General features: G+C 67.4%; 1 protein-coding gene (running past one end of the window). It reads left to right on the forward strand.

The genetic code is table 11. From position 1 onward, the window contains the following. Positions 1-57,671, forward strand: part of the annotated coding region (locus AB4Z47_RS23730; protein WP_441953649.1) for an MFS transporter (this coding region is incomplete at both ends). The annotated region continues 5,877 nt past the right edge of the window; 57,671 of its 63,548 annotated nt are in view.

Below are 57,671 nucleotides of genomic sequence, written 5' to 3' on the forward strand. Positions count from 1 at the left end.
GCAAACCATATCGCCCAAGGTATTTTCGTTTTCGCCGACGGCACCGGACACGCGTTCACCATCCGACCCGATACCACCCACGGCATCGTGGCCCACCACCTCATCGAACACGACGGGCAATACCGGCAACAGACCATCGAAGGCTACGAGAACATCCAACGGTGGGCCGCATCCTATACCGAAGACACCGTGCAGGTACTGGCCGCGGAATTCTCCAACGGCATACCAGAGATCCCACTCCGACCACACGGCCCCAACAACATCCCCGAGAAACTCGAGAAGATCCAACTGTTCGGCAACCCACGGAACTGGATCTACGAGGCTAAAAGGCGGGCGGCGGCGTTGCGGAAACTCGGGCCTGCGCGGGAGCAGCGCGACGATACCCGGACCGCCGATGGGCTGGAGATTCCAGTCGGTTTGCGCCCCGTCTATCGCGCTTGGCGTGCCGAAGTTCGGGATGCGGCCCGGCAGGTGGCGGAGAGGCTCGAGGCTTTGCCGCCGGAAATCATTGCTGCGCTCACCGTCGACTACGGGCAGCTGTATGAGGACTTGATCGGGAGCGACTACGAGCAAGCCCTGGGAATACTGACGAGTGAGGTTCGCGGTGCAGTGTCGCGTGAAACCACAGCAGATCAGGACGTCGCCAGAGGTATCCGCTTGACCGGTACCTCGTTGGATGGTGCCCCCGTGACCTTCCAGTCCAGCCAAGTGAAACACCAGCCACTCGTCAGTGGTGATGGGACTGTGTTCGGAACGTTGCTCAGCGATCTCCCTGCAGCTGACGGGTATCCCGGCGATGCGGAATCATTCACGGAGTGGGCTGGCGGAGAAAGATACAGCGACTGGGTGCTACTCCCGCGCCACGTCCCACCAGATGACGAACGCGGTCATCCACAAGAATTCCGCGGGTCGGAGGAAGCGCCTTGGGCTGACGCAGTCGCAGAAGCGGAAGGACAGCCGCCAGCCGTCGCCGTTACACACGGTGTGGACGACGGAGACATCTTCGCGATCGATGTCGATACCGGTTCGGACGAGCAGCCCCAGTGGACGATGGTGCTACTCGATGGAGAGTCATTCGGGCGGCTACTCGAGTCCATCGACTACTTCGTACGTGCCGCGCAACAAGCTCCGGCGACGCTCTTTGTCTCGTGCAAAACAGCGATGCCCGGGGCGTCGGCGGCGCGAGAAGCTGCCGAGTACCTGCACAACAACGACGTAGTCCGAACTAACATCTATGCACCCACTGACCTGGTCTCACTGGTTAAGCGCGAGCAGGGGAAGCCCTACACCGACCTCGGTGTCGTTGCGAACTACGATTCGAACGGCAACCTGTTGCCACAGTTTGCCACTTTCCCCGCCCCCGAGAACCGAGCCACTCCGCGGCTCAACGAAACCCAATCCCCCACTGTGAGTCCGCGCTGGCGCAACGAAGTGGAAGACGTGGTCAGAGCCACCCGGCGGTGGCAACTGGCCGTGGCGCAAGTTCGGGATCTGGAGCAGCGCCTGGCATCCCACATCCCCTGGGTGGATTCCGAACGCGCCCAGCCGGAACCGGCGCTGCAGCCAGACGAGGGGCCCGGATCTCTCGACGAGCAGAACCAGGCTCGGGACCGAATGCGCGCCATCCAACAGGAATCCCGGACTCCGGCCGATTTTGAGCGAGCCTGGGAATGGAGCGGCCCGGTCCTGCAGGGGTTGATGATCGCCGCTATCCCCGATGCGGTCGCTCGCACTGAAGGCTTCCCCCTGGCGGCGCGGGACGCGGCCCGGCGGGTTTTCCTGCGTCGGGAAATCGATCGGCTCGAGGGGCTCAACCAGTTGGGTGTGCGCACCGAGCAGCAGCAAACGCAGCTGGCGGAGCTGCCAGAGCTGGCCGCCCAGGCGGAACTGCTTACTGCGGTGCAGCGTTGGGTCGCGCAGGTTCCGGGGAATCTGGATGTGCGGTTGCTCGATGCCGCGGGCGATATGTTGGTGATCGGGGATCCGGATGCGGTGCAGGAAATCGCTATCCATGCGGTGAACTCGGAATCCACTCAGGTGCCTTGGTATCGGCACGAAGCTGCCGCCAATGCCGTCGCCGATGTGGCGGCAGGCCGAGGCGAGGGCCGCAGCATCGCTGCTCGGGTCTGGGTCGGCAATAGCCAGGACCTGGCCGAGGCGATAGCCCGCCAGCAGGCGGCCCGCGAACGCGCGGGATTGCCCCCGCAGCGGGTGCGATTGATCGGTCACCCGGACGTCCCCGCGACCAGGAGGGATCCGCGGGTAGGACCGCGCCTGCTGGAGCAGGTCCTGGAGCACAGCTCATTGGTGCAGTACCGGGAACAGGGACGGCTCCTGATCGAGAGCCCAGGCAATGGCAGTGTGAATCGACAGATTTCACACCGGCTGGACGGCCTCACCTACAACTGTTTTCCGGAAGCGGCCCGGATCGCGCTGGACCGAGCCTTGGACGCTCGGTTGCGGGCGTTGCGGGTAGCGGGCGTGAACCCCGACACCGACTCGGTGGTTGCCGACCTGCGTCAGCGGATCGAGATGCTGAAGTTGATGTCCGCTCCGCATAACGGGGTATCCGGCGATTTCGGCGCTGTGCTGGTGGGCGCGGACTGGAATCCGGAGGGCTACGCGAACTTCGCCGAGCTGGCCGAAGACGTGCCCGACGGCGGCGTGATGATCGCGTCGGTGGCGTTCGACGGCTTCCAACGCGAAGGCGTGGTCGGTGCGCACGCGGTGGCGATCTACCGGCGCGGCGACCGGGTCATGGTGCACGACGGGGCCCGGCCGCCGGTCGAGTTCGAGTCGTGGCGCCAGGGGTTGTCCGGTGTGGTCGGCTTGCACGGCATCGTCTTCAACGCCGATGGGCAAGCAGCGATCCCACTTGCCCCCGGCGAACGGCCGCGGGGGGCGGGCAAGGCGTTCGCGATCGCGAACATGGGTGCGCGGGTGGACCACGCCGATCCGTCCGACGCCGCACCGCGTGGGCTCGAGCAGCTGCGGCATGGCGACCGCGACCGGGCACAAGTGTTGTTCTGGGGCCTGTACACCATTTTCACGCGTTTCGACGGCAATGTGGACGGCGACGGCAATGTGGACGGCGTTGGTCGCGTGGAGATGCTGCTTCAGCAGGATTCTTCGATGCGGGCCGCCTTTGTCGGCGATCTTGCCGCGGCTCGTGACCGGCTGGCGCGGGAAGCCGGAATTCCGCCCGAGATGTTGGCCGATGCGGTGTTGGCCGAGCAGGAGTTGGCCGATCTGAAAGAGCGGACCGACAGGTTCGAGGTGTCGGCCGAAACCGTGCGGCAGTTCGAGTGGCGACACGGTGCCATGCGCTTGCTTCAGGAACTCGACCGGATCGATCTTCGTGACCTGCTGATAACGCAATTGCCGGATGTGGTCAGAGAATCCTTGGCCCACGCACCAGAGGGCACGGATGCGTACAAACGGATAGTCGGTGACCTCCGCGCGCTCCATGATCTCGCCCGTGATCTGGAGCAGCTGGAGCCGATGGGGATACCGGAGCCGCCGCAGGTCCGCGGCGAAGACATCGTGGCCAAGTACCAGCTGAACCCGGACAGGACCCAGCAGAGCAGGGCCGCCCTCCAGAACCTGGACGAGGGGTATCGCCAGGCACGGCTGCTGTTGAGCAGCTTCCTGCTGACCGACACCGATCCGGCGGAGCTGTCCACGGACCAACTCGACGCGGAGATCGCGCGCATCGAAGACAGCCCTGTTGTCGACCGCGAGGCCGTGCGGAAACTGGCACGGGAGGTGGAGGAACGACGCGCGTTGCTGGACTGGGCCCACGCGGTCGAGGCGCACGCCGTGACGGAGCGGATGCTCAGCGACCTGTTGCACAGCAGGCTGGCCGATTTCGTCAAAGCCCCCGGGCGGCGTACCCCGGCCCGGCAGGGAGTGTTGAGCGCCGACCTGGTCCGAGCCCGCCACGATGCGATGGCGAAGTGGGCGTCGCAGGCCGTGACCCACCCGCCGATGACCGTGGACACGGCCTCGCTGACACCGGACGAGGCGGTGACGGCATGGCGGACGCGGCGCGAGCAGCTGGCCGCGGGGCTGCACAGGCGGTACGTCGGCCTGTCGTCGCTGACGGCCGAGCAGTTGCGCGACGAGTTCGAGCTCGCCATGGCGCTGGAGGAGTTGCAGGCGCGCGGGGCGAGTGTGGACGAACTTCGGCAGGTCCGAGAGCTGCACTCGCTCGACGACGCCATCGCGCAGATGGAGGGGCACCGGGCCCGGATCCGGGCGTTCGGCACGCTGTCGGGCGCGCTGCGTCGGGCGCACACCGAAAAATTCGGGGCGAGAATGCGGTTCGTCAACCTGCGCAATGCCCTGACGCCTCGCTTGTCGGCTGTCGACGCCGAGTTACTGGCGAGCCCGGCGACGGCGGGGGAGTCGTGGTTCACGCAGGTGGAAGAGCTTCGGCGGCGCAGTGAGCCGGGGCTGTCCGCTGCGTTGCGCGAGCTGATCGAAGCGGCCCGGGCACAACAGCATTGGGTGCGGGCAGTAGGTGAAATCGAACGGCACGCATATCAGCTCGAACGGTCGGCCCGGGAGCTGCTTTCCACCCAGCAATTGCTGGCCGCGTCACGCGGACTGCTCGAGGTGGTGATCGCCAAAGACGATGTCACGTTGGGCGACTGGGGGCCGGTTGAGCGGTGGCCCGCAAAGGCGGCCGAGCTGGCCGAGCGGCAGGCGCGGAAGGTGCTGACCGCGCTCAGACCGGACGGACGTGACCAGCTTCGGGTGTGGACGCCGGAGCAGTTGACCCCCGAGGTCGTGGAACGGGTGCTGCAGGACCCTTCGTATTCAGCGCAGCACTCGGCTGCGCGACGATTGCGGCAGCTCACCTTCGCGGTCCTGCAAGCGACATCGGCCGTCGACTCGGCGGTATCGGCGCCGCAACTCGAGCAATCCCTGACCAAGCGCCTGACCTCGGTCGAGATTCTTGTCACCCGGTTGCTCGACGATCCCGCGGGTCAGGGTCCGGCGGCGACCGGGCCGACCGACGGGGTGCGGCAAGATCCGGGCGTCCTGCCGGTCGGGCCGCCGGCCGGCGTCGCCGACGGCTCGACACCACCCCAGCACCCGACCGCACCCCAGGTGTTGCACCTGCTCGACGACACTCCGCAGCTGTGCGCGGGCGAGGGGCTGTGGTTCGGCGCGAGAATCCTCGGCCTGCCGATAGATCCGCCGTCCCTGCACGATCTGAAGCTGCGTGCCGAAGGCATGAGCCCGCAGGCGGTGGCGCGGGCAGCGGGTGCGAAATGGCAGCCGGGCGGGTTCGAGTCACTCGACGAGATGTACGTGCTCGCCCAGCAGGGTGAGGTGGTGCTGGGGGCGGTGGACTTCGGGGACGCCGGCGCGCACATGTTCGTGGTGTACCGGGGTTCCGACGGCGAAGTGTGGGTGCACGAACGCGTCGGCCACAAGGTCCACGACGTGCGGTTCGACGAATGGGACAAACCCGAAGGCCCGCTGTACGGCATCGTTTTCGACAAGCACCGCAAGCCGGTGCACCCACTGCAGCCGGGCGAACAGCCGCAGGACAACCCCGGGGTGGACCATCCGGAACGCAACCTGGGCCGCCGGTTCAACGACAGCGGTGCCGACCCACCGGAACAACCGGAGCCCGACGATCCAAGCGCGTCGGACCCCACGCCGACGCTGGGCGCCGGCTCGGACCACCCGTCGCTGGCGTGGCTGGACTCCAAAAACGTCCGCATCGGCAGGCATCCTGTCGACGGGACGGGGGCGCTCTGGCTCACCGATGTTGCGGACATCCCGGAATCGTTCACACCCGACGGGGTCCTGCAGATGCGTGGCGTGAATGCCGACGAGGTGTTCCCCATGGAAGCCTTCCGCTTCCTGCTGCGTGTCGGGGGTATCGAGACCATGCCGACCGGCGTGGCAGTTGCCCTGACCCTGGATGTCGGTGGTGGGGCGACAGCGCGGATCGTGCTGGAACTGCACCGTGAGGACGGGCGGGTCGTCGCGCGTTACCGGCAGGTCGAGCTGGGCGCCGACGCGCGTATCGTCCCGGCGGTGGGACGGCTGCACGACCGGCTCACCGAGTGGCTGACCGGATCGGATGCGGTCTGGGCCGCGGACAGCGAAACGGCACCTACCGATCGGCCGGGCCCGGATGACTCGGCGGCGTGGAAATCCAGGCCGAGGCATTCGGTGATGGTGACCAATTCCGCCTACGACCTCGGGGCCGGGCGCAGTCCGGTGTGGAACATGCTGGCCGGGTCGTTGCTCGGCTGGTCACCGTGGAATGCCACCGACGTCATCGGCGAAATCGACGAGACCTTCGCCGCTATGCGGCATTCCGGCAGTGGCGATGTCGTGGTGCAGGTGCATGCGGTCGCCGACCGGCTGCGGGTGACCTTGTCGGACCGCGGCAGTGCGCTCATCGGTACCGCGGAACAACCGCAGGAGCGGCGGCAGTGGTTCCGTTCCGGGATGGAGCGGACCGAATCGGGGCGGGAGGTCTGGTTCGAGATCGACACCGATTCGCCGGAACTCGTTCCGCTGGTGCGCGACGCTCTGCAACGGGCGGGCAAACAGTCCATGGAACAGCTGCTGGATCCGATCGGGAAGGGGCAGCTGGATGTCGCCTCGGCCCGCAGCCTCGGCCAGGTGGTCACGCAGTTGTGGCAGACGGCGGAAGCCGCCGGGCTGCAGGCGGAACTGCTGCGCCGGTATCCGGAGCTACGGCAGGCGATCGCGGTTGTGCCCCCTGACGTCCTGGACCCGCAGGTGCAGGACGAGTTGCGGGCGGTCGACGAGGAGCTGGTGTCGACGATCCCGGACACCTTGCGTGATGCGGTCCCCGGCGAGCAGGTGCGCCTGTTGTCGATCGAGCACCTGCGGGATGTGGGTGACCGGGGCGAGGAGGTAGCGGTCGGTGGGCGTCGGCGGGTCCGGATGGGTGTCGGTGACATCGCGGATGCCGACACCCTGCTCTGGTTCCAGGCCGGCGCGGTGTCCGATCAGCACGGAATCGACCGGGCCATGATCGAGGCCGCCGGAATGCTGCGCAGCCGGCAGAGATCCGGCAACGGCACGGTGGCGATGATCGTGACCGTCGACTACGACTTCGCCACTGGTGCAGCCGCACACAGCGAGTGGGACGAGCGCACCAGCTGGCAAGAAGTGCTGGACGCTCGTGACAAACGGGATGCAGAGCAGCTGGTGCAGCACGTCGCGATGGCGAACGCGGCCTACGAGACTCGCCACGAGGGGCAGCGGCGGCCGACCGTGGTGCTGTACGGCCGCCGCGGCGGCAGCGATGTGGTCGAGATCGCCGCGCGGAGCCTGGCAGGCGAGTACCAGTCGAGGCATGTCGACGACCCGTGGGATCCGAAGCAGGTGCTGCAGCAGATCGCGCTGGATCCCACGATCGACGCCGAAACACTGGATCAGGCACGCGAGTTGGCCCGAGAGCTGCGCGACGGACTGGGGACGAAGCCCACCGCGTGGGAGCTCATGGAGGTGCTGCGTTGGCGCAGGCGTGGCCCGCAGGTGCTGAAACTCGTCGCCATGGTCGCTTCCGATCTGGTTGCGGGGTTGCCGGGCGCGCCGATTTCAGCTCGCAACATCGCCGCCATACTGCGCCACGCAGAACACCTGCAATGGGCGTCCGACCTCGATGAGCAACCCGACAGCACGGCCGAAGATTGGCGGGAACAGGCCCGGCTGGAGGGTTTCGACAAGTTGTTGCGGTTGTTCATCCGCTCGGTCGACCGGCTGCCAGGTTCCCCCGAGGTGTCGGTGCTGGAATCGGCGGGCTTGACGCTCGCCATCGGCGATACCGATAACGCCACAACTCTTTTCGTGTCGACGTTCATCGGGACCGAGTGGTATGACGCGGTGCAACAGACCGTGCGAGGGCACCAGCGGCGCATGACGCAAGACCCGAAGATGGTGACGCTGCTGAGCGCGGGCGACAATGTGCAGGAGCTGCTCGACGAGGTAACGCCGGTCTTCGAAGCCAAGGCCTTGGCGGCCGTCCTGTCGGGCAAGTCGCTCCCGGATATCTCGGTGGGGCCGCTGCGCGGGTCTGGTGCGCGTGAATCGGAAAAGCTGGCCACCACGGCGATTCTGGCCTCGGCACGGCGCACCACCGCGGTTGCCGAGCTGATCGGCGCGGCCGCAGCGGTCGGAATGAACTGGGCGGAACTGGTGGAACCGGGCGCCGGACGCGGCGACCTGAACACCCGGATGGCCGCCGAGCGTGCCGAGTTCGCCGACGTACTGGCCAGGCGCCGGCTCGGCGAGAATGCTCCGCCGCAGCTGATTGCCGAGGAGCGGAAACAGCTGGCGGCGATGCTGGCCGACCCGCTGCTGGCCGAGCAGGAGTTGGACGACCCGGCCTGGCTGCTGGCGAACTCGGAACAGACCGAGGCGCAGGCGAAATTCCGGCGCTGGCACCGGCTGGCGACCCTGGTCGCGGACATCGACCGCTACGGCACTCGGATGCGCCGGCTCTCCCGGCTGGACGCGGCATTGCGAGAGATGGAGCCGGGCGCGATGAAGTTGTCCGAGCGGGGGGACACCGAGAACGACTGGGAGCGGTTCACCCAGCAGGCCACGGAGCTGTCCGCGCTGGCGATGGAACTGAACGAGGCCGAAGAGAGGCAGCCGGAGGCAGGGGAACCGGAAGGCCGGTCCCGGATCGCCGTGCGCCTGTTGCGTGATCTGTTCGACAACCGGTTGGATCAGATCACCCAGCAGCTGGAGGAACGCCCCGTCACGGAGCCGATCCGGTTCGGCGATCACCTGAACACGCTGTACCATGAGGCCGCGGACCGGGCGTGGCAGCTGCGGGAACCCCATCCGTCACAGCCGCACCTGGATCCACGCGAGCTGACCGCGGACGATCTGGCACCACAGCACCGCCGCCGGGATGCGCTCGCCGCGCAGATCGCCAATTGGCTGGGAATCTCCCCGGAATCGTTGTCCCGGCATCGGGTGGCTGCCATGTCGGCCACGGAACTACCTGCGCAGCTGCAGGATCTCGCGCACGACGAGGCCGATGTAGCGGTGGCCCGGGAGCTGTTGCAGCTCAATGCCTTCCTTACCCATGTCGAGGAATTCCGGACGGCGAACCGCCGGTCCGAGCAGATGGCCGACCTGGAGCGCAGGCTGCTGGGCACCAAGGACCAAATGCTCACGGCCAAACGGCAGTTCTACCGAGAACTGAGACAACTCGTCGAGGATTTCCCGGCCGATTCCGAATACCTGCACTGGGGACCGGACGCCCGGCAGCAGCTCACCGATCGGCTGGCGGTCGAGATCGAGTCTCCGCTCGGGACATCCCGGCGAACCGACCGGCTGAACATCATGCTCGAGTTCGCCGAGACTCACGCTCGGCTGGAACAACAGCTCGAGGTGCTGGTCGCGGAGACCCGGCAACTGGAAGCACTGGCGGGTGACCGTGCCGTCGCCGTTGTCGCTGGACAGCCCGACCTTGTCGCCGACCTCGATGGGCAGATCGACATCGCACTCGAGCGGGTCACCACGACACCGCTCGAAGTACAGGTCGCGCTGCGCACGCAGGCGCCGCCCGCCCCTACTGACGGAATGACGGACAAGCCCACCGCGTCGCCCACCGATCTGCTGGCTGCGGCGCTGCTGTCGGATGTTTTCGACGGTGCCGAGGTTGCCGACGGCGCCGCGGAATGGTCCGGGTTCCCCAGTGACGCGCAGACAGAGCACTTGGACGGGGTACCGAAGCTCTGCGCTGCCGACGCGATGTGGTTCGTCACGGAGGTTTTCGGTGTCGAAGGCATCGACCTGCCGTCGATGTTCGACACCGCGATCCATGCCGACGGCATGCGGCCTTCCGACATCGCCCGGCGGATGGGCGCCAAGTGGCATGAGAACGGTTTCGAGAACATCGAGCAGATGCGCGAGCTGGCCGCGAGCGGCGAGATCGTGCTGGGCACCGTCACCCACGGCCGCACCGGTGCGCACATGTTCGTGCTCTACCGGGGCAAGGACGGCCGGGTGTGGGTGCACGAGCGCAAGGGACACGAGGTCGTCGATGTCCCATTCGCGAAGTGGGACAAGCCGAGCTGGAAGCTGCACGCCATCCGGCTGGTCCAGGACCAGGACGGCAACTGGGGGCCGCAGCGCCCGATGGGCGAGGGGGAGCCCGCCGGTCGCCCGTTCCACGACATGCCCGGCGTGGTGGACGAGCAGGGCGAGTTGGTTCAGGTGCCGGTGGCCGGGGATCCGGAGCCGGACACGGCCCGCCGGTTGCAGCTAGCGGCCGCGTTGGCCGAGGCAGGGTTGACGGTCGACGACCTGGTCCACGACGGGGCAACCCGGATCGATGTAGCCGCGGCGCGCGAGACGGCGCACAAGGCGACAAATTTCTGGGACAACTCGACCGAAACGACGCGCGTCGATCTGGGAGAAATATTTCCGGAGATTAACGACACCACCGAGGTCCGGCCCAGCAGTGACCACCGTGACGGCAACCTCGATCGACTGAATGAGGAATACAACGAACTAGCCTCCCGCAGGAGCAGACTCGACGCCACCGAGCATGCCCGGCTGATGGAGCTGGATGCCATGCAGCAGGCGCTGAAAGAGGTCCACAAGCGGGCCGAGGACATGGGCCTGCCGATGCATCTGGTGTCCTACCCGGCGGCCGGGGACGCTGCGAAGGCGTTGGTGGTCGAGCTCGGTGACCGGAAAGCCGCCGCAGGTCACCAGGTGTGGTTCGTTTCGCGGGACGCAGCGGATTATGGTGCGCTGAATGCGCTGAACGGAATCGTCGACGAGTTCACCGATCTCGCCGAGGCCGAGAACGTGCCTGGCCGGTCCACCTCGATCATCGGGGTGCTGCGCTACGGTGGCGCCGCGGGTGTGGATGTCGCGGCCAGTACGGAGTCGGTGGCCGAGGGGCTGGTGCACCGGATCACCTTCTCCCAGGTCGCGCACGAACAGCGGGCGCCCTACCAGTCGCCGCCGACCGTCGAGATCGTGCACCAGGGCGACGGATCCGCGGTGTGGGCGGCAGTGGCCGACCGGCTGCCCGCCATGGGTGTCGATCCCGACCAGGTGCTGGCCAGGGCCGAGCGGTGGGTGCGGGCGCTGCCCGGCGCACCGGAACTGCAGGTACGCTCCCGCCAGCCCGAGCTGGTCGCCGCGGTCGGCGACCCGAGTACCGCCGACCACGTGGTGGTGTTGCTCGACGCGCAGAACATGGCGGAGTCACTGCGCACTGGCCTGCGTGATGCGGTTGGACGGTATGCGACCGAGCACCAGGCGCATCCGGACGAGACGACCGCAGTGGTGGTGGTGCAGGGCGGCGACCCGGGCCGAGTGGCCGGCGTGCTCGCCGGCTTGGCCGAGCAGCGGGCCACAGCTGGCCGGATCAGGTTGCACGGCGAACGTGGCTTGCTGAAAACCGTGTTGGCCGACGAACGGTTGACCCAGCACCGCGACGCGTTCACCCGTGAGCCGGGCAAGGTCCGGCAGTTCATCGACACGGCGCGGAAACTGGTGCAGGAGCGGTCTTCCCGCCCTGGTATGCAACCGGTCACCACGTTGGTCACGCCGGGGACGTTCCTGGACTTGGTGCGTCGCACCGACGTCGATCCCCAACGCGGGCGGCGTATCGAGATGCTGGAATCGATGCTGCACCAGGGGTGGGCGCGGGTTGAGCTGCGCATGCTCGCCTTTGAGGAATACCAGCAGCTCTCGAGCCTGATGCCTCGGCTGGACGCCACTGCCGAGTTGGCCAACAACTGGCGGATGAATTTGCACGACGCCCGAGACATCGCCGCCGAAGTGAAAGCGGACCGGAAACTACAAGAGACCAACGCGAAGTTGGACGAGCTGCTGGAGGAGGCGTTGCTGACCGCGGGCCAGTTGGGGCTGCGCGCCGACCCGCACCAGTTCTCGACCGTGCCGCGCGACGGTGCACTCACACAGGCGATGAAAAACAGCGCGCGAGAGCGCCGCGATTTGTACGTACTGTCCGGGCAGCGCGAACAGCCGCTCGGTACCCCAACAGATCTTGCCCGTGAACGGCGGTTCCTGGCCGACATGCTGGCGCCGATCGGTGTGAAGGTCGATCAGTTGACTCCGATCAGGGTCGCGCAGCTGGTCGACCTGTGGGAGAAACAAAACCAACGTGAAAATGTCAAGCTGGCCAAGGAAATCCAGGTACTGGACGCACGGATAGTCCTTTCGACGCAGTACTCCGCGGCGGTGCAACAGCTCGACGGCATCGGCCGGTTGCAGGCAGCCCTGCGCCAGGCCCAGGCACACGTGGCGGAAGCGGACACCCGCCTCGATGATCTGTGCAACGCCTACCGGCGGCACCCCGAATACGACATTTTCCCGCTTCCCGACGGACCACTGTCAACCACGCAACTGGCCGAAGTCGCCGCCGCCATGCGCGAGTACTCCACTACGCAACACCAGTTCGCCAGATTTGCTGAGCGGCTCGGCGACCTGAAGCAGATGCTCGAGGTCGCCGGGCACCGAGACAAGTGGTTGGCCAAGGCGTCGGCGTTGCAACAGCTGGTCGGCCGGATGGAAATCCTGGCCGGGGAGCAGTTGCGCGTGCAGTCGGCCCTGGTGCCGGCCGAATCGGCGATCAGGACATCGCGCCTCACCTATGAGATGGGCGAATTCTATTGGCTGACACAGCGATCCGGGCGCACCGACCTGCTGAAGGCGCTGGTGATGGACCCGGTCAACGCCATGCGGCTGGAGTTGCGCGAGCTGCTGGAGAACTCGATCACCGTCGACACTGCGGCCGCACAGCTCGCCCGCATCGACGCGGCCATGGCGGAGGGCTTCGGGGCGAAGCTCGACGCTGTGCTCGTCGAAGACCGCCCCCCAGCGGATGTCTTCGGTCATGAGCCCCCGGATTCCGACACCAGCCGGCATCTGCGGGGCGACGAGCTGACCTGCCTGTTGGATGCCACCGACGCCGCCAACGCCAAAGTCGGCAAACCGCCGTTGTCGGCGGAGCAACGGCTCCGGCTCCGGTCCGGCCTGCCCGGGACCGATGCCAGGGCGGCGCCGGAGATCGTCGGATCCGACTGGGAAGAGCACGGTTTCGAATCGTTCGAGGCGCTGCACGACCGCGTGCTGTCCACCGGGGATGTGGTGGTCGCGGTGCTCGGCTACCGCGGTTTCGACAATCCGAACGAGGTCGGCTCGCACGCGGTGACCGTGTACCGAGACGGCGACACCGTGATGGTGATCGACAACGGCCAGGAGGCCGAGTTCCGGGCGTGGAAGTCCCGCCAGAGCGGCGTGGACAGCCTGGCAGGCATGGCGCTGAAGGCCGGCGGGAGGGCGTCCCGGCCGCTCGGCCCGGACGGCAAGTCGCAGGCGGTCGCGGGGCTGGACTTCAAGAACGTCCGCATCGGCGCCCAGCTGGTCGGGCCGCGCCTCGAACCACACCCGGCACTGCCGACCGTCGATCGCGGCTACACCGATGCGGACCGGGAAGCCGCGGGCGCGGCGTGGCGGGGTCTGCTGCGGTTGGTGGACAGGACGGTTGCCGCCGCCGAGGCCGACGGCCGGTTCGACGAGCTGCCGGCCGTAGCGCGGGCCGCGGCGCGTCGCCGGCTGCGGCTGCGGCAGATCGAAGATCGTTGGAACTCCGGTAAATTCGCCGGAAACCGAGAAGCAGTCTTGCAGACAATGGCCGACGAGCTGGCCGGTCAGGACCTTCCGGACGCGCTGCGCGACGCGGTGAACCGGATGCGGCTGGCGCAGGAACGCGAACTGTTGCATGGTGCGGAACGCACCGAGGCGAACGCGGCGCGGCTGGCGGAACTGGACGCGTGGGCGGACCGGCTGTTCGTCGCTACTCGGTGGGCCGCGGACCTGCCCGGCCAGGTGCCGGTGCTGCTGTTGGAATTCCCGGGATCCGGTGAGCCGGGGACTCCGATACTCGTGGTCGGTGACGTGCGCACGGCTGAGAAACTGTTTGTGCAGGTAGCCGACGGCCCGGTCCTGCCGCGGCCCGTCGCCGACGAAGACGGCTTCCCGGTCGCGGATCCAGACCTGGCTGCGGTGATGAGCGAGATGACACCGGTGTATCCCGGTGATTCGTCAGCGGCGGTGCTGTCCTACCCGGCGGATGCCGCCACGCTGTTCGCTCAGGTCACCGAGCTCATGGAGACCCGGGCCGATGCCGCACCGACACCGCATTCCATCCTCCTCATGCACACCAGCGAACAGGCCAAGGCTCTCGCATTCGGTGCGGCCCGGATGTCCGGGCCCAACTGGCAGTTGATGTCGGTACCGCTGCTGGTCAGCCCCTTCGATCCCGTCGGCAGGGTACGAGTGCCACCGCACCACTCGCACACCTCGCCGGTGGAGCTGGAGGGTGAACAGGAGTACGCACCGAAAGACCCGAACGAGGTAGTGCTCACTGCCGTGGCCTGGGCCGGAATGCGCAGGATCCAGGACATGCTGGTGCGACCCGGCAGCGATCTCGACGCGGTGCGGCGGCGGGCGGTGGCCAATGATCGGGCCTGGCGTACTTGGCCGCCGTATGTGCACCGGATTTTGTTGGAACTCCATCCGGATGTCTTGGCCGAAGCCCCCGGATTGCCCGCCGCGGTAGGCAACCTGGCCGGGCAACGTGTCCTGGACGCCGAGCGGTTCGGCGACCGAGCAGAGCGGGACCAGCGGTGGGCCGCCGGACGTCAGGCGATCGACGATGTGCTGCAGTTCATGTCCGAACTCGAAGCGCCGGTACAGCGACTGTCGCACCGGGTGGACGGTGACGAGCAGCAGCTGACCGTGGCGATCGGCAAGAACCCGGACACCGCGAAGCGGGTGTATTGGGCTGTGTTCGACGAGCCCGAGCTGCCGAGTGCTCTGGCCGCGGCCGCCGAATTGTTCGCCGAGGCGGGTGACGACGACACCGTGGTGATCGCGGTACTGCGTGGGCAGGGCCGCAGCCCTGTCACCTCGGCCGAAGACCGGGCCGCCGCAGACGCGACCGAGCTGACACGTCAGCTTGTGGCCTACAACGCCATGCGCCGCGCACGCGACCCGTACGGGCGCAGACCGGAAAACCGGATCACCGGCACCCCGGGCGGTTCCGAGGCGGTCTTCCACCTGTCGCCGGACCAGGGCATGACGGCCGAGGTCGATGCGGTACCGACCCGAGCGGAATGGGAGATCCGCGGCAGGCTCGTGGCCGCGCGCGCCGACTACCAGCAGGCTGCCGACAGCATCGCCGATCTGGTCGGTCAGCTGCAAGGGCTCCCGGTCGAGGTCGCTGCGGCCGAACTGACACCGGACCTGGTCTTCGAGACGATCGACCGATTGTCGACCCAGGCGACCGGCTCGGCCAACGAGGCGACACTGTCCGGCCTGTTCCAGGACGCGCTCCGGCTGTTGTCGGCGGACGCGGAAGTACGCCGGTTCGCCGAACATCTGGCCGCCGAGCACGGCCTCGATCACTGGGGGACGCCCGAGGCGGCACGGCAGCTGACCGCACTACAGGCTCGGCGTCTGGTGCGAGGCGTCCAGGTTGTGGATGCCATCCGGGGGCTGGCCCGTGACATGGCGATCGATGAGTTCGACGAGCTGAGCCTGGACGACCTGTCGCCGCAGCGGATGCGTGAGACCCTCACCGTCCTGCTGGGGCGGTCTGTGGACGACAGCGACCGGGTGCGGATCGCCGAATTCGTCGAAGCGATTCCGGATTTCGTGGTCCTGGATACCGAGATTCGGCACCTGCAAAGCCGGGCGCAGGTCGTGGGTGTCGACACCCTGCTCAACCAGATGCGCGAGGCGTACGCGTCCCGTGCATCCGCCCGCCGAGACCTGGCCGGGCTGGGGCGGGTGCCCGAGCTCACCGACCCGACGGCGTTGCGTGCGGCTCGTGCCGAGCGGGCCGCGTTGCACCGGGAGTTGGTCGCACGCCTGTCGCTGTCGTCGGCACAGTTGACCGAGGCGGAACTGCAACGGCAACTGGGTGCTTTGGGCAGCACTCCAGGGGCGTTCGTCACCCGGCAGTTGGCCACGAAGTATCGAACTCAGCGTGCTCGGGTCGAGGCGGTCGAGGCGTACCTGGCGGTCGACCGCCGCTTCACCTGGTTGCTGCACCGGGCTCGGCTGCTCGATGGGCTCTCGCGCAGCCGTGGCGGCGCGGAAGTCGTCGACCTCGACACCGCGGTGGCCCCGGCCGGCTCCGATACCGCCACCCGGCTCGCCCGAATCGACGAGCAGATCCAGGACATCCTGGCCGAGATCACCGAACAGTTCGAACCGTGGGTTCCGACCACCGATGCGCCGCAGCATCCCTTGCACACGGGTGTGCCGGACTGCGCACGGGTGGCAGTGGACCGGCTTGTGAAATTCCGGCAGCGTCACCGCAAGCTGCCGCAGGATTGGTCCACGGCGGTGATGGTCGAGCACCAGGGCCTGGCCGGGGTGCCTGAATGGGCGGCCGCCGAGGCCGCGGACACGGACTGGCAACACTTCTCGTCACTGCGTGCGCTCATCAACCATGTGAGCGAGCACGGCGGTGCGGCCGCGGGCGCCATGGTGTTCCGGCACGGGGGCCGCGCGGGCGGGCACATGTTCGAGGTGGAGCTCGACGACGACGGTCACTTGGTTGTGCACGAGTGGGTCGGCAACGAGGAGCGAATCTTCCGCGACGGCGAAGTGCGCCAGTGGCTGCGCGAGCGTGAGCGGCTGGGCATCCTGAGGGTGAAAGCCCTCGTCGCCGACGCCGAAGGCGACGCCGCTGTCCCGTTCGTGAAAGGCGACCGGCTGGCCGGCGCTGACGACCGGCTCGACGTCATGCTGGCCGGGCTTCCGCAGGACCAGGACCCGTCGCGTTCCGCCGAACGCGACCGGGAAAACCGGGGCGCGTTGCGGGAGCAGCGCAATCAGCTTGCCAATCAACAGGTTTCGTCGTACGGGCGAGAGCTCGGGGCGGTGGATATCCTGTCGATGGAGGTCGACGAGGTTGTCGAGCGCAAAGGTCTCGGGCCGGCCCGGCTGCTGGAGTACAACCGGCACGATCGAGACGGCGATCGAGGCCGGGTCCTCTTCCAGTACGGCGACCCGACAACCGCGGACACCGTGCTCGCCGTCGTGGCCGACACCGCCACCTCTATCGAAGAGCTGTTGAGGTATCCGGACGAGGTCGCTGAGCAGATCGAGTGGTCCGCGAGCGGTTCGGTGGCGGTGTATGTGCTGTACCGCCACGACGACGATGACGCCGCCCACGGACGGGCACCCTATGACACCGATCTGGACACCGCCGACGCGACGGTGTTGGTCCGTGAGCTGGAACAGATGCACGGGGCACGCCCGTCGAACCGCAAGCCGTCGATCGAACTCGTCAGTATGGGCGAGGACGGTCCCGCCGTGACAGAAGCTGCGCGGGAGCAGTTGGCGGCCAAGGGGATCGGCGCGGTCGTCGGGGAGCCGCCCGCCAGGGTGATGGCCGTCGCCCCTCCGGCGCATCTCAGCCTTTTCCGACCGGACCGGGGCCCGGAGTTGGCCCTGGAACTGCAGTTCCTCGACAACCCGGCCGAGGCGCTGCAGTGGCTGAACAGTCTTACGCCTGAAGAGTTGAAGATGCTCGCCGAGGCGGCGCCCGAGCTGCTGGCCGACCGCGACGGCGTGGTAGGCACCGAGCGCTCCGACGCGGTGCGGTCGCAGCTGCGGGCGAGACTCGAAGACCGGCGCGCACACGGCGACACCGCGGAAACCCGGCGGCTGCATGCCATCGCTGCGGACCTGCGCCGCGCCGCCTGGCGGGCCCGCCGGGCGTTCACGAATTCCGACCAGGACGAGAGCCGTGATCTCAGGGCCCCCATCGTCCGGCCGTTGGCGTTGCCGCTGCAGGAAGCACCTGACAGCCGCTCGTTCGCGCTGATCGACGGTGGGCCCGACACCGAAGCGATCACCGTGTTCGTCACCGCCGGGCCTGCGAACCCGGACATGCTGCGGGTCGGGCTGTACCAGGCGCACGAACATTTCGTCGCTCGACAGGCACAGGGGATGCACCATCGGGCGCACACCGCGGTGGTGTGGCAGGGCATCGACGCCGCCCGGCTGGCCCGCGACCTGGCCACCGTGGCCGCCGGACATCCCGGCGCACCGATCAGCTTCGTCGTCGACGGAGCGGCCAGTGCCGCGCTGGTGGACGAGGCATTGGCCGACGAGCGGATGACCGTGCGCCGCAAACAGTTCGAAACCGACGCCACCGGCGCTGTCGAAATGGTCCGTCGACCCCCGCCGCTTTCCCCGGCCCAAGAGGCGTTCCTGGCTGCTGCTGCTGCTGCCCAGCTCGGCGAGCTGGCAGCGCCGGATGAGTCGGGTGAGCTGGCTGCCATGCGGGCGCAGGTGCAGCGCGTCCCTTCGGTCGGCGAACAGGCGGTGTTGCCGCAGCTGCCTGAGGACCTGGTTACGGTGCAAGTACGCGCGAATGCGTTGTTGTACCGGTTGTTCGGCGGCGAAGTGGTGGTCGACGCCGACGAGTTCGAGGCGAAGTGGCGGACGCTGAGTCTGGACGAGCGCTGGGTGCTGGTGGAAGGGGCGCCCGAAGAACTCGCCGAGCGGCCGGGGGTTCCGGCGCGGTGGCGCAACCGCGCCAACCGGATGCTGCTCGCTCAGCGACTCGAATTCCTGCGGGGTGAGCAAGCGGCGGGCAATATCGACCGGATCCCCAACGGCACAGCAGAACTAGCGCTGCTGGAAGACCGGGTATTGGCGTTGGAAGCCGCCGAACGCCGCGCCGCGACCTTGCCCGGCCATCCCCCGGTGCACGTGTTGTCGCTGGGTGTTGATCTACCGGCGCTGGGCTTGGTGGACAACAGCCGTCCCAAGCGGCTGATCGCCGCGTTCGGCGATGTGGACACGGCGAGCCGGATCACAATGACCGTGGCGGGTCGCCTGGGGTCGGTGTCACTGGCGGAGGCGATGGACGCTGCCGCGGACGCTTTCGACCCGAGTGGGACACAGGCATCGGTCGTGTATATCGGTGCCCACGGGCTGGCGTCGATGGCAGGCCTGGAGTTGGCTCGCGACCTGGAAAACATGATGGGAGTGCAGCGCCACTACCGGCGTCCGGGACTCGGCTGGAGCATGGCGGAGCTCGAGGTGGATGCGTTGCCCGTCGGCCAGGACATCCTCGACTCCGCGCGGACCTACGCGGCATTGCTGCCGTCCGGCATCGACCTCGAGGGACGCCCTCCCGGCCTGGAATCCGGTGACGGTGCGGCCGGGCACCGGTCGCCGGACACCGACGACCTCACGCAGTTGGACCAGCTACTCGAGGGTGTTTCGGCCAACTGCACCTCTTACGTCGTCCGTTCCCAACGCGAAACCTGGCCGGATTTGGAACTGCCCGAGGTGCCGGACGCCGGTATCCACGGCCGCTCGGACGCCGAACTCGCCGACCTGCTGCAGGCCGGTTGGCACGACGAGGTTTTCCACAACGACACGGACGGGCCCGCCGCGCACGACAAGATCGACGCGATCCTGCGCGACCTGGGTCCGGGCGCCACCGCTGTGGTGGTCGATGAATACGCCCACTTCGACCCGAATAAACCGGAGAAGGTCGGCTCACACGTCCACGAGCGGTACGTCGCCGCCGACGGCGTGACGGTGCTGGTCCGCAACTGGAAGCACACTCCGGCCGACCCCCGCGCCATCGGGCGGCCCACCGCTACTCCCGACACCGAGGCGCCTCCTACAGAAGGTGTGCGGGAAAGCACCGTTATCTTCCGCCGTGGCGATGGTGCCGCGACGGTGGAATACGGCCCGGATACCGCCCACGCTCCCGGTGCCACGCCGCGGACCCGGATCGGGCAGGAACCGGAGATGGGTGGTGCCGACGTGGCGGCGCTGTTGGCCGCGGCGCGGGATGAGGGCAACACCGCGGCACGGGAGGGGTTGCGGAATGAGTTCGGGCGTGATGTTTTTCGGCATGTTCGTGGTCGGCTGGGGGAGCCGCCTGCGCGGCAGGGGATCCAGCAGCGGTTGACGGGGTCGGCACAGGAGATCCAGCAGCGGCTGCGGGAGCTGGCACAGGGGATCAACCGTGAGGTGTTCGCGGAAGCCGATCGCCGCGGGTGGGACGTCCCCGAGGGGCAGAATGTCGGCACATGGCTGCGCGGGGTCGCCACGGATGTCATCGACCGCATCCGGTACGAACGAATTCGTACACAAGCCTTGGAAGTGATGCGGGCGCAAGGGATACCCGAGTCGGCTCCGGTGTTCCGGGCCGTGGCGGAGGCGAGCCAGGAACAGTTCTACGGCGGCCTGCGGCAGCTGTCCGATCTCCACCGGCAATGGCTGATGCGGAGATTCTGGTTGGGTCTCACGCCGTCCCAGGCCGCGGTAGTGCCACAGTTCGCACAGTACGGCTCGGTCGCGCTCGGCAACCTGGAAGACGTCGCTGTCAACCGGTTGGCGCGGGAGGTTGCGATCGAAGCCGAAGCGGACATGTCCGACCTGGATACCGCTCAGCTCCCGTCGCAGGGTTCGCCGGAGTACGACCAGCTGCTGCGGCGGCTGCCCGCGAAAATCCGCCGCATGCTTGTCGACGGTCTCGAGCCGCTGCTGGCGGCCCTCGACGAGCTGCCCACCGACGCCCAGCAGGAATTCGCCAGGGCGCTATACCTGCAGGGACAATCCGCGGCCGAGATCGGCGCGGCGATGGACCTGCATCCCAACACCGTTACCCGCCTGGAAAAGCGAGTTCCCGAACTTCTGGTCGGGTTGATGACCCGTGGTCCGGTGTTCCGGTTGGGGGTGGATGAGCTTCCGCCGGAAGGTTCTTCGGGGTACGACACGCTGTGGGCGGCCGTGCAGCGTCGGCTTCCAGCCGAGATCCGTGCGGTGGCTGCTGATCTCGGGAAGTTGCTGGCGGCCATCGAGCTGCTTGCCACGGAGAACCAGCGGAAGTTTGCCGAGCAGGAATACCTGCATGGGTTGGGCATCCTGTCTCACGTGGAGCTGGCCGAATGGCTAGGTGATGTCACTGCCAGCGGCGTCGGGGAAATGCGCGGCGTTGTCCCGCGCCACCTGGTCGGACTGTTGTCCCGCCCGGCGTTCCGGTTGGGGGTGGACGAGCTTCCGTCGAAGGAATCGCCGGAGTACAACATCCTGTGCGTGGCGGTGGACCGCAGGCTGCCGGCCGAGGTCCGGGATGCGATGGATGGCGATCTCGCCGCGCTGATCACGTCGATCGAGGAACTGCCCCCACAGCAACGGGACTTCGCCGAAGGTCGGTACCTGCATGGGCGGTCTGACCCCGAGCTGACCCGGGCCATGGGCGACGAAGCGGATTCGCTCCCCGAACTGGACAGAACCGTCCCGCGCATTCTGCTCAGAATCCTGGCCACTGGTCCGGTGTTCCGGTTGGGGGTGGATGAGCTTCCGCCGGAAGGTTCTTCGGAGTACGACACGCTGTGGGCGGCGGTGCGGCGTCGGCTTCCGGTCGACGTCCGGGATCTGGTGGCAGGTGACCTCGGGAAGTTGCTGGCGGCCATGGAGGACTTGCCTAGGAACAATGAGCGGAAGCTGGCCGAGCTGGAGTACCTGCACGGGTTGCGCGGGCTGACACCGGCCGAGATGGCCGAGGCAGCAGGCATGTCGGCACACGATGCCTCGAACCTGCATCTCCGGGTTCCGCGCGTCCTCGTCGAGTTGTTGACGCGGGGTCCGGTGTTCCGGTTGGGGGTGGATGAGCTTCCGCCGGAGGGTTCTTCGGAGTACGACGCGTTGTGGGCGGCGGTGCGGCGGCGACTTCCGGCCGAAATTCGTGTGGTGGCCGGTGGTCTCGCGGCGGTGGTGGAGGCTGTCGCAGACCTGCCCACGAACAACCAGCGGAAGCTGGCCGAACTGGAGTACCTGCACGGGTTGCGCGGACTGACCGCGACCGAGATGGCCGAAGCCATCGGCGTCGATGGGAGCACCGTGTCAAACCTGCGCGAGAAGGTCCCGGGCAGCCTGGTCGAGTTGTTGACGCGGGGTCCGGTGTTCCGGTTGGGGGTGGATGAGCTTCCGCCGGAGGGTTCGCCAGAGCACGACGCGCTGTTGGCTGCCGTGCGGCGCCGGGTTCCGGCGATGGTTCGGGGCACGATGGGCGGCGATCTCGCGGCATTGTTGCTGGCAATTGGGGAGTTGCGCACCGAGAACCAACGAGTATTCGCCGAGCTTCGCTATCTGCACGGGCTGACCGGCCCGCAATTGACCAGGGCCATGGGCGACAAGGCAGATTTGCTTCCCGAGCTGCGCGAAAGTGTCCCGGAGAGCTTGTCGCAGCTCTTGTCTCGCGGGCCGGCGTTACGGCTGGATGTGGATGAACTTCCCCTGCCCGGGTCACAGAAGCGCCAGTTGCTGCGGGGAACATTGCGGAAGAGGCTTCCCGCTGCGGTGTGGGATGCGATGGGCGGCGATCTGCAGGCCTTGCTCCGTGCGATCCACAAGCTGCCGGACAACCAACGCCGGTACTGCGATCTGGTCTATCTGCAGGGGTTGCGCCCGATCGAAGCGGCCAGGGTCATGGGTGACGCGGCTGTGTCGTCGACGGCCGTGGCGCGGAATCTCGTGGCAGACCTGCAGGCAGGCGCCGTCGCGGACCCGCACTCGAGGCGGTCACCGTTGCCGTCGATGCGCGCCGACCTCGCCGCGCGACTCGGGGTGAACCTCGAGGAATTGTGTGTCACCGACTCCCCCGCGCTGGCCCGGCTGCGCGACATGCGGGATCAGCGGCGTGCCCGGCTGGCCGAGCTGTTGGGGGTGGATGCGCAGTTGCTGCGTCCGGGGTGGGTGCGGCAGGCGGTGGGGATTGTGCAGGAGCAGCTGCTGCTGTTGGACGAGGATGCGCGGTCGGTGGTGGCGGGGCGGTTGCCCGAGCTCGGTCTGTGGATCGGGCGTCGCGTGGTGCTGGAGCAGGACGTTGAGCGTGCGACGGTCGCGGCGATCGACGCCGGGCGGGTGGATGCCGACACGGAGCGTGAGCTGCGTGTTCGCGCAGACGACCTGGACGGGGAACTGGCCAGGCTGCTCGCGGTGCCGAAGCTGGGGCCGGTGACGGAGCGCGTGCCGACCGAGGATCGGCTTGCGGAGCTGAACCAACTCGGCGAGCTGGCAACACCGGGTGCCCGCCGATTGGTCGCGGCCGTCGAAAGCGTTCTGGACCCGCGCTTCCTTGACGTGGACGCCATGATCGCTTTCGTCGAAAGGGACAATCAGACACCAACCCATGTCTTCCGACTGCCACTAGAAGCGGCTCGAGGCGGTGCTGAAACACCGTCGACACCAGTTGATCTGGAGATCGATGAGGAAGCGGCCCCGAGGCCGCGTAGGCCACTGGACATCGAACAGCTGCGGGTGTTGTTCATGGAACTGGCCGAGCAGTTGGGAGTGGATGCGCAGTTGGTCCGTCCGGGGTGGCTGCGGCAGGCAACGGCGATTGTGCAGGAGCAGCTGCTGCTGTTGGACGAGGATGCGCGGTCGGTGGTGGCGGGGCGGTTGCCCGAGCTCGGTCTGTGGATCGGGCGTCGCGTGGCGTTGGAGCGGGATGTTGCGGCGACGACGGTCGCAGCCCTCGAGGCCGAAGGGGTGGATGACGACGCCGAGCGTGCGCTGCGTGTTCGCGAAGACGAGCTGAATGGTGAACTGGCCGAGTTGCTCGGTGTGTCGGAGCTGGGCCGGACCTGGGTGGACGCCACACCCGGCGATCCGCTCGCGGCATTGCGCAGGCTCGCGAACGCGGCCAGCTCGCCGGAGGCCCGTCGACTGGTCGCGGCCCTCGAACACCTCTGGGCGCTCGGACAATTCGAGGTGGAGCAGCAACCCACGCGAACCGACGTGGCACTACTGGCCGGAGTCTATGGACGGACCGTTGACAAAGTGCTCGACGCGAACAGCCCGGAACACACCGAAATCGAGCAGCGCGTGTTGGTGGCGGCCAGGTGGTTGGGGTACCCGGTGCCGGCTGCTCTGGAGGATGTCATCGATCCGGCCTTCGTCGCGGATCGGTTTGTGCCGGGAAGGTTTGTCGAGGGTCGGTTCATGCCCGGCTGGTTCAGGGTGCAGCCCACCCAAGCGGTGGTGGCAGAGCAAGCACACGTGGACCCGGGGACGGTCAGTCGGGTGCTCGACGGCGAGATTCTCGCCGATACGGATGTGGCGCAGCAGGTCTTCGAAGCGGCGGATCGGGTCGGGTATTGGTATCCGCGGCCGCGTGCGGTGGATGTGGAGCAGGTGCGGGCATTGCTTCTGCAGTTGGCCGACGCGATGGGGGTGGATGTCGGGCAGGTGAACCGAGAGTCGGTGGCGGCCGAGCGGGATCGGGTCGGAGCGGAGACCGAGTTCGGGCAATTGGCCGAGCTTTTTCTCCGGCTCGGAACGCGGGAGTTGGCGCACGAACCCACCCGAAACGAAGTGGCGCTGCTGGCCGGAGTCCATTGGCGGACCGTCAACAATATGCTCGGCCGAGATGCACCCGCGCACACGGAAGAAGAGCAGCGGGTGTTGGCGGCAGCCCAGTGGTTGGGGTTCCGGATGCCGTCGGTGTGGGAGGGCGTGCTCGATCCGGCGTTCGTCCAAGCGAGGTTCGTCCCAGGGAGGTTTGTCGAGGGTCGGTTCGTGCCCGGCCGGTTCCAGGAGCAGCCCAAACAGGAGACGGTGGCCGAGGAAGCCGGAGGCGAGGAAGCCGGAGTGAGTCGGGTGACGGTCAGCCACGTGTTCAGTGGCCGGATCGCCCCCGATACGGATGTGGCGCAGCGGGTGTTCCAGGCCGCGGATCGGGTCGGGTATTGGTATCCGCGGCCGCGTGCGGTGGATGTGGAGCAGGTGCGGGCATTGCTTCTGCAGTTGGCCGACGCGATGGGGGTGGATGTCGGGCAGGTCGATCGGGAGCGGTTGCAGGCCGAATTGCACTGGGCCGGTGATAATCCCGAACTTGTGCGGCTGGCCGAACGCTTTGGCGAATTCCGCGCCTGGGAGTTGGCGCAGAACCCCACCCAGGTCGACGTGGCCCGTCTGGCCCGCGTAGACCGCGCCACGGTCATCACCGTGCTCGGCCGGGACAGCCCGGTGTACACCGAGGTCGAGCAGCGGGTGTTGGCGGCGGCCCGGTGGTTGGGGTATCAGGTTCCGTCCGTCCTGGCAGATGTGCTCGATTCGACCTTCATCGAGGCGAGGTTCGTCCCCGGGAGGTTCGTCGAGGACCGTTTCGTGCCAGGGTATTTCACCACGCCACCCACACAGCTCCAGGTGGCCGAGGCAGCGGGGATGTCCAAGGCGACGGTCAGCCGGGTGTTCGCGGGACGGATCGCCCCCGATACCGAACAGGCGCAACGGGTCTTCGAGGCCGCCAGACGCATCGGCTACCGACACCTCAGGGCACGTATGGGCGGCCCGTTCGGCCCGGCAGCATTGACGACACCCGCGGAACCTCTGGCGGCCGTTCCGCCGGTTCGGCATTCGTCGACGTCGCAGACGGCACCGGGAGAATTGGCGATGTATCAGCGGCCGGAATCGTCGCGGCCGAACGGGGCCGACTTTGCCGGACATGCACCCGACGCCGAGCTGAATTGCGTGCCGGAGGCGCGGCGGGATATGTGGGCGGCGCTGGGGCAGGAGCCGCCTGCGGGGTTGGCCGAGGCGGGTCTGGGTGGGGTGTTGTTGAAGGATGTCGCGGGAGTGGTGGGGGCGGGTTGGGATCCGGCGGTCACCGAGTTGGAGCAGGTGCGTGCTCGGGTGGCGGCTACGGGGAAGCCGATGGTTGCGGTGCTGGTGTACGAGGGTGTGGATGGGCGTGCGCCGCAGTGGGGTCATGCGGTGAATGTGAAGTTGGTCGACGGTGTCGTGGTGGTGCACGAGTTCGGGGTGGATGTCCCGTTCGAGGAGTGGTCGCCGCCTGCTGGTGTGGTTGCGGTGTTGGGGATGCGGGTTGCGGAAGGTCCCGAGGATCAGGTTATTTCGGAACTTCCGGAGCATGCCCGGGATTTCGAGAACGTGCGGGTCGGTGTTCGGTTCGACGAAGGCGATCACCGCGAACCACCGCCGCAACCGTCGAATGCGCAACAGCGTGCGGCAGGCGTGCCAGGTGAGTCCACGCCCGGAATCCGGGAACGCCTGGCTCGGTTGTTGCGTGGGAAGTTCGGGGCCACACCCGCGGTGTCGCTCGAGCTGTTGGAGGGGGTGGCTGAGCTGCGCCGCCGCGACGACCGGCGGCTCGCCGAGCTACACCAGGAACTGCGGGCCCAGTTCGCGCGCCCCGGCCGCAGCGTGACCGAGTTGCTGAACCCGAACTCGGGGACGCGGCGCGTGTTCGAAGAAGAACTCGGCGGTTACCGTCGGGAGCTGGCCGAGCTGCTGGAAATCCCGGAGCAGGATTTGACCGTCGATCGGCGGGTGCAGGAGGAATTCGCCGATCTGCGACAGAGCCGCCCCGGGGTGACGGCTGGGGCGAAGTTCCAGACTGCCTTGGACCGGTTCCGGCGGCACTACGAGGTGATGCGGAACGTCGGCGACATCGCGCGGTACACCAGCCGGGCGCGTCGTATCGAGGCGTTGGAAGACGCACTCTATGACGCGTATTCGCGCTACGAGCTGGGACTGGATTCGGCAGGCCCGGTCCATGCGCTGGCCAGACAGATCGCGAGCCTGGAAGAGCTGGCACGCCAGCTCCAGGACACCGAAGACACGATGCCAAAGATGTTGCCGCTGCGTGAATTACGTAACAGTGAATCCATCAAGGCCTACTCCAAAACCCCGAGCCTGCGAGTGGGGCCGCAGACCTTGAAAGAGGTGGAGAGTGGCTACCGCGAGACCCGGGAGTGGCTGAAGCTGTTGCTGGGCATCGATCCGGCAGACCTAGATCCACACGTATTGCAGGCGTATACGCCGCCACCCGGGCCCTCCACGGAGGCGGAAGACCCATGGGTGCAGGCGAAATACGACCAGGCCGTGGCGTTCGAAGAGTACCGGCAGGTGCTCGCCCTGGACAAGGCGGTCAAGCAGCGCGACGCGCGACTGCAGGTGCTCACCAGTGAATTCGATCGGCAGATGGAGGTCGTGCTCGGACCCGCCGCAGCGAACCCGGTCTCCCGGGTCGTGGTGAGCCTTGATCTGGACAGGCTCGTCGATGTCGATGTGGCCGAACGGGACAGGCTGGTCAAGAGCCTGCGCAATGCCAGCAGGAAGTTGGACCTCGACCCGGCGACTCTGGATGGCGATGTGCTGGAGCGGCTGCGCCGCGAACGGGAGTTCCTGGAAGGACTACGGGAGTGCCTGGAAGGAGCACCGCATGAGCCGGTGACGCCGTCCACGATCCGCGCTCAGGAGTCGTTTCGGACTCTGGGTAGGAACTGGGCAGAGACCGAGGTCCGGAGGTGGCCTGCGCTCAACGAGGTGATCGCGGACGCAACGCGACTGCTGGACGCCGATGCCCGGATTCGGGGTATCGCCGCGCTGCGGGCAGCGCAGCGCCAGGCGCATTCCCGGACCGCGGTGGCAGCAAAGGAATTCGAGGCGCGTCGGGCCGAGCACGTGAGTAGGTACCCGCAAGACGAAGTCGAGTTGTCCGGGGCGCTGGAAGGTTCGTCCCCGCTACGCGCCAAGTGGGCGTCCGCGGGCGGACGGCGGCGCCGCTCACTGCGGGCGTTGCTCGAACTGGCCGACGACCACCGGCGTCGCGGTGAACAGGCCGTTTTGCTGGACCAGCGGGTGAACAACCTCGCGGACCTGACCCGCCGCCGCCACGAAGCGGTCAGCCGCCGCGATCGCGCCTGGGGTGTGCTGCAGCAGTCGGCCGCCAAGGAGTTCTGGAGCACCTCGGCTGTCGAACTGCCCGCGGTACTGCGCGCGAAACGTCTCGCGCTTCAGCAGGAACTCACCCACACGCTGCACACGAAAATGGCTCGTGAGGTGGTCTTTCCGGAGCCGGAGGCCGCTGAGGACGAGCCGCTGTCGGTTGCCTTGATCGAGCAGATGGTGACCCAGCCCGACGGGGTGAGTCCCCTGACCGATTCCACGACCGGCAAGCGGGATGGCGATCTGGACGCCAAGGCCAGGGCGGTGTTGGCGATGGACAGTGTGGTCGACGCCGCGGTCGACTATGCCACGGCGATCGTGGAAGTCGAGCGGCTCGACGCGGCGTTGCGCACCGGACTGGCCGCCCAGGACGCGCAGGCCGCGACCACCGCGGCTGCCGATGCGACGGCCGAATACCGGCGTCCGCAGGGCGGCGTGGAGCACCTGCTGGCCGAGGGGCCGAAGATCTGCGTGCCGGAGGCGGGGCGGGATATGTGGGCGGCGTTGGGGCAGGAGCCGCCTGCGGGGTTGGCCGAGGCGGATCTGGCCGGCGTGCTGTTGACGGATGTCGCGGGTGTGGTGGGGGCCGGGTGGGATCCGGCGGTCACCGAGTTGGAGCAGGTGCGTTCTCGGGTGGCGGCTACCGGGAAGCCGATGGTCGCGGTGCTGGTGTACGAGGGTGTGGATGGGCGTGCGCCGCAATGGGGTCATGCGGTGAATGTGAAGTTGGTCGACGGTGTCGTGATGGTGCACGAGTTCGGGGAGGATCGCCCGTTCGGGGAGTGGTCGCCGCCTGCTGGTGTGGTTGCGGTGTTGGGGATGCGGGTTGCGGAAGGTCCGCAGGATCGGGTCAGTACGGAGCTGCCGGAGCATGCCCGGGATTTCGAGAACGTCCTGGTCGGGGTTCGGTTCGACGGAGAAGAATCTTCGGAATCCGTGGATCCGGAACTTCCTCTCGCCGAGCGGCTTCAACAGGTCGTGCAGCGGGCAGAGGAGTTGTCTCGCCATCTGCACTTGCCCCCTGGTGTGTACGGCGAGTGGACCGAGGAACAGTGGCGCCACGCCTTCGCGACTGCGACGGAGAGCGTGGCTGCCGACCGGGCTGGGGTGACCGCCGATCTGGCCCGGCTGGGACTGGCCGAGCATGCCAGGCTGCCGCTTCAGTTGGCGTACTTCCGCAGGTTGGATGATCGTAAGGCCGACATCTCGAGTCGTGAAGCGGCCTTGGTCGAATTGCCTGTGGTGCTGCGGCGCTATCGAGACCTGATGGCGGATGTGGTGCGGTACAACGAATCCGCCGACACGCGTGCGTGCGCACCGGCCATCGAGGAGGTGCTGCGGCGGGGCGGGGAGAAGCTCGAGGGTCACGACATCGTCTGGTTCCGGGACGGGACGTTGGTTGTGGTTGCCGTGGACGGCGGGCAGCAGCGGGCGTTGGACCGATTGCGGTCGCAGTGGCGGGAATTCGAGTACTTGTTGGAGGAGGAGCCGGCCCGGATCGAGGACAGGTTCCACGTCGAGTATGTGACCGTTCCGGTCCCGGACGAGCGGATCGAGGCGTCTCCCGCGCCGCGCACTCCCTTCGGGCATGACCGTATCGAGGACCTTGCGGCTGCTTCCTGGCGCCTTCGCGATGTGACCGCGCAGTGCACCGCGTTGATAGACAAACTGGGTACCTCATTGGAGTACTGGAGCAACAACGCGGCGATGCAAAGGCAAATAGCGGACCTCCACTCGATGGTCATAGTGGAGTGGACCGGGTTAGCCGAGCGACTGCGGCTGGAGCCGGCGGACCTCGGCGATGTCGCGTTGGATGTTTCCGGGCCCCCGAGCACGTCGGACCCCTCCGGCCTTTTCGCGCTCCTGAGTCGCGCCGCTCAACACCGGACGGAACTGCTGCGCCGGGACGACGACATCGCCCGACTCTCCGAGCTGCTCGCCGAGCGGTTTCAGGCGTACGCCGCAATCGACGACGAAGTGACCAACCGCCGCATCGACGCAGAGCTGGCAAAGCATCCCGACGGTATCCGGGTCAGCACCCACGTGATCCACATCCCGGATCCCGAGGGTGGCCCCGGCCGGTTGGTCGTGGTGTCGATGCCGGACCGCCTGGAGGCGGCACTGAACGATCTGGCCTACCACCGACCGGAATTCGCAGATGTGCTGCTTCCGGGACATGGCTACCAGATCTCTCACGTGTCGGTGTCGATGTGGGCGCATCAGGACGGTTCGCTGAATTTCCACTCGCTCAGCCAATTGCCGGACAATCTGCAGCCTCCGGACCAGCAAGAGATCGTCACCGCGTTTTTGACGGCGTATCTGAGGGGGCGCGCCAGCGGCTCGGTGAGTGTGAGTTGGCGCAAGTGGCTGAAACCGCTACTCGGTCGGATCAGCCCGCTGAAGAAGTTTTCGGCGATGCTCCCGGACAGAAATCCTGCTGGAATTCGTCTTCATGATGGAGTTCAGCTGGATGAGGAAAACTCCCCCGTGCTGCGTGTCGGGAAAGAGCTGGCCGATTCCGGGGAGGTGGTCGATCCGTTCGGCCCCTTGGAGATCGCGCGCAAGCTGCACACCCTGGAGATCAACCGAGACGACACCTCGTATCCGGAGCCGGGCCAGTCCGAGCCTTACACGTCGCGTTACGACTTCACCCTCGAGGGCCTACGCGATCCCGTGCGCCTCCCGATGTACGAGGACGAACAGGGGCAGTGGCGGCTGGGTGGTCGCCTACACGAGTACGAAGGGCCCGCATATGTGTTGCGGGAGCGGTTCGCGCACCTTCGGGCCGACAGCCCAGCCAAGCTGATCGAGGCGGTGGAGAAGGCGTTGCGGGATCCGAAGGTCCCCATCGCCGTGGACGTCGCGCCCGTGGACGGTGCGCTCGCTATCGACGACGGCTGGCAGCAACGGTTCGACCGGGAGATCGCCGCCGTGCCCGCCTGGCAGAGTTGGCGGCTGGATCCGGGGACTCCGGCGGGTGAAGTGCGCGGCAGCGTACGCGGAAAGATAGCGGCCGCGGCCCGCCGCGAGCATGATCTGCATGCCGACGTTGTCCGGTGGTGCACGGAATTGGGACTGGCACCGGACGCGGCCGAGGTGACCTCCGAAGAGGTCGAACAGGCGCTGCAGCAGCGGATAGCGGAGGCGCATGGTTCCGAATACGAGGAACTCGCGCGAATCAATGCTCTGGCGGGCCGGATCCGAGCAGGCCTGTCCTACCTCGAGTCCGCTCGCCGGCGTCTGGCGGATCTGCGCGAGGCGGCGGCGGTATTGGCCGCGCGTGATGTGCTCGCCGCCGAGCATGCCGCCCCGATCGCCGAGGGTGTCGGGGTCGTCGTCGGCCCGGACGCCCGGCCGCGGATCGTCGTCGCCGCGCCAGCGACGGAACTGCCTGTGTTGCTGCAGCGGATAGGTTTGTCGCCCGATGAGTTGGCGGCACAGGACATCGACGTCAGCTACCGCGAGGTCCGAGTCGACCACCGCGGGCATGTGCAGGTCACCGAGAGGGCGAGCGATCGCCAAGGCGAGTCGGCTCCGGATGAGCGGCCCGCCGATGGACCTGCCTGCCGGGATTTCTATGTCGATTCCGCCCGGCGCGACTGGATGAACACCCTTGCCGATGAGCGTCCGTTCGACCAGGTGGTGGCGGAGGCCGTCGACTCTGGCGAGGTCTCTCGCGAGCCGCTGCCTGCCGACGAGTCGGATCCTGTCGATGTAGTGACTTTTGTCGACGGAACTGTCTTGACACACACCCGAGTCGACGACGAGCGGCAGGTCAGGGTAGCGAAGGCGGCGTCCCTGCTCGCCGCGGCATGTGGCGTCGAACCGTCTGAGCTGCACGCCGATCCGGCCACCGGTTTCTACCAGCGGTACCGCAAGGGAACGCCGGAGAGCGACCTGCGCGAAAGTCGGCAGGATCTCGGCGAGTGGGACGCGTGGTACCACTCCACGATCGCCAAACGGCACGGCCTGCTCGAAGCGCTGCTGCGGCTGCCGGGGCGCTCCCCCGCCTGGATGCTGGACGAAGATCTGGCATTGATCGGCCTCGGCCACCACCTCGCGTTCGCCGCACACGCGACACACCACCCGGATGTTGGATCCCGGACGCCGCCGCTGTCGGAGCGCTATGTCCGCCGCGAGGCCGACGGCACCTACACCTGGCTCGACCACGACGTCCCGAAAGCGGTGGTGCGGGCGATCCGGCAGCGCGTTCATGCGGTAGAGGCGGAATTCGACCAGCTCGGTCTCGCCGAGGAATTCGCCATTGTCCTGGAAGCTTTGGACGAGCTCGAACGACACGCCCCCGAAGACGGCGGGCGATCGGAAGGTCCGAAGCGGTCCGGCGGCGGGGGGGCCGATGCGACGGCCGAATACCGGCGTCCGCAAAGCGGTGTGGAGCACCTGCTGGCCGAGGGGCCGAAGATCTGCGTGCCGGAGGCGGGGCGGGATATGTGGGCGGCGTTGGGGCAGGAGCCGCCTGCGGGGTTGGCCGAGGCGGATCTGGCCGGCGTGTTGTTGACGGATGTCGCGCGTGTGGTGGGGGCGGGGTGGGATCCGGCAATCACCGAGTTGGAGCAGGTGCGCGCTCGGGTGGCGGCTACGGGGAAGCCGATGGTCGCGGTGCTGGTGTATGAGGGTGCGGACGGGCAGCCGCCGCGGTGGGGTCATGCGGTGAATGTGAAGTTGGTCGATGGTGTCGTGGTGGTGCACGAGTTCGGGGTGGATGTCCCGTTCGAGGAGTGGTCGCCGCCTGCTGGTGTGGTTGCGGTGTTGGGGATGCGGGTTGCGGAAGGTCCCGAGGATCAGGTTGTTTCGGAACTTCCGGAGCATGCCCGGGATTTCGAGAACGTGCGGGTCGGGGTTCGGTTCGACGAAGGCGATCACCGCGAACCCGTCCCCGAGCTTGTTCCGGTGGTGCAGGACATCCTGGATCGGGCCGGAGTGTCCCGGCTGGAGGATGTGCTGTCGGTGCGGGGGGAGCCCGACGAGGCCGTCGCGGTGTCCGAGGGACGTGGCCGGATCGCGGCTGAACTGCGTGCCAAGGCACGAGAGTTGGGGATACCACCGGCTGCGCTGATTCGGGGTTACCCGCTGCTGCGGGACGTGGTCGGCGCGTTCCCCGCAGCGGACCTCGACGTCGAGGCGGGGGCGGACCTGCAGGCGCAGATTGCGCAGTTGCAGCGCTACGGCCTGAGTGACGAGGCGCAGCAGTTGCAACAGGAGGCCGCGAGGCTCGAGATGGTGGGAGACCAGGCCGCGGAGCACGGGTTGCGGGCCCAGCTGCTGTCGACCCGGTATCTACCGGACCTGGGGCCGAACGGTGCCGAGCTGGCGACCGGTGGACGGGTCCAACAACTTGTGGCCGTCGGGGACACCGAGGGTGACACTGTCGACCTCCTGGACACCGCGGACACGGTGATCTGGTATCTGCCCGGGCCGGCGTCGGAGCAGCTCGACGACATCGAGGGCCAGATGGCCGAAGCGGCGCACTACCTTGCGGCGCAAAAACAGCACCCATCCGAGCGGGTGGTGTTGATGATGCTGCTCGACAACGACCGGAGCGCCTCGGCCGACAGCGAGCAACCGGAAGGCTCGGCGCAACCCGACATCGCGACGCAGCAGGCCCGCACCATGGCGGACGCCCGGAACCTGGTGGATCAGGTGGCGTCGATGAACGCGGCCAGGGAAGAGCTGACCGGCAACCGGCCGCGAACGCTGCTTTTCGGTAACGGCACCGGAGCGGACGTCGTGCGCGCCGCGATCGAAACACCAGGGATGCGAACCCAGTTCGACGGTGATCCGGTTCTCGAGGACACGTGGCTGTATTACTTCGACCCGCAGCTGGAGCAGCTCGAGCGTGAGGTGCCGTCGGAACCGGGCGAGTTGCGAGAGCAACGCCGACGGGAGTTGCAACAGCTGCGGGTTGTGCTGCGACGGTTCTCCAGCGAGGTGGGAGGATGGCCGGAGCCGACTGCGCTGTCGCTGGGGTGGGGTGGCAGCGCGGAGGTGGTGCTCGGTGACATCGAGACCGCGCAGCGGATAGAACTCCATGCGACCGTGGGACGCACGAACCCGATTTCGCTGGAAGAGAGTCTGGCACGCAGCATCGATCCGCGTAACGCGTCGTTTGCGGAGGATGACGAGGATGCGACAGCGACGCTGGTGTGGCGAGGGCCGGATCTCGCGGCGTTTGTCGAGCGTGTCACCGAGTTGCTGGAGTCGCAGTATCGGTCGGGGCGGCAGCCGCACGTCGGACTCTCCATGCACGACGCCGACAACCCACGGGAACGGGAGCCCGACCTCGGAAGGTCGTTGGTGGCGGTGGCTTTCCAGGAAATCGAGCGCCGTGCCCAGGCGAAGGCCGCGCTGCGGGATTTGACCAAGGCGAACAACACCAGCCTGGATGAGTTGCTCGCACCGAACTCGCCGATGCGCGAGCAATGGCTACAGGAATACCGCGAGCTGTTGCCGGAGGTCGCTGAGCGGCATGGCTTGTCCGTGGACCTGTTGGCCGACCCGATGACGGCCCGGCAAGTCTGGCGGGATTTGAGATCTGGGCTGGATTCGCTGCCTGACGATACGTCGCGGTGGACCGATGGTGACCGTGCTGACCTCTTCTTCCTGAATTTGCACGAGGCAGTGGAGGCATTCGACATCATCCGGCGTGCAGATACTCGACTCGAGCGACTGGTCGGCGCGGAACAGGTGCTGCGCGCTGCCGTGACGCGCATGCACGAGCGGACCGACACCCGGGATGCCTTCTTGCACTTCGCTTCAGCGGCCGCAACACTCAACGAGGTTGCGAGCCGGCTGCTTGGGGCGAACCTTGGCATTCTTTTGTCTCCTACCAACGAAGCGAACCTCGTCGAGCACCGTCTGCTGCACGGCCTGTTCGACAATTTGCTGGCGGACTTCGCGCGAGCCGCGGACGACCTGCCGCAAACACCCCGGATCCAGCTCGGCGACACGCTGTCGCGGCTGCGTGCCGAGGGGGAGTGGGTCGCGCAGATCGACGCGCTGGAAGAAGGCCTGGGCAACATTCACCGCCAGCGGTTGGCCGCCAAGCGCCGTTACCTCACGATGCGCAACGGCATCATCGAGGACTTCCCCGCCGAGCTGGAGTATCTGGGCACCGTCACGGAGCCGATCGATCCGGCACGGGTGGCTGCCCGCATCGCCGAGGTTGTCGGGGAAGGAGAGGACTGGCGCTGGCGCGTGCACCAGTTGAACCGGCTGCGTGCGGTCGCTGAGCAGCACGTCGCCTGGGAAGATCGGTTCGCCCGGTGGCGGGCGACGGCGGACCGGCTCGAAACGGTGGCTGTGAGGCGGGCGCTCGCCGCGATCATGGCCTACACCGATGCGGAAGTCGGGTACAACCAGCAACTGGTCCAGGCCTTTGCCGCAGCCGCCCAGCTAGCGGCGGAGCCGGAACCCGACTTCGGCGTACGCCCGGCAGCTGGCCCGGGTCAGCAGAGCGCGCGCAGGGCGTCGACCGAGGCGCCGATCCCGTGGGTCGGTGATGGTGCGGTGGAGCCGAGTCAGGCGCAGCTGTCGCACCGGCTCGATGACGTCCCGAAGATCTGCGCGGTCGAGATCCTGCACTTCGCGAAGTTGCTCGGTTTCGAGTTGGCCGGCGATATCCCGTCGCTGCTCAACGAGCAGATCCGGCTGGAAGGCTTGAGCCCGGTCGAATTCGCGAAGCTGCTGGGGGCCGACTGGGCGGAAGAGCCTTTCGATTCTCTGGAGCAGATGCGGGCGTTGGCCGCCGACGGCAAGTCAGTCATGGGAGCCGTCACGCACGAGCCGGTCGGTGCGCACGCGTTCATGCTGTACCTGGGTTCGGACGGCCGGGTGTGGGTGCACGAACGCAAAGGCCACCAGGTCATCGATGTGCCGTTCAGCAAGTGGGGGCAGCCGAAGGGGACGCTGCACGGCATCGTGTTCGACGAGGACAGGCGGCCGCTGCGCCCGCTGGCCCGTGGTCAGGAGCCGTCCGGGAGTTACCCGCTCGCGAACCTCGCGGGCGACCACACGGATAGTTCGGTACCCGATAGCGGCGACCAAGGAGGGAAGCCGGATTCCAACCGCCTGCTGCCGGACGTTCGGGGCAGCCGATCCCGGCGGGATCAGTTCGGCTGGCTGCAGGAGACCGCAGGCTCGGTGGTCGCCGCGGTACTGGACGGCGGTACGGAGCAGCGGGAGTCGGTGGACGATGCCGGTGACCGCGTGGTCGAGGTGGTCGAAACCGACAGCGGGTGGCCGCGGCTGCGCGTGACGGTGTCCGAAGGGCAGCAGCCGCAGTCGACGATGGTGCTGCGGCTGCGGCGGGAGGACCGGCGATCAGCTTTTCAGCGATCGGATGGGGAGGTGCTGTTCACCCGGCTGATCCAGCTGGTCATGCGAGGGTGGTCGGTAAGTGACCACATCGAGCGTACGGGTTTGCGGATACCGCCTGATGTGCGGCACCGCCTCCGCAGTGATGACGTCACGGTGACGGTGACCGTGACCGGGGCCGCCGGTTCCCGGAAAGCATCCGTGGTCGTCGACGGGGACTACGAGCTGACCCAATTGGATTTCTACGAGGCGAGTGGGCGCCACGTGGACTGGTCGATGGAATCCGAATGGTCGCTGTTCGTGGGAGATGAGACTCGGAACAACCTCACCTTCTTCGGCGAGGGTGATGAGCAGCTGCTCGACACCCGGCAGCGGCTGGTGGCCTCCTACCGGCAGGTGCTGGCAGCGCTGGTCTGGTTGTCGATGGGGCAAGAGAACTTTCCTGGGGTGTACGACCTGCTGGCGCAGGTTGTTCGAGCGAATGCGGCGACGGCGCGAGCGGTAGCCGAACTCGTCCGACCACAGCGGCTGGCGGCGATGATCGCGGCATTGGAAGCCGCGGCTCCGATGCATTGGCTCGGCAATAGGATCCGCCAATTGCGCGCCATCCTCGAGCTGATCGAACAGCTGCAACAGCTTCCGGAGCTGGCCGAGCAGGCGCCGGAGTTCGCGGCCGGGTTGGCTGAGCCCGCGCCGCGCCAGTGGACCTGGCCGTCGCACGCGGAGATCGTCGAGAACCCCCTGCCAGAACCGGAAACGACGGTCGAACGGGTCGCCACGGCTACCCGTGAGCTGCCCGCGGCCCCGAAACCGGAGCTGCCCGCGGCCCCGGAACAGGGCCCGACCCCGGCCGAGCCTGCGCAGGGCTCCCGAGGCGGGGTGACTCGCTACGACGAGGAAACCGACGTGGCCGGCCACATACAGACGGTCGGTGCGAAGCATCCGGCTCTCAACGCGCCACCGGAGGCGAAACCGCTGGTGCCGCCTCCGCAACGCCGGCCAGTGCCTACCCCGAAGGAGATGTTGGAGCGTCTCGCGCGACCGGCTGTCCCGAGTCCCGGCCCGCAGCAGGACACCGAGCGGTACCAGCGCCCGCGTGCCGACCTTGTGAGGCATGCACCCGATGCCGCGCTGGACTGCGTGCCGGTGGCGGGGCGGGATATGTGGGCGGCGTTGGGGCAGGAGCCGCCTGCGGGGTTGGCCGACGCGGGTCTGGGTGGGGTGTTGTTGAAGGATGTCGCGGGAGTGGTGGGGGCGGGTTGGGATCCGGCGATCACCGAGTTGGAGCAGGTGCGTGCGCGGGTGGCGGCTACGGGGAAGCCGATGGTTGCGGTGCTGGTGTATGAGGGTCGGGATGGGCGTCCGCCGCAGTGGGGTCATGCGGTGAATGTGAAGTTGGTCGACGGTGTCGTGATGGTGCACGAGTTCGGGGTGGATGTCCCGTTCGAGGAGTGGTCGCCGCCTGCTGGTGTGGTTGCGGTGTTGGGGATGCGGGTTGCGGAAGGTCCCGAGGATCGGGTTGTTTCGGAACTTCCGGAGCATGCCCGGGATTTCGCGAACGTCCTGGTCGGCCGCGGCACCCCGCCGCCGTTCGAGGGGTGGCGCACACCCGATCCGGAGCGGGATGCTCGCCGGATGGCGGTTTTCACCGCGAATGTGCCCAATGTGGACGAGCCGGTCCGGGAAAGGGTGCGGGAAGTCGCCGGGACATTGGCGCAGGCCGGGTTCCTGTTGGAGAGCGCCGCGAACAGTTCCGGTACCGCGCGCATCGTCGACGAGCACGGCAACTCGGTGCTCGTGGTCAGTCTGAACGACAGCCAGTCGCAGGCGACGATCACGGTGAGTCTGGTCGAAGGCGAATCGGTGCGCGAGCAGGTAGCCGAGCGGCTGGTCGCGCTGGTCGGGGACTGGGCCGCGCACGAGAACCGGGACGCCGCGGTCGAACAGATGCTGGCCGGGCTGGCTGCAGGGACCGAGGAGGGATACGGCCGGCGCGAGGTGACCGTCACGGTGCGTACCGGTGGTGCCGGCCGGTGGATGGAGCTGGCGCTCACCCACCCTGCAGGCACCAGCATCTGGCATCGCTCCAGCGAGCAGCGGTGGTTCAGCTACGACGAGAGCGGGGAATTCACCGTCCGGGACCAGCGGTCCGTGCGAGCACGGTCGGGTGAAGGCGCGCCGCCTCGGTCGAGGCTCGACCGGGGCAATCTCGCGCCGGAGATGTTCGCGCTGCTGAACGCGGAGTCCAACGACCCGGAGACGGTGACCGCCACTGCTGCCGAGGATTTGGCCGTCGCGGCGCGTGACGGGGGTGATCGGGACGAGAAAGCCGCCGAGGCCGCGCGGTCGCTGCGGCGGCAGTTCGAGGCACGGTCGGCCGCGGTGGGAGTGGCGCCCGATGTGATCGCCCGATGGCTGGCCGGTGGCCGGGTGGACGCGGAGGCTGCAGCGCTGTTGCGTGTGGCTGCCGAGGATATCGGCTACGAGAACATTCCGCAGCTGCCGTTGTGGCGGGCAGTGGCGGCGGACGCCGGAGTACCGGTGCAGACGGTGCTAGCGGTGCTCAAAGGCATTGCGGTGCATCCGGAAATCGCCGCAGCGGTGGCCGATGCCGCGCAGCGACATGGGCTGCGGCTGCCGGCCGAACCGGTGGTGGACACGGACGCGCCACGGGAGCCGTCAGCGGCGGTGACGATTCGAGAGGTCGCGGTGGCGGCTGGGGTTTCGACCGCGATGGTGCAAGAGGCGGTGTCCCGGCTCCGGCCGGTGCACGACCTGTCGCACCGTCGTGTCCTGGCCGCGGCACTGAAGCTGGGCCGCTACGACCTACTCGCCGACCTGCGTACGGTGCGTGAGCAGATCGAAGCGATCGCCGCGGCGGCGAGGGTTTCCCCAGAGACCGTCATGCTGGTGATCGACGGCCTGGTGTCGACCGAAAGCGACGACGGCACCAAGGTTTTCGACGCCATCGCGGATTTGGTCGACCCAGATGCGAACGTGCGCGATGCGCCTGGGCGTGCGATACAACAACCGGAGGACGACGCGGCGGCGTTGCCGGCCGACCGTGAGCACGGCGCCGATTGGGAGGCCGGTATCCGTCGTGTGCTCGGTGACCGGGTTGCCAACGATTGTGTGGTGCTCGGGTTCACTGCTGTCGATGCTGCTTTCGGCCGCGCCCCTGAGCACACGCGTGCCGCGCTCGACATATCGGTACCCGAAGCTGCCTATCGTCACCTGCGCGAGCAGCCGGGGTGGTCGGAGCAGCAGTCGGCGGACGGTGTCGTTCGGTTGGCCAACGGCAACTATTCGTTGGTGATGGGAGTGGCGGAAGGACCGTCGCACCATGAGGTTCTGAGCCGCGCCTGGCGCACGCCCAGCGGATTGCATGTCGCCGGGCTGCCGGATATCTACGCTCAGTTGCAAGAGCGCGACACCGAGCAGGATCGGTCCGATGCCGCCGAGATCCGGCGCCGCCTGCTCGATCCCAACGAACCCCCGCTGTCTGCGGATGTCCTGGTTCACCAGATCGAGGCTGTCCTTCGAACCGCGCTGCCCGGTGTGGCACTCGATCATCCCGACGTGCGGATCGCGATTCGGTTGGCGGCCAATGGTTTGCATATCGTGTCTACGTTGTATGGCGATTCGAGGATCGGGCGGGCCAACCAGATCATCGGCGATGTCGAGCTGGCGGAATATGGTGTGCCCGCGACTTATCACAACGGGTTCGACCTGCTTCACGATGTAGAGCTGTTGTTGACACAGCTGGCCGCCATCGGTGCCAGCCCGCAGGAATGTTTGGACGCGGTGGTCGCTGAGGTCTACAGCGACTCTGTCTACGGCAATGGTCGCGGTACCGACGAAGCGCGCTCGGCCGCTTTGGCGCGTGCTCACGCGTTGGCCCTCGGAGTCGATCCCGCCAGGGCTGACCGTATCCACGCCATGATCATCGGTACGACATTCGATGAACAAACTAAAGGCCAACGTGGCAAACGGGATTCGGATCCGCTTGTCCAGTCGATCGCCGGCGTCGATCTGCAGACGCTTGCCGAGCCGGATTTTCTGTTGAACAGCATCGCTTTGGCCATCGAGGACCTCACCTCCAAGCGATACCCGGCGGATCGAGTGCTCGGCAGGGCTCTGGCCGACCATGGTCTGCGTATTCGTTCTGTTGAAGAGGGCATTGCCGTTATCGATCGGCTGGCCGATTACCGGCCGATGATCGATGGTGAGTTGTCGGAGCAGTCGGTAATGGAGGCGTTTGCTCGAAGACTTATCGGGAACGCGGGATTCTGTGACCCTGAGCAGGGGCACCAGTATCCCCCGGCATGGACACTCGACGATCCCGGACTGCGCGCCGAACACGCCGAGGTGACCCGCGAACTCGGCCAGAAACTGCTGAGGCGCGAAATCACGGCGACCCAAGCCTACGACGCAGCCACGCGATACACCGCCGCCGTACAAGAGCGGCTGCTGGGCCGACCAACTCGACACGACCCCGTCGGCCTGTCGGACTCGACCCCGACCGGGTCGCAAGCCGATCGTGCGGGGGATGTTCCGCCCGGTGATGTCGGCCGCAGCGCCGCACCCGCTGAACTGCTGCCCGCTGAGCGTGATATCGACCCCACCGCCCTAGAGCAGGAGCTCGCTGAAGATGCCTGGGGCGCGATGCAACTGAAGGTCAGTGAGCCAGAGTCCGAGCAGATCGCGAACTGGTGGGATGCGCTATCGGATGATGCGAAGTGGGCACTGGTGCGGGTCATGCCGGCGCGAATCGTCGGCCTGGACGGAGTTCCGTATCAATGGCGGCACGAGGCGAATCTGCGGATGCTCGTTCGTGAAGCCGCCGAACTACGGGTCCGCGGCAGGCACCTGCGCGCGGCACAGCTGGTGGCGACGGCGCAGGTACTGGCGGAGGCCGATCGATGGGCAGACGCACATCTGGCGGACAGTCCGAAAGTCTATGCGGCGGTGCTGGATCTGCGTGATCTCGGGAACACCGGCCGGCAGTTCGCTGTGATCGGAGACGTTCAGTCCGCTGATGAGGTAGCGGTGGTCGTGTTGGACGGGGCTGCCACCCCGGCGGCGCTGCGGATGGGCCTGCAGCGAGCGGCGGATTACTTGAAAATGCATGAGGGCTCCGACCGGAAACATGCGGCAGTCGTGGTGCAGGGTTTCGAGTCGAAGCGGATAGCGCACGACCTCGCCGGTCTGCTCGAAATGCCGGGTGAAAAGAGGTGGAAACGGAAACTCCGGTGCATCGTCGACGACCAAGGGGCGGCCACGGCACGTGCTGTATTCGGCGACGAGCGTTTGGCGAGCTCAACGCACCGCTTCGAAGAGGTACCGCCCGACCCGCGTGCACAGCCCGAGACACACAATACGGCCGGTGATATCGCCGCCTCCGCCTCCGATGTGCTGGAGCGGAACGGCCACGCTCATGACGACGGCAACTTGGGGCACGCGTTGGCCGGGATGCGTCGTACTGCCCAGCGGCAGCGTGAGTCGACGCGCGACAGCGTCGTTGCGATGTGCGAGGCGTTCGAGGCGGATCTACAGCGGAAGGTGGACGTTGCGGAGCTCTTCCGTCCGGACTCGGATACCCGGCGGGAGTGGAACAACCGCTTCGTCCGCGCCCGCGACGATCTGGCACGGCTGCTCGGCATGGAGCCCGACGAGCTCGTCGATGGCGGCCGGCTGCGGCGCGAGCTCGCGAAACTGATCGGGCGAACGGACAAGCCCGCGGCATTGGCCGAGGCCGAAAAGGAGTTGATCAGGCATAGCAACCTGGTGGTGGCGCTCAGTAACATCGACACCTTCGACACCGAGGTTCGCCGGATCAGCGCGGTGGAGTACAAGCTGTATGTCGCCAGGGCGCGGCTCGACCAGGGCGTCGCTTCGGCCGACGAACTCCAGCCGCTGCTCGAGGAGGCCGCTCGACTCGAGGCGGCTGCCCAGGCGATCTGGGAAACCGAGCAGCGGCTTGCGCGAAACAAGACACTTTACGGCCCGCTCTGGGTACGCGGCCGCCAGTCCGACAGCACCAAATACGAAGTGCTGCCTGAGGATTTCCGCCCCGGTGCGGACAACGTGGCCCGCCTGCGCGACATGCTGTGGGAGACACAGCTGGAACTAGGCGCGTTCCTCGATTTGGATCCGACCACCCCCGTGTCGCGGTACGAGCTGGCGAAAATGGCGCCGATCACGTGGCTTCCGAAGCCACCGGAGAACGATGCTGCGGTGTCCGACTACTTGGATGCCGTGTCGACGTCGCTGTGGGAGAACCGGAAAGCGGAGCTGGTCACCCGATTCCTGGAACTCAACGGGCTGCTCGAGGTGATCGATCAAACCGCCCAGCTCGACGAGCAGATCGCCGAGCTGGATTCCGGACTGGAAACCCTGACCTGGGAGCCGATCGACATTGGAGGTATGTCCGATGTCACGCTGGGCGACGGGCTGCTCTGGTTCCACGACCACCTGGTGGCACAGCATGCGGACCAGCTCGACTCGCTGCGGCTGTCGAGCGTCGACGAATTCGATATCGACCCGGTCACGGTGGATATCGGGGTGTTGCCTCGACTGCGTGACACGAGTGCACAGCTGCGTGCGGATTTGGCGGCCCGTTTCGACCTCGAACCCGCAGACCTGGCGCCGGAGCCGCTCCAGAAGCTCATCTCCGATTTGCCGGACGATCACGCGGACTTCGATGACCTCGCGAAACTGCGCGGCCTCGACTACTTGGTCTCGATAGCCCATTCGGTCCTCGTCACGACGATGGCGATCCGAGAGGTGCGCGCACTGGAAGCCGAGCAACGCCGGGCATACGCACAGATCAAGGTGGCGAAGGAACGGTATTTCGCGCTCCGCGACGAACATTTGATGCGATTCCCGCGGGATATCGAACACGTGCGTGCGGAGCGAAAGGAAGAGGTTCTGAATCTGGCGCGCGCCTCGGAAGAGGCACGCGCGGAACTGGAGGCGGCGTCGACGGCGGACCGAGCCACGGCCGAGCAGCGCTACCGTGGGCTGACCGACCTGCGCGAAATCGCCGAGGAGCACCAGCGATGGGGTCGACAGTATAGGCGGCTGCTGGAGCGGATTCGTCGGTTCCATGACCGGGCTCTGGAGCTCCACCGTCTACAGGGCCAGGTTCAGGAGGGCGATGGACTGCTCGAGACGCTGGAAAAACGGGCGTCGCAATGGGTGTATTCGGATACCACGGTGACGGAATTGGCCGGCAAGCGCGACCGGGAGCAGATGCGGCTGTCGCGATGGCTCCGGATACCGCGTGCCGAACTCGGCCTCGCCCGTGTGCGAAAGCTGCTGGCGGATCCATCCGACAGTCTCCTCGCCGAGCACCCGCACGTCCGCGCGATAGCGGAGCGGTTCGTGGTGCTGGACGACATGCTCAGCGTCTTCGTCGAGCGCGAAGCCGCGCGGGCCGACCGCGACCGCATCCAGGCGGCAATGATTGCCGCCCTGGCGAATCCGGCCCTGATGGATGTCGACGGCGGTGCCATCTACAACTGGCCCGCTGAGATACCGGCCGCGCTGCGCGGCGGCCCGATGAACTGTGCTCCGTTTGTGGTGCAGCGGATGGCCGAGTTCGTGGCGCGGGTGTCCAACGGTGACCGGTCGGTGCCGGGGATGGTGGATAACCCGCTGATCGACCTGTACGGCGTGGGCGAGGAGAGCTTCGCCGGGGCGTTGGGTGGCGATTGGCAGGGCTTCGGCACGCTGCGGGAGGTTGTCGAATTCGTCCAGCGCGGCGGTGCGAACGAAGGCGGAGCTGTCGCCGGCGCAATGGGATTCGGGCGGGCCGGGTGGCACGCGTTCCAGGTGGAGCTGGACGCCGACGGCGAAGTCGTGGTGCGGGAGCGCATCAACGATGTCGACCACGAGTGGCGCGGTGCGGATGTCGAAGTGTGGCTGGCCGAGCGCGAGCGAATGGGCGTGTCCAGAGTGGCGGGAATCGCCTTCGACAGCAACGGGAAACCACTCATCCAGTTCGTCGAAGGCGACCGGCTGGTGGATGTCGCTCAGGTCGCTCCGGACGGACCGATCGGGCATTTGCCGCATGAGCGAGCGCCGCCGGATCCGGCAGTGCAGCGGTTGACCCGGCGGCAGTATGAAGCCCGGGTGATCCGCGAGGCGTTGCGGGATTCCTACCGCGAAGTACTGGACAGTCTGGGCTTGCCGGCGGATACCCCCGTGGACGAGGCGTTGCGGCGTCTCGCGCAGCAGCCGGAACAGTCGCGGCTGCACCGCAGGGTCGAGCAGTACCGCGATGTCGAACAGGCGCATCCGGATCTGGACCGCCTGGACCGCCGCTACCAGGCCGCGTTGCTGGACCGGGCTGAATGGCAGGCGCGCGTCGATGAGCTGTCCGGTGAGCGCGGGGACGATACGGCGCGACTGGCGGCAGCCGCCGGGCATCGGGACGCCGAGGCCCGGGTGCGGGCAGTGGAAGAAGAACTGAACACCGCACTGTTGGCTCTGGACGCTATTCCGTACGAACTGCCCCACCGGGTAATGGATTTCGGTGGGATCGCCGACGAAGCGGCGGCGTTGCAGACGTTGACCGCTCGCTACGGGCCTGGCGTCGTCGACCCGGTGGTGCATGCGGCGCGCAGCATGTCGGACACCGAGCTGCAGCAGCGGGCGCACGGATTGCTGCTGCGGGTGCCGGGCGCGAAGTCGTTGGCCGCACAGCTGCACGGGCTGGGCGAGGGTGCTTCGGCGCTGGTCGTGGTGCAGAAGGCCAATGGCCGCACCGAGCGGTTCGTGGTCACCAACCGCGGCGGCACACCGTTGCGGATAGCCCGAAACCGCGGTGTGATAACCGAGTTCGATGCCGGCTCCGACGACGTTTCGGTGAGCCGTGGGTTGCCGTCGGATTCCGAACGGACGTTCGCCGTCGTCTACGACCCGGACGGCCATCCGGTGCACCCGCTCGATCCGGATCGGCCGGTCGTGGCGCCGTCGCAGCTCGCTCCGGCATACGAGCGCGCCAGCCAGTCGGTGTTGCTGTCCGCGATCGGCCTCCAGCAGACGCAGGTCTTCACCGAGGCGACCGAACTGGCCGCGAACTTGGATCTGTCTCGTCGGGAGCTGAACCAGTTGGTGCGGGCGCAGACCCTGCGGATCCTTTCGGAGATCGAAAGCTCGCCGGATCCCCGCCGTGCCGGGCTCGCCCGAAGCCTGAAAGCAAAACTGGCCGAACACGACCAGCTCATCAATCTGTACCGGTTGAATGCGCAGCGGCTGCGTGCGGTAGCGGTGCACCACCGGGCTCTTTCGGAATTCGTGTACGCGGCGCGGCGCCACGGACAGGACACCGAGCAGTACCTCACCCCGGCGGACTGGCGCCGCATTGCGCCGGAGCTCGGGGAGCGTGTGGAGGCCCTGTTCCGCGCGGAACAGGAGATTCAGAACTTCGACCGTCAGCTGCGCCGCCTCAGCGGGAGCGTGAACCTCGACCCCAGGGTGTTCGACAGCTTCGACATTCCGGCCGCGGTGCTGGTGGTGGCAGCGCTGACCGGTAACTCGGACGTTCGCGCGTTGACCAGGGAAGCCTGGCATACCGGGGTGTGGGAATTCGAGGCGTTCGCCGCGATCGGTGGCTGGCCGCGGACCTTCCGCGACCACCAGGCCGTGCACGACAACCTCGACCCTGGCACCGCGATGCTGGTCACCGACCAGCACGGCGACGGAAGCACCAGCAACTACGTGCTGTACAACGACGGTGTCGGGGTCATGGTCTTCGACTGGAACGGCGCTATCGTCCACGACTTCCCGCCGCAGCAGCACCGTCCGGTGGTGGCGACGCAGGCGATCATCCTGCGCCCCGAGGGGCCGGTGGATCCGATGGGCGAGCCGGTCCGGGATCGGCTAGAGGAGTTGGCCGAGCAGCTGGGTGCGCTGCGCCGCCGCGCCACCACCCCCGAACAGCTCGCTCGGGTGTCCGCCGAGATCGACACCATCATCGCCCAGCGGGGCCTGACGCCCGCCGCCGAACCGCAGCCGGCACGCGCCGCGTCCGAGCCGGACAACGCCGGCTCTTCGGTCGACGACCCGACCCCGCTGCGGGCAGAACAGCTGGTGCGCCGGGCCTTGGACCGGGTCGGGCTGCGCAATGTCTCGGACATGCTCGCTACCGGCGGCATCACCGATGCGTGGGGCACGGCGCTGGTCAACCGGGAGCTGTGGAGCGCCAGCGACGACGAGGAGAAGCACGCGTTGCGAATGCTGCACCCGGATGTCCTCGGTGAGGCGGAGGGCATTCCGTGGCAGGTCCGCGACGAGCTGAACCGGGCGGAGCTGGATCGGCTGTGGGCATTGGCCATGGACGAAGGCCACCTCGACGCAGATCTCGAATTCAGCCAGATCCACGACGCGCTGCGACGGGCCGGGGAACAAGCGCAGCAGTCGGGGAATCCGGCGGTGTCGCTGTTGTCGTTCCCGCGGCCAGGGGATGTCCAAGCCCGTGGCCGGGTGGTGCTCGGGTACGGACAGCAGCACGCGCACATGCTGATCGGCGATGTGCCCAGGACCGCCCGGCGCATAGATGAACTGGGAACCGTCGCGGTGGAATCCATGCAGCGGTTCGATGTGGAATGCCGGGGCGTGGAGCGGGCATCGAAACTCGTGGTGTTGCGGCTGGACCTGGCGAGTGTTGCGCGAGGGCGGGCCGCGCACACGGTGGACCTGGTGCATGCAGACGGTGACGACCTGGCGCGGCGGATGGCGGCCGACTCGGCGGTGTGGCAGGCGGAAAACCCCGGTTCGGACCAGGACCTGCGAGAGGTCGAAATGACCGGCGAGCAGGACGGCGAGGCAGTGGTGCAAGCGTCGCTCGGGCAGTCGGCCGACGACAACCTCGATACCTCCGATTCGAATCGTTCTACCGCCGAGCGTGAGTTGTTCGAGCAGCGCACCGGCTTCGACGAGCAGCTACCGGATGAGGTCGGCGCGGACGAGCAGCTGCCGACGGGGCCGATGCACGAGGTGGCCCAGCAGTGGGCGTCCTGGACCGAGGCACAGCGGCGGCACTTCACCCAGGCCCGGCCGGAGCAGGTCGCGGCGGCCGAGGGCCTCGTGGGACCGCACCGCGCCACGGCCGTGTTGCACGAGCTGCAGGTGCGGCTGGACCTGCAGCGCATGATGTCCGGCCTCGGTGTGCCGGAGCAGGACGGCGCGCAGCAGCGGCGGCTGGAAGCCCTGGTGGGGGTGCTGGCGCGGACGAAGCGGTGGCTGGCTGGGTTGGGATGCGAGCTGCAGCCTTTCGCGCTGCCGTTGTCTGACACGGACACGTCCGACCGGGCTGCCGTCGCGACCCGGGACCTCGAAACCGCGATGGAGATCACGGTTCTGGTGTCTGCGGAGGAACCGACGCCGGAGGCGCTGCAGGCCGGCCTCAACCGTGCCGGTCGTTACCACCAGCAGCGCACCGACCGGGCAGCCGAGCAGGCGGTGCTGACCTGGCACGGCACCAACCCTCGGCAGCTTGCCGCGGACCTGGCGAGCCTGGACGAAGCCCGCCGCCAGGCCGACATGTCGTCGGCATCGGGTCGGCCGGTGATCCGGGTGGTCGCCGTCGACGGAGCGGAAGCCTTCGTGGACGAGGCGATGACCGACGCGGCGATGGCCGACCGCACGTTCTGGACCGGGGAATGGCCATCCGAGGGTTGGCTGTCGGATCCGGCGCAGGACGAGCCGCCGGCGGCGCGTCCGTCCGTCGTGTCCGTCGCTCCGGTGGTGGCCCCGGTGTTGGTCGAACCGGTCGAGAAGCTCAACCGAATCCGCCGTGAGCAGGTTCTCGAGTACCGGCGAATGGTGCAGGACTTGGCCGGCCAGATCCGGTCGGAAGGCAGTGAATACGGCTATGTCCGACCGGATTTCGATGCGACCAACCTGCCGGTTGATTCGCCGGAGCGGGCAGAATGGCGAGAGCTGTACCAGGCCGCCGCGGCGGAATTGGCCGACCAGCCGGGAGGACGGCAGTCGGAGCCAGGGGACGAGTCGTTCTGGCTGACCAGCCTGATCGAGGACCCGGACACCGCACCGGAATTGGCTGCCGCGGCCAGGAAGTACCTGTTCTTCCGCAATATCGACGGGGTGCTCGTCGCGGTCGAGTCGTTGGGGCAACTGCTGAACTCGGTCGACCTGTTGGAAGACCTGCTGCACCAGGGATATTTCGCCCAGCAATTCCAGCTCGACCACGACGGTGTCCTGTCGTGGGCGGTCGAGCAGGCCCACCGCCTGGAACAGGTGTACCAGGAATTGCGGCTGGATATGGCGGCCGGCGAGGTCGACGCGGAAGGCGCGGCCCGGATCGCGGACGCCAGAAGCGCGGTGGACGCGATCCTGGCCGAGGTGCAGGCTCGCTCCCTCTCGCTGCCGACTCCCGTCGCCGCAGGACCCGCACTGGCCACGCTCCGGTTCGAATACGCTCTGCGGGCCACAGTGTTGCAGCGCTACTTGGCGCGTGTAGCCGGCGTCCTGCCCGGAATCGATGCGACCGACCCGGAGCGGATGCGTGAGCAGCTGACCAACCCGCAGCGGAGGTTCGTCGGATCCGGTTCCGCGGCACCGGGTGATCGGGCGCTGCTGGGGCGGGTCGAGGAGTTCCTCGCCGTCCGTAGCCGGCTGCACGAGCTCGAGGCGCCGGCGATCCGCAGCCGGCAGCTCGCCGCGCAGCAGGTCGTGCTCGCGAAGCAGTTCGAGGTCGTGCGCCGTGAGCACGTGGCCCGGTTCTCCGAGGACGACGACCTGGTGCCGAAGTCGGTGGCCGTACTGGAGAGGCTGCGCGACCTGCACCGCGCCGCCGAGCCGACCGGTCCCGGCCGCGGCGGGCTCGACCCGGCCCGCCGTCACCGCGGCCTGGGTCGGTTGCTGCAGATCGCCGAGGCATACCAGGCGTTGACCGAGCCGCAGCAGCGGCTCGACCGGCTCACACAGCAGCTGGAAGCCACGGTCGAACGCTGGCAGTCGGCGCACACGACCCTCACCGCACGCAGTGACGATCTGCACGAGGTGGCCCGTTTCCGGCCCACGGACGATGTGGACAGCGCCGCTGCGGCAATCGCCGGGCTGCGCGGCGGCCAGGAGACCGCGCGCAACCGCCTGTTGCGGTTGCTGGACAACCTCGACGACCGGATCAAGAGCGCACTCGGCATCACCACCGAGAACCTGACCACCGACCAGGTACGACAGTGGCAGGATCGGGTGCCGGGCGAGGTCATCCGTCGTCTCGCGGTCGCATACACCGCGTTCGACGAGCGGATCGCCGCGGCCGAGGCCTTCCACGCCGCCGCGGTGGAAGCCAGCCGGATCGACCAGGAGCTGACCGACCTGCTGGTCGAGGCAGCCCAACCGATCCCGACCGTGCCGAACGTCGCACCTGCCGCGGACCTGGCCGACTACGAGCACCCGCCGCGCGCGGCCGAACACCTGGCCGGTGTGGACAAGATTTGTGTGCCGCTCGTGCATGCGGTCCTGCATGCGGTTGTCGAGGGGCCTGCCGTTGCGCGGATGCGTCCGGTGTCGCAGCAGGACGCGACCGTTCGTGTCCAGGGCACCTCGGACCTGGCGATGGCCAGCGGTGCGGATGCGGACTTCCGCACCGAGCCGCTCGGTTACGGCAGCGAGGGCTTGGCCGCGGCGGTGACGGAAATCCGTGGCAGCGCAGATGCGGACGGCAAGCATGCGCTCGCCGGTGTGATGCACCTCGGCCCGTTCGGCGACCACGCCTTCGCCATCGTGCGGGTGACGCAGCAGTTGCTAGAGGAAAACTCGGAGCTGCGGGATCTGGTCGAGCAGGGGCGGCTCGAGCTCGGCCAGATCGTGGTGCACGACAATGGCTTCCCCGATGCGTACGCGGGCCGCTGGATCATCGGTGACGAGGCGATCGACACCTGGGCGCAGGTCGCCGGCCGCGGTGTCGGCCGCATCGACGCGATCGTCTTCGCCGGCCCACGCGACCCGGAGATCCCGCTGCTCGGCCGGCAGCCGCACGGCCTGCCCGAACGCCGGATGATCGGGGCGAGGGAAGGCGACGAGGACGATCTCGCGGTCGGGGACAAGGTCGGGTCATATCGGGCCCGAAGCGAGGCGCGCGCCGCGCGACGGCGCAGTGGAATCCCCACCCCCAAGGACGTGTTCCCCAGCGGTGTCGTGGCCAAGCCGAGTACGGCCGGGCCCGCGGGAACCGGCACGGATGCCGCCTCCGGGCGAACGGACGACGGCGGTTTCGTCTTCGAGTACAGCGACCGGGAAGGTTCGCAGGAGCGGGCGTTCGCCGGGGTGGATGCCAACGGGGTGTTGACCTTCCGGGTCCGAGCCACCCGCCACACTCCGAGCGGGGAGCGGCTGTTCGGTCATCTGATGGAAGCCGTCGGCGGCATGGTGCGTGCGATCCGGGTCGAGTGGGGGCCGCACAGGGACGGGATGACCGACAACCTGGCGGCGTTCAACAAGGCGGTCGCGGCCGCGCTCGAGGAGGATGCCGACGCCGACCTGGCGCAGGTGCTGCGCACGGCGGCGCGGGAGACCTGGACCGGGCGGATGGCAGGCCGCCGTCGTTACGGCTTCACCGAGGTGAGTGTCGAACGTCTGGAAGGCACGCCCGGTGAATACACCGCCGTGGTGGTGTCGTTCACTCGGCCGACGCAAGACATCACTGCTTGGGATGTGGTCTGGTCGGTGCTGGGGACCGTGCTGGGCGAGGACGGGGTCGACGGTGCCGACCTGGATCCGGACCCGGCACGGCGACTGGAAGTGCTCAACTGGGACGGGCCGCTGCCGGAGCACATCGAGGTTTTCGTGCCCGGCGAAGACGGCACACCGCGGCCGTTGCTGCGTATGGCGGTAGCGGAGGAGCGGGCCACGGTCGAACTCGCCGTGTTGCCGGGTCGTCCGGAGCTGGTCGGGTTCGCGATGCGGTTGTTGGCGACACCGCCGACCGAGCTGGTCGACGATCCGTCGGACGAGTACAGTCGGCCCGCCGAACTGATCTCTGGATGGCGTGATCCCAGGTCGGTCGACCGGGTCCTGTCCGTGATGGCGGGGCATGCCGCAAGCCTGGACCTGGACGAGGGGGGGTCGATCACCCTCACGGTGACCGGGGTCCACGGTGCGCGACTGCTGGTCGTCGCGATTACCACGGCAACCGGTTTCACCACCACCCTGCACCTCGGTGAACAAGACGGGTTGTTGGAGGTCGTTGCCGGTCACCCCGATGCCGCGAAGGCCATTGCGGCGGCGACCAGCGACGGCAACCGGCCGCGGCCGGAGAATGCGGGTACGACGCGTCCCGTGGTACCGGCGCAGCAGCCGACGGAAGCAGAAACAGCAGCGGCACAGCGGATGGGCGTCGGCCGTGACGCCGTGGCCGCCGACCAAGGCGACCTCGCCGACCCGGACGCCATCGCCCGGGAACTGAACCGAGCGCTCGCCGAGCACGCCCGCGCCACCGATACTGCGGGCCGCAACCGGCGCCTGCGCGCGAAAATCGCCCAGCTGAGCACACTATTGGGGCATGCCCGCGGCACCGACACTGCGGGCCGGGAGCAGCGCCTGCGCGCGAAAATAGCTCGGCTGAGTAGAATGTTGGGCGATTTCGGCCCGCTGGAAGTGTCCGCTGAGACCTTCGCCAGACTGTCCCGCGCGGGCAAACAGGCCGTGGCGCGCGCCGAAAATGCCCAGAGCACTGTGGTTTTCAGTCACGACCAGGCTGCCTACGACTACGCGGACACCGTGTTCGACGCCCCCGCTGGCGCGAGCACGCCGACGCCGACAGCCATGCTGCTGGTCGGCCCGTTGCCCGCCGGTACCGGCATCAACCCCGCCCGCCCCGGAACCTTTTCCGGGGCACGAATTCTGACCGCACATGAGGCCGCTTGGGAGATCACCCGGCAGCCGGCCCAGCTGCCCGACGGGCAGCCACTGCTGCACCTGCGGGTCCCCGCGGGCACCCGGGTCCACTGGGACGGCAGCCGACGACAGTTGCTGGTGCACGAAGACCTGGAATGGGTGACCACCCGCGTCGTCATCGACGAGCAGGGCCGCGAGCACGTCTACGGTGTCGCGCGCCGGGTCCCACCCGCCCAATGGAACATGCGGTGCCTCCCGGAGGCAGTCATCGACGCGTACGAACACGTCGGCGCTCCCCTACCGGCAGGGTTGGTCGGTGTCCGGGGCGACACGCAGGGTGTGCTGTTGGGGGATGCGCCCTCGGTGACGGGGATCGGGTGGAGCTCGGAGATCGAATCGCTGCAGGAGGCCCACGACCGGGTGGCGCTCGAGGGCGGTGCGGTCGTGGTGACGATGGTGTATAAGGGCGCGAACGGGCAGCCGCCGCAGTGGGGTCACGCGGTGACCTTCAAGCAGCGCGCGGACGGCGTGGTGGTGGTGCACGAGGCAGGCGTGGACGAGGACGTCGCTTTCGACGAGTGGACACCGCCGCCGCCGGACGAGATAGTCGCGGTGTTGGGCATGGCGCTGACCGCCCGTGGCGTCCCCGATCCGGCATACGTCCCCGGCCAGTGGATCCCCGCCGCCGCACGGGCTTTCGCGAACGTCGACATCGGCCGCTTCGGTAAGGGCGGGACGCCGTGGGGCTGGAAGAGGAAGGGATCCGAGGCTGGAGACGAACAGCCTGGGCAGGCGGAAAGTGACATCGCGCCGGACAATCCTGCCGATGCAATTCCCACGGCGGAACCTGCTGAATCCGGCGAGGATACTGCGACACCGACGTCGTCTGATACCCCGCCCGAGGAAGTCGATAGCAAAGAAATATCATTCCTGCGGTTTGTTCGTGCCAATCGCCCATTCCGTCATTCTGTCGTCGCCAATTTAGGGACGAGCGTCGGCACAAATCTCGCCGCGTCGGCGCTTCCCATTCTTGTGATCAACGATTTCGGTCCGGAAGTGGCTGGCACGCTGGCGACGGTCGCCACACTACCTTCGATTGTGGTGCCGCCTATCGCGGGAACTTTCGCGGACCTGTACCCGGTCAAGCGGACGCTGCGGATCAGTGAATGGGCATCGATAGGTGCAGCCATATGGTCGGGCGCAGTGATAGCGGCTGATGATATTCCGTACGAGGTCCCGATGCTTGCCTTGGCGACGCTTGTGGGAGGCGCTGCGGGTGCCCTCTACGGCAGTAGTAGCGATAAAGCGATTCGGACAATGAGTACGGACGGTGGTGTGCCGTCGCGTTCGTACCAGCGCTACGTGGGTTTCCAAAGCCGCATCATGCGATTCACGGCCGCCGGACTCAGTCCGGTTTTGTTGGGTGTGGCCAACTGGCTGCCGTTCGGCCTCAACGCTTTGAGCTCTGCATGGAACTTGAAAGTACTCAACAGCATGCCCGAGATCAACGCCAAGAAAATACAGGTCCCGGAACAGGAAACTACGGAAAAACCAGGGCTTTTGAAGGAGATGCGTGGCAATATCGGGGAAGGTGCGCGCGAGGTGCGCAGAACGCCGACATTGCGCCTTTATGACCGCAGCTACAGTTGGCTCAACGGGTTTCTGGGTTATCAAAGTCTGCTTTTTGTGTCAGCTGTTGCGGAGTCCGATCTTGCCCACTGGGAGCAGGGTGCGGCGCTGCTGTCCGCTACCGCGGGCGGGTTGGCCGGCTCGGCCCTGACGGCGACCAAGAGGCTGGACGAGAAGATCAAAAAAATCGATCAGTTCAGTATCGGAGCTGCCCGGGCGATGTTCGCGGCCAGGATGGCGGCCGTCACCGGAATCATCGGAGTGCAGGCGATGACGGGCGATCCCTGGATCGCCGCCGCCGGCACCGCTCTCGGCTGGACCATCATCGGCGGTGCGGCTGTACCTGCTCAGACATACCAGCAGGACGCCGTGAAGAAAGAACTCCTCCAGCGGGTTAAGTCGCTCGTGAGCATGAGGCTCAATATTGCCTTCGCGGCTGGCCAGATGGCCGCTGGCCAGATGCTAGGTGTCACCGGAGCGGCCGAGACCGCGTTGTTGGGAACCGGCGCCGCATTGGCCACCACGGCCGCCTTCACGGCCGCTACGCCGGAGATCCGTCGGATGTTGCCGCCGCCGCGGGTGCGGGAATGCCTCGAGCACGTAACCAAAGCGCTCCATTGGCTCGGTGGCGACGACGTACAGGCCCTGGAGAAAGGACGCCGGAAGGCCAAGGACCTCGAGGAGGCCATCGGGGCGCAACTGGTCGAAGTCGACCCTGCCCGCATCGCCGATACCGGCGACCCCCTCGCCGCGATCGCAGACGACATCCTGCACCGGAGGAACGGGATCGATACCGCCGTCGTCGTCGTCCAAAAGGGGAAACGAGCACACGCCTATATCCTCACCAATATCGAGGGCGAGGTGTTCGTCATCGATACCCTGATCGACGCCGACACACCCCGAATCCGCCCCTATGAGCAGTGGGATCCCAAATACCGGCGCGTGGACAACGCCTGGATAGCGCCCTTCGCATTCAAACGGAACGACCAATCGGCACCATTCCAACTGTCGGCGCTACTCGAACCCACCGAACCTGGAACACCCCGCTCGCTCCCGACCCGCGACATCACAGGCCCACCCGGGTCGGACTCCGGTGACCGGCCTCGACAGCTGCGCCTGGTGCAGCCTGCCGAGCCGGACAGCAACAACGAACTGGGCTTGTACGGCCGGCTGCTCGAACTGCGGAACAGGTTGCGGGCGCGGCAGCCGCAGCTGTACACAGATCTGGCCTGGGCGCGGGAGCTGACCCCCGGTACGTTGGCGGTGCTGCGATCCGAGCGGGAGCGCCTGGCGGCGGACTTCCACCATTACCTGCAGAGGGAGTTCCCCGGCGACCCGGGGGTGCTGACCCCGGAACGGGTCACCGCGGGGATCAACAATCTGAGCCGTCACGGAAAGTCTCTGCGCACAGGCCCGGATCTGGAATGGTACGACCGCCGCATCGCCGAAGAGCGCGAGTTCACCGCCAACGAAACCCTGTTGCACCGCTTCGACGAGCTCGAGCGCATGCTGCGTGCGGAAGCTGACCGACAGGATGCGGCGGCGGCCCGGTTCCGCGAACTGGTCGGCCAGCTGTTCCCCGACGAGAACATCCGGCCACGCCCGGCGGACCTGACGCGGCTGCGGGCGCTGCGCGACGAGGCGTATCGGCCGGGGGAGCGGGTCCAGTCGACGCGCTACCGCGGCCTGCGCGAGCTGGTCGAAGCAGCACAACAACGCCAGCGGGCCAACGAGCAGCTGCGGCGTCTGAACATACTGGTCGGCCAGTTCCAGGCAGTGGCCGATCAACGCCTCGCGAACTGGTCGGCTGCGGACGAGGTATACCGCAAGGTCACGGAGGTGTTCACTCGGCACGATTGGCCCTTGCGGGAATTGGGTTCGGTCGCGGGTCGGCTGGGCCGGGGTTGGCTGGAAGCGGTCGACGCCCGCATCGATGACCTGCAGTCACAGGTACGACAAGGCCTCGAAGAGTTCTGGTCGGGCAACCCGGACAGCGAGGGTCCGTTGTCGCTCGACGAGGTGCGACGGCTGGCCGAACAGCTGGCGCAGAACCGTTTCGCGCGCGAGGAAAGCGCGCTGCAGGTGCATACCCGGCAGCTGTTGAGCCTGCTCGAGCTCGATCCGGTCGACACGGCCGAGGCATCCCGCGTGCTGTCCGAGCAGGCCGAGGAACTGGACCTGAAACTGTCCGACCTGTCGGCGCAGGTGCTGTTGCGGCCGGTGCTGCCGGATCCGCCGCCGTCCGGGGCACGTGAGCGGGCCGACCGGATCTGGGAACGCAAAGCGGGATACGACAGTGTCGGTCAGTTTTTCGAATCGTTGAGCGCCGACGACCGGTGGACCCTGGCCGAGGGTGGGCTGTCCGACAAGGCGCCACCGGCCTTGGCCGGGATCCCGGCCCGGTGGCGCAACCGGATCAACCGGTACGAGCTCGTCCACCGTCAGGCCGAAGGCCAGGACGTCCGGGAGCTGGTGGAGGTCCTGACCTGGGCCGAGCGACAGGTGGTGCGGCTGCCCGGCCACCCGCCGGTGCACCTGCTGACGCTCGACGAGCCGACGGTCGCCCTCGGCGATGTCGACACCACCGAGACGGCATCGGTAGTCGAAATCGGCGGGGAAGGGGAGCTGCCGACCGGGCTCACCCACGCCACGGAGCAATTCGCGGCATTGGTGCTGGAAGGCGAGCGGGAGCGCCGCGATGAGAATCCGGCGGTGGTCGTCCGCGCTGCTACCGACGAGACCGCGTGGTTCTGGTTCAGCGAGGAGTTGACGCAGACGCGTCAGCACTACAACGTCTATGCCCTTCCCGGCGGTCTCGGACCGGAACCCGTTCTCACGTATCCCCGGAATACGGGTGGGTCGACGCGTCAGGATCAGAGCGGACCCGACACCGACGGCCTCGCGGACTACCGCGGCCCCAACCGGTCCATGCTGCGGCCGCTGCTGGAGCACGCCTTGGAAGGGCAGTCCGCGGACTGCACCACGCACGTCATCGTCAACGCCACCGGCCTGGATCCCCGTTCGCTCCTGGACCCGCGCAAACCTGGCCGCAACGCCGACGAGTTCAGTGCTCCGTTGGCGGGGATCTGGTTCAAGGGCGGGTTCGATACCGACCGCCTGCACTGGACCCGGTCCGGGATATGGGAGCAGGGCGGTCCCGGGGCTCGGAACAAGACGGCCTGGGACAAGATCGCCGACCAGCTGGTGCAGATGCGGTTCCCAGGAGCGACCGCCGCGGTTGTCGACGAAGCCGACGGGCTGTCCGCCTCGCCGAATGTGGTGGGCGGGCACGCCTACGAGCTGGAATACCGGGGCAAGGACGAGCTCGGTCGCCCGATCATCATCGAGCGGCACTGGATTCGCAGTGAGGCGTCGGCGAATGCTATCGAACGCCCTGAAGCGACCATGGTCGAAAAGCCCTACCGGTGGGGCCAGGACCGGCCCGGGGTCGCCCGCAGCTACGCGATGTTCCGCTTCCGCGACGGAACCGCGTGGGTGCCGCCGGAGCAGGGGCCCGCCGTCTACACCGAGGGCAATGGAGAACCCGGGATCGACAAGCCGGCCACCCGGATCGGTCGCGCTTTGCCGCCGATCGGGTCCGGCGACGACTCCGCTCGGTACCGGCCGCGGCTGTCGGTGAAGCTGGTGGATGCGCAGTTCGCGGCCGATGTCGCCCGTCGGCAGCTGCATCGCGACCGCGACGCCGCGGTACGCGGCACGGACTCGAAACAGCCCACCGCCGAGCTGGAAAACACCGGCGGTGACCCGAACCGACTGCGGGCGATCCACGAAACCGAACAGCATGAGCGGCTGCTCGAGGTGAACCGTGCGCACACCGCCGCGTGGGTGGAACTCGGGTACTGGGCCGAGCGGACCAAGCACATGGCCGAGCAGCTCGGTGAGGACCTGTCGAAGGACGGGTCGCTCACCCGGTTGCTCGGGCTCGAGGCGGACGCTGCCGGTCGTCGGGAATTGCTGGAATGCGCGCAGGCGTACCAGGGCGCGATCGACAAGTTCACCGTTGTCGA

The sequence above is a fragment of the Nocardia sp. 2TAF39 genome, from assembly GCF_052114905.1.
Classification (GTDB): domain Bacteria; phylum Actinomycetota; class Actinomycetes; order Mycobacteriales; family Mycobacteriaceae; genus Nocardia.